The sequence below is a fragment of the Melaminivora sp. genome (assembly GCF_032059615.1).
Lineage (GTDB): Bacteria > Pseudomonadota > Gammaproteobacteria > Burkholderiales > Burkholderiaceae_C > Melaminivora.
Genome location: NZ_DAMCAM010000012.1, coordinates 1 through 54,028 on the forward strand (window position 1 = coordinate 1; position 54,028 = coordinate 54,028).

Here is a 54,028-nt window from a genome sequence, read left to right on the forward strand (position 1 = left end):
CTGTCCATCGAGGTGCGCCAGACGCTGCAAAAGCACCGCCCCGAGACGCTGGGCCAGGCGTCGCGCATCTCGGGGGTGACGCCGGCGGCCATCTCGCTGCTGCTGGTGCACCTGAAAAAGGGCGGCTTCAAGGGCTTTGCCCCCGGCGCGCAGGAGTGAGGCAGGCCATGGTGTCCGTACCCGAAGAACGCGGCCCCGGCGCCGCCCCGGCCGCCGCGCTGGACTCGCTGCAAGCGCCCCTGCGCGCCGGCGTCGCCGCCCTGGGCCTGGAGCTGGACGAGGCCCAGCACCGCCAGCTGCTCGACTTCCTGGCGCTGCTGCACAAGTGGAACCGGGTCTACAACCTGACGGCGGTGCGCGACCCGCGGGAGATGCTGACGCACCACCTGCTCGACAGCCTGGCCGCCGTGGTCCCGCTGCAACGCCACCTGCGGGCGCTGCCGCCCGAGGCGGGCAGGGCGCCCCGCCTGCTGGACGTGGGCGCCGGCGGCGGCCTGCCCGGCGTGGTGTTCGCCATCTGCTGCCCCGGGCTGCAAGTGGACTGCGTGGACACGGTGGCCAAGAAGGCCGCCTTCATCCAGCAGGCCGCGGCCACCTTGCGCCTGCCGCGGCTGCGCGGCCTCCACGCGCGGGTGGAGTCTCTGGCCGACCCCTATCACGTGGTGAGCTGCCGGGCCTTTGCATCGTTGGCCGACTTCACCGCCTGGTCGCGCGCGGCCCTGGCGCCGCAGGGCGTCTGGCTGGCCATGAAGGGGCGCAAGCCCGAGGAGGAGATCGCCGCGCTGCCGCAGGACGTGCAGGTGTTTCACGTGGAACCTTTGGCCGTGCCGGGCCTGCAGGCCGAGCGCTGCATCGTCTGGCTGCGGCCGGCGGCGGGCTGACGCCGCCGCGACCGCGAAGGCCAGCCCTTACCATTGCGCCTTCGCTTCCTGCAGGCACCCGCCCCCTTTTTCATGTTCGGCATCGCTGACTATGGCGCCTTCGTGGCCGCCGTCGTGCTGTTCCTGGCCATCCCCGGGCCGGGCAATCTGGCGCTCATCACCTCGACCGGCAAGGGCGGCGTGCGCGCCGGCATGGCGGCGGCGCTGGGCGTCATCGCCGCCGACCAGGTGCTGATGTGGACGGCCGTGGCCGGCGTGGCGGCGCTGCTGGCCACCTACCCGGCGGCCTTCCATGCGGTGCAGTGGCTGGGCGCGGCCTACCTGGCGTGGCTGGGCTGGAGGATGCTCACCGCCCGGCCGGGCGACGCCCCGGTGCTGCGCATGCAGGCCCGGCACTACTTTCGCCAGGGCGCGGTCATCACGCTGCTCAACCCCAAGGCCATCGTGTTCTACATGGCGTTCTTTCCGCTGTTCGTCGATCCGACGCGCCACCAGGGCCTGCTGACCTTCGGCGTCATGGCGGCGACGATTGCCGCCCTCACGCTGGCCTACAGTCTGGTGGTGGTGCTGCTCACGCGGCAGCTGGCCGAGCGCATGCGTGCCAACCCGGCCGTGGCGCAGGGGCTGGAGAAGCTGGCCGGCATGTTCCTGATCGGCTTTGGCATCAAGCTTGCCCTGTCGCGCTAACCTGCGCCGAGCCGGGCACCGTCGTTTTCATCTCAACCTTTCACGCACCAGCGCATGGCCAAGATTTTTTGTGTCGCCAACCAAAAGGGCGGCGTTGGCAAGACCACCACCACCGTCAACCTGGCCGCCGGGCTGGCCAAGGTGGGCCAGCGCGTCCTGCTGGTGGACCTGGACCCGCAGGGCAACGCCACCATGGGCTCGGGCGTGGACAAGCGGGCCCTGGAGCACAGCGTCTATGACGTGCTGCTGGGCGAGCAGGGCGTGGCCGAGGCCGCGGTGGACACGCCCAAGGCCGGCTACCGGGTGCTGGGCGCCAACCGCGAGCTGGCCGGCGCCGAGATCGAGCTGGTCAACCTCCCGCAGCGCGAGACGCGGCTGAAACAGGCGCTGGCCGAAGTGGCTGCCCAGTACGACTTCATCCTGATCGACTGCCCGCCGGCGCTCAGCCTGCTCACCCTGAACGGCCTGTGCGCGGCACACGGCGTCATCGTGCCCATGCAGTGCGAGTATTTCGCGCTGGAGGGCGTGACCGACCTGGTCAACACCATCCGGCAGGTGCACGCCAACCTCAACCCCGACCTGCAGATCATCGGCCTGCTGCGCGTCATGTTCGACGCGCGCATCACGCTGCAGGCGCAGGTCAGCGAGCAGCTCAAGGCCCACTTCGGCGACAAGGTGTTCGACACCGTCATCCCGCGCAACGTGCGCCTGGCCGAGGCGCCCAGCTACGGCCTGCCGGGCGTGGTGTTCGACGGCAGCGCGCGCGGCAGCAAGGCCTTCGTGGAGTTCGCGCGCGAGATGGTGCAGCGCGTGCAGCACATGTGACGCGCCCGAAGGTTTTGCATGAAAACGCGGTCCAGCCCTGATGGGGCAAGGACTTGCAGCTATGAATAAAGGAGCCACCCCATGAAGCCCGAACAGGTCCTGTTGCTGCCCGGCTGGCAGAACTCCACCGAAGGCCACTGGCAGACCGAATGGCAGGCCGCGTATGGCTACCGGCGTGTCGAGCAGCACGACTGGTTCACGCCCAAGCGCGGCGACTGGTGCGCGCGGCTGGAGGACGTGGTGGCCGACAGCGACGGCCCCCTGGTGCTGGCCGCGCACAGCCTGGGCTGTGTCCTGGTGGCCTGGTGGGCCGCGCATTCGCAGCATGTGCACAAGGTGCGCGGGGCCCTGCTGGTGGCGCCGGGCGACGTCGAGCGCGACGACGCGCCGCCGCAGATCGCCAGCTGGGCGCCCATCGCCTGCCAGCCGCTGCCCTTTGCCGCCATAGTCGCCGCCAGCAGCGACGATCCCTACTGCACGCCCGGGCGCGCCGCCGAGCTGGCCCGCTGCTGGGGCGCGCGCTGCGTGGACATCGGCGCGCACGGCCACGTCAACGCTGCCTCGGGCCTGGGGCGGTGGGAGGCGGGCCACGCGCTGCTGCGCTCGCTCATGACGGACGGGGGCCGCTGAGCCATGGCGACCAGAAAACCCAAGGGCCTGGGCCGGGGTCTGGAGGCATTGCTGGGCCCGCGCGTGCACGAGCCCGTGCCTGCCGCCCCCGAGGGCGCGCCCTCCAGCCTGCCGCTGGAGGCGCTGCAGCCCGGCCAGTATCAGCCGCGCACGCGCATGGACGAGGGCGCGCTGTACGAGCTGGCCGAGAGCATCCGCGCCCAGGGCATCATGCAGCCCATTCTGGTGCGCCGGCTGGGGCCGGGCGAGGGCGCTGGCCGCTACGAAATCATTGCCGGCGAGCGGCGCTTTCGCGCCGCGCGCCTGGCGGGCCTGACCGACGTGCCAGTGCTGGTGCGCGACGTGCCTGACGAGTCGGCGGCGGCCATGGCGCTGATCGAGAACATCCAGCGCGAGGACCTGAACCCGCTGGAGGAGGCGCAGGGCCTGCAGCGCCTGACGCAGGAGTTCGGCCTGACGCACGAGCAGGCGGCGCAGGCCGTGGGCCGCTCGCGCAGCGCCGCCAGCAACCTGCTGCGCCTGCTGCAACTGGCCGAGCCCGTGCAGACCATGCTGATGGCGGGCGACCTGGACATGGGCCACGCCCGCGCGCTGCTCGCGCTCGACCGTGCCCGGCAAATCACCGCCGGCAGCCAGATCGCCGCGCGCAAGCTGTCGGTGCGCGAGACCGAGGCGCTGGTGAAAAAGCTCGCCGCCCCCGAGGGCGAAGACCCCCCGCGCAGCGCCCGCGAAGGCGCCAAGCCGCGCGACCTGCAGCGCGTGGAGGAGGAGCTGTCGGACCTGCTCATGGCCGAGGTCGAAGTGCGCGTGAAAAAGCGCACGCGACGCGCCGGCCGCGCCGAGGAGTCGGGCGAGCTGGCCATCCGGTTCGGCTCGCTCGACGCGCTCAATGGCCTGATCGAGCGGCTGCGCGGCGAGGGCGGCTCTCCGTTGTAGAAGCGGCCCCTCCCGGATACTCATGAAATATGCCTCAAACCCTTGCCAGTCAACGGGTTGCAGCTATCAATAGGTGACTGACAAGACGCCTGTTTGCGGCTGCAGCCGCCGCGCGGCGTGGCCCGGCTCCAGCCTCTCGCCGGCCTGGGTCCAGTCAGAAAACGGAACGTAGAACTTCCATGTCCCTGCTGCTGCGCTGGCCCCTATCTGCCGTGCTGGTCTGGCTGGCCGCCTGGCTGGCGCACGCGCTGGCGTGGCCGCTGGCCGGCCCCCTCGCGGCGCTGCTCGCGGCCAGCCTGGTGGGCGCGGCGGGCAGCCTGCTCGAGCGCCCCTGGTGGCGGCGCGCCCTGGTGGCGGTGGGCTTTCCCCTGGCGCTGCTGCTGCAGGGCGCCGCGGCGCTGCCGTCCTGGGCCTGGCTGCTGCCGCTGGCGCTGCTGCTGCTGCTCTACCCCCTGCACGCCTGGCGCGACGCGCCCGTCTTTCCCACGCCGCGCGGCGCGCTGGCGGGCCTGGCCGGGCGCGTGCCGCTGCCGCCGGGCGCCGCCGTGCTGGACGCCGGCTGCGGCCTGGGCGACGGCCTGCTGGCGCTGCGCGCCGCCTATCCGCAGGCAGCGCTGCACGGCCTGGAATGGAGCTGGCCGCTGGCCCTGCTGTGCCGCCTGCGCTGCCGCTTCGCGCACGTGCGCCGGGCGGATCTGTGGGCGGCCCCGTGGGGCGGCTATGCCCTGGTCTATCTCTTCCAGCGGCCCGAGTCCATGGCCCGCGCGGCAGAGAAGGCGCGGCAGGAGATGGCCCCGGGCAGCTGGCTGGTGAGCCTGGCCTTCGAGGTGCCGGGCTGGGCGCCGCAGGCCCGCCTGCCGGGCAGCGCCGGGCAGCCGGTCTGGATTTACCAGGTGCCGGAGCGGGGGGGCGGGCCGCCGCCTGGCATGTCCGCGACAGGGTCTGGCCACGCATCGCTGCCACGGCGGGGCGCTCCTACCTAAGATCGCAGCCATGCATTCTTCTTCCCCCGCTCCGCACGACGCCTCGCTGCGCCAGGACGCGCGCACCATCGGCCTGATCGGCCTGGCGCACGGTTCCTCGCACTTCTTCCACATGCTGCTGCCGCCGCTGTTCCCGTTCCTGATCGCGGAATTCGGCTTCTCCTACTCCGAGCTGGGCCTGCTGCTGTCGGTCTTTTTCGTTGTCTCGGGCGTGGGGCAGGCGCTGTCGGGCTTCATCGTGGACCGGATCGGCGCGCGGCCGGTGCTGTTCTTCGCGCTGGCCAGCTTTGCCGTGGCCGGTTTTACGGCCGCCAGCGCCGGCAGCTATGCCGGGCTGATTGCGGCGGCGGTGCTGGCCGGCCTGGGCAACGCGCCCTTCCACCCGGTGGACTTCACCATCCTGAACAAGCGCGTCTCGCCCCGGCGGCTGGGGCATGGCTACTCGGTGCACGGCATTTCGGGCAACCTGGGCTGGGCGGCGGCGCCCATCTTCATGGCCGGCATTGCCAGCGCCACCGGGTCCTGGCGCGTGGCCTGCGCCTGCGGCGCGGTGCTGGCGCTCATCGTGCTGGCCGTCATGGTGATCCACCGCGACGCGCTGGACGACCGCGCGGGCGCCCCGGGCGTGGCAGCGCCAGCGCCGGGCGCGGCGGCGCTGCAGGCCGAGCACCCGCTGGCCTTCCTCAGGCTGCCGGCGGTGTGGCTGTGCTTTTCGTTCTTCTTCTGGAGCACCTGTTCGCTGTCGGCCATCCAGAGCTTTGCCAGCCCGGCGCTGCAGAGCCTCTACGACATTCCGCTGACCACCACGGCGCTGGTGGTGACCGGCTACATGCTGTGCAGCGCCGCCGGCATGGTGCTGGGCGGCTTCCTGGTGGGGCGCGTGGCGCGGCTGGAGAAGACCATCAGCATCTGCCTGCTGGCCTCGGCCGCGCTGCTGGCCCTGGTCGGCCTGCAGGTGCTGCCCGGCATGGTGGCGCTGGCCCTGACGGCGCTGGCAGGCGCGGGCATCGGCATCGCCGGTCCGTCGCGCGACATGCTGATCAAGCAGGCAGCGCCGGCCGGCGCCACGGGCCGCGTCTATGGCACCGTGTATTCGGGGCTGGACCTGGGTTTCAGCCTGGCCGCGCCGGTGTTCGGCGCCATGCTGGACGCGGGCATGACGGCCGGCATCTTCCACGGCTCGGCAGCGGCGCTGGTGCTGAGCGTGGTCTCCGCGGCCTTCGTGGGCATCGGCGTGGCCACGCGCCGGCGCGTGGTGGCTGCGGCCTGACCCGCTGCCCTGGCTGGCCAGGCCCTCAGGGCCGTCCGCTGCCCAGCACGTAGCCGTTGACCGTGCGCCCGTACATGCTGTCGTCGGTGTCGTGGTACTTCTTGCGCGTTTCGGCCACCGAGCCGGTGAAGCGCGGGTCCTGCGGGCGCTCGTGGCTGTTCATGAAGAGCGCCACGTCCCAGGCCTGCTGCCCGGTGAGCGTCCTGCCCCGCCCCAGCGGCATGTTGGCATGGATGAAGCCCGAGGCATTGGCCAGGCCGTGCATGCCCGCGCCCCAGTTGAAAGACTGGGGCCCCCACAGCGGCGGGAAGACCTGCGTGTCGCCCACCCGTTGTCCCTGGCCGTCGGCGCCATGGCACAGGGCGCAGTTCTGCGCATAGACCTGCTCGCCCCGGGCGTAGTCGGGCGCCTGGGCGGGCTTGTCGAGCTTCGGGTAGCCGCTGCCCGGCATGGGCGTGCCCACGGGCGCGCCCTTGGCCAGCCAGAAGGCATAGCTTTGCAGCGCGGTCAGCACTTCGCTGTCGGCCGGCGGCGCCTTACCGTTCATGCTGTACATGAAGCAGCCCTGCAGGCGTGAGGCCAGCGTGTCCACCTCGCCGGTCTTCTTGCGGTAGGCCGGGTAGTGCACGAAGGCCGCCCACATCGGGGCCGAGTCGGCTTGGCGGCCGGCGTCGATGTGGCAGTTCACGCAGTTGAGGCGGTTGCCGACGTACTGGGGCGCGTGCTTGCCGGTTTCCATGAAGATGCGCTCGCCCAGGCGTACCATCTTGCCGAACTCGTCGTCGGGCAGGTCGATCTCGGCCGGGGGCGCAAAGCCCGCGCGCTCGACCAGCCGGGCCGTGGCCGAGGCGACACCATCGGGCGCGAGTGCCGGCTGCTGTCGCGCGTCCGCCGCCGGGGCAGCGGGGGCGGGCGGCGCCGGCGGCTCGGACGCCACCTGGGCGGCGGTGGGGGTGGCCGGCCAGGGCTTGTCCTGCACCTGGCGCTTGAACACCACGTTGCTGGCGATGACCACGCCCAGCACGAGCGCCACCAGCACGCCGGCAAACAGCAGCAGGCCGCGGATGCGTGGAATCTTCATGGGGTGCTGCCTTTCTGCGGTGAAGCTGCGCCCCGGGCGGGCGCCGGCGTGGCCGGGGCGGCGGTGGCCGGCACGGTGCTGGCCTGGCGCCCCAGGGTGGCGTAGTGCTCGGCCACGGCGATGATGTCGGCATCGCTCAGCTTGGCGGCGACGGCCACCATGAGCTTGAGCGGCCCGGGCGGACGGGTGTTGCCGCGCCAAGCCTTGAGCTGGTCGGCGATGTAGTTGGCCGGCAGGCCGGCCAGGGGCGGAAAGTGCTCGCCCACGCCCTGGCCGCCCGGGCCGTGGCACTGGGCGCAGGCGGGCAGGCCATCAGACCAGCGCCCCCGCGCGGCCAGCCAGGCGCCGGCATCGGTGGGCCGGGCGTCGGCGCGGGTTTCGGGGGTGAGGGGCGGCGGCGGCAGGCGGCTGTAGTACAGCGCCAGCGAGGCGCGCTCCTGCGGCGTGAGTCCCTGGGCGATGGGCTGCATGACCAGGTTGGCGCGGCTGCCGTCGGCGAAGGCATCGAGCTGCTCGCGCAGGTAGGTGCTGCCCGTGCCTGCCAGGTGCGGAAAGGCCGGCCCGCCTTCGCCGCGCTCGCCGTGACAGGCGATGCAGGCCGGCACGCCCTGCGCCGTGCCCTGGGCGGCAATCCGGCGGCCCAGCGCCTGGTCGGCGGCCGGGGCCGGGGGCGGCGCGGGCGTGCCCGGCAGGGCCACCGCCGGCGAATCGGGCGCTGCGCGCACGGGCTGCTGTGCCCGCGCGCCCGGCGCAAGCGCCAGCAGTCCCGCCAATATCAGGGCGGCGCTGGCGCCCTGCTCCAGCACCGCAAAGGGCGCCAGCGCCTGGCGGTCCGGGCGCGGGGGATGCCCGGGAGTAGCAGGCGGGGAGAAGCCGGTTTTGCTGGCTGACATGGGCGCTCCAGGACGGGGTGGTCACACGTAGCGGCCATCGTAGGCAGCCCCGGGCGGCCTGGTCTGTCAGCGGTCGCCGCTTGCGGGCGGCTTTCAGCCCGGACGGTGCGTTCGCAACCAATCCTTCAGCGCATCATTTATGCGTGTTTGCCAGCCCGGTCCAGCAGCGCGAAAAGCTGCAAGCACCTCGTGGTCGAAGCGGATTGCAACCTGCTCCTTGCCACCACTGCCGGCAGGGCGTCCCCGCTTCCTGGCCACCCGGGCCATGCCCTCCAGCATCTCCTGGCGCGACAGGGGCCGCTCGTCTTCGTCACATCCGTCCCATACGTGGTGCCCGCTCGCTGCAGCGGCACGCACTGCTTCAGCCGTCTGCCTGCGGCTCATTTCATTCACCTTCGAGCCAGTCAAGATACACCTCGCTTTCCTCGCTGCTTGCGCGGCGAAAGCTGATCACACGTGCGGCCGCCGCGCGTTCGACATGCACCAGGGTCAGCACCGCCAGCGCCTCGGCCACATAAGAAAACGACTGCAGTCGCAGTTCCCCGCCACGTATCACTTCGACATCCAGGCGATAGGCTGAATCAAGGACCCAGTGCGCGTCGGCAAAATCCAGACCATGCTTGGCCAAGTTGGCTTGCCGCTTGGGTTCATCCCATGTCAGGAACATTTTGGCATTATTTTCCGTAGATGCAAATATTGCCTTTGCCAGCCTCAAAGCATGCTGGATGGGCGGCCAGTCCTGTTTTTCAGAGCACGAAGATCTTGCCCGGGTTCAGGATGTTCTGTGGATCGAGCGCCCGCTTGATGGTGCGCATCATCTCCACCGCGCCTTCGCCCGCCTCGTCCACCAGGAAGCCCATCTTGTGGATGCCCACGCCGTGCTCGCCGGTGCAGGTGCCGCCCAGCGCCAGGGCCCGGGCAACCAGCTGGTGGTTCAGGCGCTCGGCCGTCTCGCGCTCCTCGGGCACGGCGGGGTCGAGCAGGTAGCCGAAGTGGAAGTTGCCGTCGCCCACGTGGCCGACCAGGAAGTAGGGGATGCCGCTGGCGTCGGCCTCGGCGACCGAATCGAGCAGGCAGTCGGCCAGGCGCGAGATGGGCACGCAGGTGTCGGTGCTGATGGCCTTGCAGCCCGGACGGCTCTGCACGGCGGCGAAGTAGGCGTTGTGCCGCGCCGTCCACAGGCGCGTGCGCTCCTCGGGCGTGGTGGCCCACTCGAACGCGTTGCCGCCAAAGTCCTGGGCGATCTGCTGCACGGTTTCGGCCTGCTCCTGGACGCTGGCGGGCGAGCCGTGGAACTCCATCAGCAGCAGGGGCTCCTCGCGCAGCGACAGTTTGGAGTGCGCGTTGACCAGGCGCACGCTGTGGGCGTCGATCAGCTCGACGCGCGCGATCGGCACGCCCAGCTGGATGGTCTGGATCACGGTGCGCACCGCGGCCTCGATGCTCGGGAACGAGCAGATCGCCGCGCTCACCGCCTCGGGCAGGGGGTACAGGCGCAGCGTGACCTCGGTGAAGATGCCCAGCGTGCCCTCGCTGCCCACCATCAGCCGCGTCAGGTCGTAGCCGGCGCTGCTCTTCCTGGCGCGGGTGCCGGTGCGGATGGCCTCGCCGCTGGCCGTGACCACCTGCAGCGCCAGCACGTTCTCGCGCATGGTGCCGTAGCGCACGGCGTTGGTGCCCGAGGCGCGCGTGGCAGCCATGCCGCCGATGCTGGCGTCGGCGCCCGGGTCGATGGGGAAAAACAGGCCGGTGTGCTTGATGGCTTCGTTCAGCGCCTTGCGCGTGATGCCCGGCTGCACGGTCACGGTGAGGTCGTCGGCATCGATGGACAGGACCTGGTTCATGCGCGAGACGTCCAGGCTGATGCCGCCCTGCACCGCCAGCAGGTGACCCTCCAGGGACGAGCCGGCGCCGTAGGGGATGACCGGCGTGCCGTACTGCCCGGCCAGGCGCACGGCGTCCTGCACGTCCTGGGTGCTTTCGGCAAAGACCACGGCGGACGGCGGCGGCGCGCTGATCGAGCCCTCGTCGCGGCCATGCTGCTCGCGCACCGACAGCGCCGTGGCAAGGCGCGCTCCGAAGCGTCCGGCCAGAGCGCCCAGCAGTGCCTGGGGCGCCGGGCGCAGGGGGGTGGCAGGTTGCAGTTCGGCAGCGTGGAGAGGAGCGTTCATGGCAGTGCGGCCCCGGCGGGGCACTCGTTCGGAAGGGAAAAGCCATTGTAGGAAGCGCTCGTCACCGGGCATGAAAAAGCCCGCCGGCGCCAGGTGCGGCGCGGGCAGGCGGGCGAGGCTGAAACGGACTCAACGCTGTGAGGCAGAGGCGTCGAATTCCGAACGCGACAGCGTGCCGTTGCGGTCCCTGTCCAGGTCCTTGAAGCGCGAGGCCAGGCCTGGAATCTTCTCGGCCTCGGCGGCGCTGATGCGGCCGTCGTGGTTGGTGTCGGCGCGGTCGAAGCTGCCTGCGGCGCTGCTGGTCATGGGCGCCGTGTTGTTGGCCGTGGCGTTGACGCCGTCGCGCCCGCTCAGGCCGGTGGCGCCGGGGTTGGTGTCGCCATTGGGGCGGTGCACGTTCGGCGCGCTGGACGTGGAGGAAGCCATGCCGGAGCCGGTCGTCGTGCGGTCGCGGGTGGTGATGGCCTGGTTGTCGCCGCGCTGCGGCTGCCCCGGCGTGGCGTGCGGCAGGTTGGAGCGGTGCTGGGTCTCGTTGCTCACGCCGCTCTGGCTGGAGCTGTTGTAGGTGTTGCCGGTGGAGACGCTGGAAGAGGTGGTTGCGGCACCATCTGCACCTGCGGGCAGGGGTGTGGCGTGCGGCGTGTTGGGTTGCCTCAGGCTCGGGTTGGAGGTTTGTGCCTGGGTCAGGGTGCCGCCCAGGGCCAGCGCGGCAAACAGCATCACGCTGCGGACATCGAAGGGAGAGAAGGGGCGTCGTTGCTTTTGTTCAAGCATGGTGGGACTCCATGAGAGTGGAACAGGCCTTCATTGCAGCGGTTTCCCTCCTCGCCGGCCAGCACTTTTGCCCGCTGTTGCCCGCGGCGACAATTGACCCCGGGGATGTAACCCACAATGCCCCATTGACCCGCATCGGGAAGGAATTGCGCCATGGGTAACCGCCTGACACAGATAGCCACGCGCACCGGCGACGACGGCACGACCGGCCTGGGCAACAACACGCGCGTATCCAAGGCCAGCGGCCGGCCCTGCGCCATGGGCGACGTGGACGAGCTCAACTCGCACATCGGCCTGTTGCTGTGCGAGCCGCTGCCCGGCGACGTGCGCGAGCTGCTGATCGACGTGCAGCACCAGTTGTTCAACCTGGGCGGCGAGCTGTCCATCCCGGGCTTCGAGCTGCTCGCACCCGAGGCGCTGGCGCAGCTCGACCAGGCCCTGGCGCGCTACAACGCGCAGCTGCCGCGGCTGCAGGAGTTCATCCTGCCGGCGGGCACGCGCGCGGCCGCCCAGGCGCATGTCTGCCGCACGGTGGCGCGCCGGGCCGAGCGCGCCGTGGTGGCGCTGGGCGCCGAGGAGGAGCTGCGCGCCGCGCCGCGGCAGTACCTCAACCGCCTGTCGGACCTGCTGTTCGTGCTGGCGCGCGTGCTCAACCGCGCCGAGGGCGGGGGCGACGACGTGTACTGGAAGAGCGAGCGCCTGGCGCGCGCGCAGGACGCCGAGTGAACAGGCGCCAAGGCCGGGCGGCCGGCAGGGAGATCAGGGTTTTCCCTGGCGCATCGCGGAAAATACCGGGCCATTGATCCACGATAGGGAAGAGCCGCCATGCGGGCGAACGATTTCAAGATAGGCACCCGGCTGGGGGTGACCTTCGGACTGCTGATCCTGACCATGCTGGCCATCGTCTTCGTCGGGCTGCTGCGCCTGGGGTCGGTGCAGCAGATCACCACCGGCTTCATCGAGGACGACTGGGCCAAGACCGACGCGGCCAACGTCATCGACGTCCACACCCGCGCCAACATCCAGCGCACCATCGAGGTGGTGCTGTCCTCCGACCCCGCCCAGCGCAAGGCTGCGCTGGACTTCATGGCCACCAACCGCCAGGCCATCGACGCGGCGCTGGCCACGCTGGACGCCAAGGTGCACCTACCCGAGGCAAAGGCGCTGATCGCGCGCTTCAAGTCGCTGCGCTCGGGCTATGTGGAGTCCTACACCCGGGTGATCGAGCTGGCGCAGTCCGGCCAGCGCGAGGAAGCCCTGACCCTGCTGCATAGCCAGACGCTGCCGGCGCTGGAGCAGCTGCGCCAGCCCATCCACAGCCTGAACGCGCTGCAGCACCAGGTGGCCAAGTCCGGGGGCGACAGGGCGCTGGGCGACATCCGCAATGCCCGCTGGGTCATGCTGTCGCTGGGCGCGGCAGCGCTGCTGCTGAGCGTGGTCTCGGCCTGGGGCATCACCCGGTCCATCGTGGGGCCGCTGCGCCGCGCGGTGGCGGCGGCCCAGGCCGTGGCGCAGGGCGACCTGGGCCAGCACATCGAGGTCACCGGGCGCGACGAGGCCGCGCAGCTGCTGCAGGCGCTGCACGACATGAACGCCAGTCTGGCGGGCGTGGTGGCCAATGTGCGCGGCGGCAGCGAGGCCATCGCCTCGGCCACCAGCCAGATCGCCGCGGGCAACACCGACCTGTCCTCGCGCACCGAGGAGCAGGCCAGTGCCCTGGAGCAGACGGCCGCGTCCATGCAGGAGCTGGCCGGCACCGTGCGCCAGAACTTCGAGCACGGCCGCCATGCCAACCAGATCGCCGAGGCCGCCTCGCAGGTGGCCGTGCGCGGCGGCAGCGTGGTGGCGCAGGTGGTGCAGACCATGGAGGCCATCAACGGCTCCTCGCGCCGCATTGCCGACATCATCGGCGTGATCGACTCCATTGCTTTTCAGACCAACATCCTGGCGCTCAACGCCGCGGTGGAGGCCGCGCGCGCCGGCGAGCAGGGCCGGGGCTTTGCCGTGGTGGCCGGCGAGGTGCGCCAGCTGGCGCAGCGCTCGGCCGAGGCGGCGCGCGAGATCAAGGGCCTGATCGAGACCTCGGTGAGCAACGTCTCCGAGGGCAGCCGCCAGGTGGAGCGCGCCGGCGCCACCATGGACGAGATCGTGGTGAGCGTGCGCCGCGTGGCCGACATCATGTCCGAGATCACCCAGGCAAGCGAAGACCAGACCGCCGGCATCGAACAGATCAACCAGGCCGTGGGCCAGATGGACCAGGTGACGCAGTCCAACGCTGCCCTGGTGGAGGAGGCAGCGGCTGCGGCGCAGTCGCTCGAACTGCAGGCCCAGGGCCTGGTGCGCGCCATTGCCGTCTTCAGGCTGCAGCCCGCGGCGGGCGGCGCGCCCGCACTGGCACTGGCGGGCTGAGGCCCGAGCAGCGCCGCGCAACACATCACACCGTCTCGGGAGGCAAGGGCAAATGGCGTACTTCGAATGGGCAGGCGACATGGAGATCGACCAGGGGCCGATCGACGCGGACCACCGCAGGCTGGTGGACCAGGTCAACGAACTGCATGACGCCACCAGCCAGGGCCGGGGCCAGGAGATCGTCGGCCGCCTGCTTGGCGAGTTGGTGCGCGACACGGTCGAGCACATCCGGCGCGAGGAGCGCTACCTGGAGAGCATCGGCTTTCCCGAGACCGCGCAGCACCGCGAGGGGCACGAGCGCTTCGTCGCGTCGCTGCAGCAGCTGCAGGGGCAGTACGACGCCGGCCACATCACCGTGGCGGCGCAGCTGTCGGCGCTGCTGCGCGACTGGCTGTCGCTGCACATCCGGCGCAGCGACAAGGCCATCAAGACCTTCCTGCAGCGGCGCGAGCGCGGGCAGGCCCGCCGCTGAGGCGGTGAAAATATCCCAGGCTGTTATTTGGTGGTTTAATGCCTTTTCGATCGTGCCCGCCCCTCAGGGGCGGTTTTTTTTGCCTGCGAACAAGGGGTTGCCCAGCGGGCAGCCATCGGAAAAGCCATGAAGAAAAATTTCGCTCTCGCTGCGGTTGCCTGCGCTGCCGCGGTGTTGTCTGTCCCGCTGGCGAATGCCTGCACGCGGGTTCTTTACGAGACTGGCACAGGCAATTTCATCGTCGGACGCACCATGGACTGGTACGACGATACGGCCACCGACCTGTGGGCCTTTCCGCGCGGAATGGCGCGTGATGGGGGCGTCGGGCCCGGGTCCATCCAATGGACATCGAAATACGGCTCCATCGTGGGCGATATTTACGACGCGGGGTCGGCCGATGGCATGAACGAGGCAGGCCTGGTGACCAACGTGCTGTATCTGGCCGAGTCGGATTACGGCGATGCCAGGGCAACCGGCAAGCCGCTTCTGTCGATCGGTGCCTGGGGCCAGTACATCCTGGACAACTACGGCTCGGTCGCCGAGGCAGTGGCGGGGCTGCAAACAGAGCCCTTTGCCATCATTGCCCCCGCCCTGCCGGGCGGCAAGGCTGCGGCCGGGCATATTGCGATCGCAGACGCATCGGGGGACAGCGCCATTTTTGAATACCTCCAGGGCAAACTGGTGATTCACCACGGGCGCGAACACAAGGTCATGACCAACTCGCCGCCGTTTGACGAGCAGTTGGCCATCAATACCTACTGGAACGACGTCGGCGGGCTGAAATTCCTCCCCGGCACGCACCGCGCCGCCGACCGCTTTGCCCGGGTGGGCTGGAACCTGCGGGCCACGCCGCAGGTCAAGGATCAGGCCTTGGCCGTGGCTACCGTGTTTTCCATCATCCGCAATATCTCGGTGCCACTGGGGATTTCCGACCCGGAAAAGCCCAACATCGCGGCCACTCTGTGGCGCACGGTCGCCGACACCAAAGAGCGGCGTTATTACTTCGAATCCGCTTTCTCTCCCAGTGTTTTCTGGGTGGATATGTCCAAGTTGAATCTTGCGGCCGGCTTCAAGCCAAGCAAGCTCGATCTGAGCAACAAGCCCATTCTCTCCGGCGAGGTCTCGGGCAAGTTTGCCGCTGCCGAGCCGTTCAAGTTTCTGTCGCATTGACGCAGGTCGCTGCCGGCCCGCAGGGCATGCAGGCCACCGGTTTCGTCTTCCACCTTGACAAGGTGTCATCGAAACCGGCAGCAGCCCAGACTCCCTGGTCTTGCAGAGTCCTCAGCGCGGTGCCAGGATGGCCATGGTGATGCGCGAGACGCAGGTCAGCTCGCCGGCCTCGTTGGTCAGGTCGATCTGCCAGACCTGGGTGGTGCGCCCGACGTGCACGGCCCGCGCCGTGCCCGTGACCCAACCCGAGGAGACGCCGCGCAGGTGGTTGGCGTTGATGTCCAGGCCCACGGCGCGGTGGCCCTCCGGGCAGCTGCAGGCCGCGCCGACCGAGCCCATGGTCTCGGCCAGCACCACGCTCACGCCGCCGTGCAGCAGGCCGTAGGGCTGGCGCGTGCGCTCGTCGACCGGCACGCGCGCGCGCAGCCAGTCGTCGCCGATGTCGGTGAATTCGATGCCCAGGTGCGAGACGGCGGTGTTGGCGCTCAGGGCGTTGAGCTGCTCGACGGTGATGGGGCGGGTCCAGAGGGGCATGGTCGGATGAGGGAGAAAAGCTGCGGAAAGGCCGGCGCACGGCCGGCGGCTGCGCCCGATTATTGGGCTGCGGGGCGCGCCGGCTGTCCCGCAGGCTACAGGGGCAGGCTCAGAGCCGCATGCTTCCCGTCTCCAGGTAGCGCTGGTGCCAGGCCAGCGCCTCGGCCAGAAGGTGCGGCGTGTGCTGCGCGCCGCGCTGGCGGGCGCGGTCGAAGTAGTCCTGCAGGAGCGGCCGCCAGTGCGGGTGGGCGCAGCGGTCGATGATGCGCTGCGCGCGCTGGCGGGGGCTGAGGCCGCGCAGGTCGGCCAGGCCCTGCTCGGTGACGATGATCTGCGTGTCGTGTTCCGTGTGGTCCACGTGCGAGACCATAGGCACGATGCATGACACCGCCCCGCCCTTGGCGGTCGAGGGGGTGACGAAGAACGACAGGTAGCCGTTGCGCGCGAAGTCGCCCGAGCCGCCGATGCCGTTCATCATGGCCGAGCCCATGAGGTGGGTGGAGTTGACGTTGCCGTAGATGTCGGCCTCGATCATGGCGTTCATGGCGATCACGCCCAGGCGGCGCACCAGCTCGGGGTGGTTGCTGATCTGCTGCGAGCGCAGCACGATGCGCTCGCGGTAGAAGGCGAGGTTGTCGGTGAACTCGCGCAGCGCCGGGGCGCTGAGCGAGATCGCCGTGGCCGAGGCGGCGCGCATCTTGCCGCGGTGGATCAGCTCCAGCATGCCGTCCTGCAGCACTTCGGAGAAACCCACCAGCTCCTCGAACGGCCCGTCCAGCAGGCCCGAGAGCACGGCATTGGCGACGTTGCCAACGCCCGACTGCAGGGGCAGCATGCCGCTGGGCAGCCGGCCCTTCTTCACCTCGTGCTCTAGGAAGTCGATGATGTGCGCGGCGATGCGCTGCGAGTCGGCGTCGGGCCGGGCAAAGGCCGTGTCCCGGTCGGGCGCATGCGTCTCGACCACGGCGATGACCTTGTCCGGGTCCACGCGGAAGTAGGGCTCGCCGATGCGTTCGGTGGCCTGCGTCAGGTGGATGGGCTGGCGCCGCGGCGGGATGGCCGTGCCGTAGTAGATGTCGTGCATGCCCTCCATCTCGATGGGCGGCAGCGAATTCACCTCCAGGATCACGCGCTCGGCGATATCCAGCCAGGTCTTGTTGTTGCCCACGGCCGCCGAGGGGATCAGGCGCCCGTCGGGCAGCACGCCCAGCACCTCGACCACCGCCACGTCCAGGGGCCCGAGAAAGCCGAACCAGGCCTGCTGCGCCACGTGCGACAGGTGGATGTCCACGTAGTCGATCTCGCCGGCATTGATGCGCTCGCGGCACAGCGGGTCGGACTGAAAGGGCAGGCGCTGCGCGATGCCGCCCACCTTCGCCAGCGCGCCATCGAGCTCGGGCGCGGTGGAGGCGCCTGTCCACACGTTGACCTTGAACGGCCGACCAGCCGCATGCTCGGCCTCGATGCGTGCGGCCAGCGCCTGCGGCACGGCCTTGGGGTGCCCCGAGCCGGTGAAGCCGCTCATGCCCACGGTGGCGCCGGCCGGGATCAGCGTCGCCGCCTCGGCGGCGCTCATGCGTCGGCCGGCCAGGCCGGAATGCTGGATGCGCGAAGAAGCGCCAACAGGAAACAGCGGGGGCGGGACCACGAGGGGCAGGGGCATGCAGGCTCCAGGGAAGGGAAAAAGACCCGGGCCATCCTATAAGGGTTTTCACTGAAGCACGTCGGACCGTGCCGACGGCGCGGGTGCGCGGAAAAGGCGTGCGCCGCCGCCGCCGCGTGTCCGGCGCGGTCACCTACGCGCGGTCGGGAAATTCGTGCACGCCCCCGCGCACCGGGCGGCAGAACACTGGCGCCTGTCGAGCAGGGACAGCACGAGGAAGGCCAAGCCGCCCTTGTGCGTCCGGGCCCCGGACCGTGGCGCAAGCCCGCCGGGATTGCAGGCCACCCATCCATTGCCCTCGCAGGGAGGAACCACCATGTCAAACCATTCCATCAAAGCCTTGTCCGTCGCCGCCGCCCTGGCGCTATCCGCCGCTGGCGCGTGGGCGCAAACCGGCAGCACCGCCAGCCAGCCCGTGAACACCGTCGGCACGACCTCGCAGGAGGCGCGCGAGGCCACGCAGAAGGCCGTGCCCCGCGCAGATACCGCCACCGTGGTGCGGACGGGTCCGACGGCTGCGGAGCGCGCCTCGCAGCTGACCCAGTCTGTCCAGAACGACACGTCGAGCGGCAACCCCTCCGATGCCAGCGGCTCCCAGCCCAACGCAGCCACGGGCAGCACGACCGGCAGCACCAGCGGAAACACGGCAAACGGCATGTCCGGCAATGCCGCGACCAGCGGCACCACCGGCGCCAGGGTGGACGACAGTGCTGCCCGCACCGGCAGCTCCGCCGACATGACGAGCGGCCAGCGTGTCGATTCGTCCACCACGGCCTCCAGCCGCACGCGCAACCGTGCGACCCGTGCTGCCCGCGCGGACCGCAACTGACGGGCTTTTTTTGCCAGATCCCAACCCACCCAAGGAGAATCCATGAACACGAATACGCCCATGAATGCCGGCGCAACCACCGCCAACCCGGCCACTGAGCCGCGCTACCTGGTGACAGGCCTGTTTCCCGACCGCGCCGCCGCCGAGGCGGCCTACAACGCGGCCCATACCCGGGGCTACACCACCGACGATGTGAACCTGGTCATGTCCGACGACACCCGCGTGCGCCACTTCGGCAATGAGGCGGTCGAGACGGAGCTGGGCAACAAGGCAGCCAAGGGTGCCGGCATCGGCGGCGCCATCGGCGGCACGGTGGGCGCCATCGCCGCGGCCATCGCTGCCGTGGGCACGACCCTGGCTTTGCCCGGCCTGGGTCTGGTGGTGGCCGGTCCGTTGGCCGCTGCCGTGGCGGGCGCGGGCGCGGGTGCCGCGGGCGGCGGGCTGATCGGCGCGCTGATCGGCTGGAACATGCCCGAGGAGCGGGTCAAGGAGTACGAGGAAGGCATCAAGCAGGGCGGCATCCTGATGGGCGTGCACGCTCGCTCCGACGAAGATGCGGCCTATCTTGAAGAGCAGTGGCGCCACAACCGCGGCGACCGCGTCTACCGCTGAACCACAGAGGTCCCAGGGCGGCATTGCGCCGCCCACCCTGGCACCATACGGCCACCTGTTGCGTGGCCGTCTGCTTTTGTGCTGAGCCTTGCTGCCGCCTGCGGTGGCGCTGGCTGAACAAATGCCGGGCCGGAAAAGAAGAATTTCATAGCGCAAAGCCCAGTATTGGCACCGGGAAAAGCGTTATTTCGTGAAAATCTGTGGCATGCGTCAAGAGCCCTATAACACACCGGGCGAAGTTCCTACAGGAGCGGGGGAAATTCCAGCACGGCCGCGCCTCGGGATTGCGCGAACACTGGCAACACCACTAGCGACAGCGTGAGGGGTCGATCCCGAGCTGTCAGGCGGGCCCGATGCAGTGGGCCTGTCGAACAGGCTGGGGCTATTTCATCCACTATCACCTTGTAAGGAAGTACTCGCCATGTTGAAAACCGCCGTCAAGACTCTTTCCCTGACCGCAGCCCTGGCCCTGTCCGCCGCTGGCGCCTGGGCACAGACCAGTTCCACGACGCCCCCGGTGACCCCGTCGCCGACCGGCAACTCGCCAGCACCCCAGGTCAGCAACAGCCAGGCCGCCATGGGCAACAGCGGGGCCGCTGGCAACACGAACGCCACGGGCACAACCGGCACGTCGTCGGCCACCACCGGCGGCACCATGTCCGGCAGCGGCGACACGGCCATGACCAACGACCGCCAGGACAACATGCGCAGCACCACCAGCGACCGCACGCGCAACCGTGCGGCCCGCGCCGACCGCAACTGAAGTCCCCACAAGGCGCAAGTCAAACCCTGAAAGTGGGAACCTCCGGACGGGCCTCGCCCGTCCGGACGAAAACGCCGCTGACCTGGAGCATCCATGGCGGACCAACCGCTCCGAACATTCCTGCCGACGATCGGCGCAGCGCTGGCAGTGGCGCTGGCCTTCATGGCGACACCTGCGACCGCCGCAGGAGCATCCCCCTCAGCACTCTCCTCGCCGGGTTCCGGCAAGCAAAATCAGGGTCCCGCCCTGTCCCGGGAAGCCCGCGACATGCTCGCCTGGGTGCGCAGCAGCGGCAACAACGCCGGATTGCCCTTCGCCGTGATCGACAAGCACGGCGCCGCTGTGCACCTGTTTGATGCGCAAGGCACCCTGCAAGCCTCTTCGCCCGTGCTGCTGGGCCTGGCTCGCGGCGACCATTCCGTACCTGGCATCGGCGAGCGGCCTATGGCCCAGATCGCGCCGCACGAGCGCACCACTCCGGCGGGGCGATTCGCCTCCGAGCCCGGCGTCAATCTGCAGGGCGACGACATCGTCTGGGTGGACTATGACGACGCCATCTCCATGCACCGCGTGCGGCCCACCAAGGCGTCCGAACGCCGGCTGCAGCGCCTGGCCAGCCCCACGGTGGCCGACAACCGCATCTCCTACGGCTGCATCAACGTGCCTGCCTCCTTCTACGACCGCTTCATCGCCCCCACGTTGGGCAGCCACCCGGGCGTGATCTACGTCCTGCCGGAGACGCAGCCGGCGGCTGCGCTCTTCGGTTTCAGCCCCGCGGCCGCGCCGCGCTGACGTCGCCGCCCTGTCCGCGCGCGAGCAGGGCGTTGAGCACGATGGCACCGAAGGTGGCGGTGCCGATGCCGCCCAGCGCGAAGTCGCCAAACTTGAGCGTGAACTCGCCCGTGCCCAGGATCAGCGTGATGGCGGCCACCAGCAGGTTGCTGCTCTGCGAAAAATCCACCCGGTTGTCCACCCAGATCTTGGCTCCGGCAATCGCGATCAGCCCGAACACCACGATGGACACCCCGCCCATGACGGGCAGCGGAATGGCCTGGATCAGCGCGCCGAACTTGGGGCTGAAGCCCAGCAGCACGGCGATGAGGGCTGCCACCAGGAACACCGCGGTCGAGTAGATGCGCGTGGCCGCCATTACCCCGATGTTCTCCGCGTAGGTGGTCACCCCGGTGCCGCCGACGGCGCCGCTGATCATGGTCGCCACCCCGTCGCCAATGAAGGCCCGGCCCATGTAGCGGTCGATGTTCCTGCCCGTCATGGCCGTGACGGCCTTGATGTGGCCCAGGTTCTCGGCCACCAGGATGATGACCACCGGCACGATCAGCAGCACGGCCGGGGCGCTGAACTCGGGCGCGTGGAAACGCGGCAGCCCCAGCCACGGCGCGGCAGCCACGCCCGACAGGTCGATCGGCTTGCCCAGGCCCAGGCCATTGGTGAGCAGGGCATAGGCCAGGCTTGCCACGATCAGCCCCACCAGGATCAAGAGGCGCTGCACCATGCCGCGCGTGAACACGGCCACCAGCGCCACGCAGACAAAGGTGAGTGCCTGCATCCAGGCCTCGAAGTTGTTGGCCGCCATGTTCTTGATGGGCACGCCTGCCAAGTTCAGGCCGATCACGGCCACCACTGCGCCGGTGACCACCGGGGGCATGAAACGCTCGATCCAGCCCGTGCCCACCAAGTGCACCACCACACCCACCAGCGTGTAGAGGGCGCCGCAGGCGATGATGCCGCCCAGGGCCAGGCCGATGTTCTCGTTGGGCCCCTTGCCGGCATAGGCCGTCGCGGCGATGACCACGCCGATGAAGGCGAAGGACGAGCCCAGGTAGCTGGGCACGCGCCCGCCCGTGATCAGAAAGAAGATCAGCGTGCCGATGCCGCTCATGAACACGGCCAGGTTGGGGTCGAACCCCATCAGGATGGGGGCCAGCACCGTGGAGCCGAACATGGCGATCACGTGCTGCACGCCCATCAGCCCGGTCTGGGGCCAGGGCAGGCGCTCATCCGGGGCAATGACCCCGCCCGAGCGCAGCACCTCGGCCGGGCGCTCACTCCATTGGAAAAAACCCATGGCTTTTCACTCCTGTTTGCATGAAAAAAGGTGCGCGATGGTAGAGCGTCCAGCCGTTTCCCGGGCGCGCTGGCAAGGGCCGGTGGAGGGTGAGGCGCTTTTGCAACTGACTATGGAAGGCCCGCAAGGCATAGATAAACTTCCGACACTCCTGTAGGGGTACTGTCCCGTCGCCGGCACCGGGCTCTCCCGGTGCGTCAGGCGGATGGTTTTTCGCAGCCCGGAGCCTCCTTCGCCGGGGCTGTTTTCTCTCAAGGAATCTCGAACATGCAAAGCTCTTGGAAACTGGCCCTGATGGGCGTGGCCTGCGCCGCCCTCGTGGCGTGTGGCGGCGGCGGCAGCAGTGACAACGGCGGCGGCGGCGGCGGCGGCGGTGGCGGTGGCGGCGGCGGTGGCGGCGGCGGCGGTGGTGGCAGCACCGGCGAGACCACCGTCTCCTACACGGTGTTCTACCCCAACCATACCCAGGAAAAGGTCAGCGGCACGTCCAGCTACACGACCAAGATCGAGGGCGACAAGGTGGTGCTCAACCAGAAGACCATCAAGCTGGGCGACAAGATCGTCCTCACCAGCAATGACGACTGGGCGAACGTGAGCTGGAGCGGCTCGCTGGCCCAGGCCGGGGGCGCCACCAAGGCCAACAATGGCGCCCTGGTGACCTGCTCGCAGAAGAACAACGACGCGGCCACCCATGCCGCGCTGCTCACCTCCGCCATGTCGGCCACGCTGGACGCCTCGGCGCTCAAGGGCAAGTCGCTCAACGTCTATTCCTGCGACGACGCCGAGTCCATGCAGGGCAAGGAGGTCTTCACCTTCACGCCGCAGGGCACCATCCAGACGTCCGATGGCGACACCGTCTCGGCGGCCGAAGTGGCGCAGCTCTTCAGCCCCGCCGGCCTGACGCGCACTTCCGAGGAAGGCGACAGGATCAACATCAAGGCCGAGGCCTATCGCGTCAGCGACAAGGCCGTCCTGGTGATGAAGGACACGCCCTTGACCGGCAACGACCCCAAGAGCATCGTGGTTGCCGTCGAGAAATAAACCCCGGCCCGCCCCGCAGCGCCCATGCTGCGGAGCCCTCCAGGCCAAAGGCCCGCTCCCGCTAGGGAGCGGGCGTTTTTGCGTCCGTCTGCCGCGAAGCGCCCCGGCCCCGCTTGGCGTCAGCGCCGCGCCTGCTTGACCGCGTACATCGCCTGGTCGGCGTCGTGCAGCGCCTGGCCGGCCGACAGCGCTCCGGGCAGCACGGCGATCGCTCCCACGCTGGCGCCGGCGTAGTCGAAGGACGCGCCCCCGCCCTCGAAGCGGCCCACGGTGGCCGCCGTGATGCGCTCGGCGAAGGCCTGCACGGCAGCGTCCATGTCCTCGGCGGGCGTGGGGCCGGGGCCCATCAGCACGAACTCGTCGCCGCCGTGGCGCGCCACCAGGTCCTGCGAGCGCAGGGCGCCCTGCAGCTGGCGTGCGATGTGGGCCAGGAACAGGTCGCCCACGTCGTGCCCCCAGGTGTCGTTGATGAGCTTGAAGCGGTCCAGGTCCAGGAAGGCCACCAGCACCGTGCTGCCCTCGCGGTTGCTCTGGGCGAGCTGGCGCTGCAGCGCCCGCTCGAAGGCGGGGCGGTTGGGCAGGCCGGTCAGCGCATCGGTGCTGGCGTATTGGCTCAGGCGGCGGTTGGCCTGCACCAGTTCTCCGACCAGCCGCTCGCGCTCGACCTGCTGGGCGATCAGCTGCGCAAACAGCCGGAGCATGTGCAGCACCATCGGCTCCAGCGCACGACGCTTGGCGCTGGCCGCGCACAGCGTGCCGTACAGGCGGTCGTCCGACAGCCGCACCGGCGCGCTGACGTAGGTCTGAATGCCCAGCGCCGCGGCCGCCTGTGAGTCGGCCCAGCAGCCGGCCACGTCCTCGGTCACCGGCCGGCCCTCGTCGAGCGCGCGCTTGCACAGCGTGTCGTGCCAGGGCACGGACAGGCCCTCGGGAATCTCCAGCGCCCCGGCGCGGCTGTTGCGGGCGTACAGCACGTCCTGCCGCCCGCCCTGCAGATCGATGGTGGTGAGGTAGGTGGACTCCAGCCCGGTCACGTCCTGCAGCAGCTCCAGCAGGGGACGGGTCAGCTCCTCCAGCGTGTGGGCGCGCGTAAGCGAGTCGGCCAGTTGTTCGAAGACGGCGGGCATGGCCGCGGATTATCCGTGCGTGCCCGCTCCGCGTGTCGGCCAGGCCGGGCGGCGGCCGGTCAGCTGGCTGACGATGACCGCCTGCAGCGGCGGCAGGCGCATGGCCGCGGCCAGCACCGCCTGGCGCGCGATGCGGGGCAGGGGGCGGGTGTCGGTGTACAGGCGCACGATGGCGTTGGTGCCGGCAAACAGGGGCCAGGCGTGGCGATGGTGGGCGCGGGCGTAGCGCTGCAGCACGCTGGCCGCGCCCAGGTCGGCGCTGTGCTCGCGTGCTTCGGTCAGCACCCGGGTGAGCGTCGCCACGCCGGTCAGGCCCAGGTTGAAGCCATGGGCCGTCACCGGGTGCATGCCCACGGCCGCATCGCCCAGCAGGGCGCAGCGCGCAGCGGCGAACCGGTGCGCATAGACGGCCACCAGCGGATAGGCATGGCGCTCGCCCACCAGCTGCAGGGCGCCCAGGCGGTGCTGGAACTGCGCGGCCACGCTGGCCGCATAGGCCTCGGGCGCCAGCGCCAGCAGCTCCCGGGCCTGGGTGCTGTCGGCGGTGACCACGGCCGAGCACATCGGCGCGCCATCCACCGGGTCGTCCGGCAGGGGCAGCACGGCCAGCGTGCGCTCGTAGCCGAAGCACTCGTGCGCCACCTCGTCGTGGGGCCGCTCGCAGCGCATGCGGCAGACGATGACGGTGCGCCCGAAGTCGGTCATGGCTGCGCCCAGGCCCAGCTGGCGGCGTGTGGCCGACAGGCGGCTGTCGGCGGCCACCACCAGGGGCGCGCGCAGCAGGCGGGCCTGGTCCTGCCCCGCCGTCAGGTATTCGACCTCGGCGCAGGCCGCCCGCGTGGCCACGTGCTGCACGCGCGCGCCGGTGACCACGCGCACGCCGGGCGTGCTGGCGGCGACCTCGTAGGCCGTGCGGCGCAGCGCATGGTTGGGCACGATCCAGCCCAGGTGGCCGGCGCCCGTGCCGCCGGCGTGCAGGTGCAGCGAGCCACGCCGGCCCACGGGGCCGTCGTGCACATCGGCGGCGCGCAGCAGGCCGACCTCATGGCCGGCCAGGCGCTGCCAGCTGCCCAGGCGCTGCAGCGTGGCCACGCTCGGGTGGGTCAGGGCGATCTCGCGGCCGTCGGGCGCGGGCCGGGCAAGCTGCTCCTCGACCTGCTGCTCCAGCACGGTGGCGCTCAGGCCCGCCTGGGCCACGCTGGCCGCCAGCGACAGCCCGGCCGGGCCACCGCCCACGATGAGAAGGTCGCAGTCCAGGGAAGAGTCGTCGGCACGGGTCATGGTCGGGGGCTGAAAGCAAGCAAAGGGCGGGCGCCATTGTCGGCCTGCGCACGGCGCGTGGCTTGCCTTGCGTCAAGGGGCGGGCCACGCGGTGCGTTCCTACGCCCGCGCCGACGGGCCACCCTTAGAGTGGGCAGTCCAGCAACAGCCGAGCAAAGGACCTGACATGCGCGTGGACATCTACCGCCGACCCGAGCCCGAGGGGCGCTTCTCCCACTTGGTCGTGCCCGAGGGCAAACCCATCCCCCAGGAGGCCACCAACACCGACTGGAGCAGCGAGCAGCGCGGTGTGGAGATGGACGAGGGCCAGGAGCACTGGGAGGAGCTGGGCATCCCCGAGCCCGGCCGCCAGCTGCGCGACAAGGGCTACGCCATCACCAGCGTCGAGGAGCAGCCGCGCTCCTGACCCCCTGCCGGCGCTGTCGCCAACTGCGCAGCGCGGATAAGCCGCTGGCGCTACGCTCCTGCCATGGAGACAACGAACGCCCCACCCCCGTCCCCTCCCACCCGCGGTGGTCGCGTGCCCCGCATCCGCCGCTACCAGGAATGGCTGCAGACGCGCCACGGCCTCGTGTTCGAGGACTACGACGCGCTGTGGCGCTGGTCGGTCACCGACCTGGACGCCTTCTGGCAGAGCATCTGGGATTACTTCGACCTGCAGTCGCCCACGCCGCACACGGCCGTGCTGGCAAGGAACGTGCTGCCCGGAGCGCAGTGGTTTCCGGGTGCGCAGGCCAGCTACGCGCGCCAGGTGTTGCGCCATGTCGATGCGGCACACGCCGCCGGCCAGCCGGCGCTGATCGCGCGCAATGAGCGTGGTGACCGGCGCGAGCTGTCCTGGCCCGAGCTGCGCCGCCAGGTGGTGGCGCTGGCGCTGCACCTGCAGGACTGCGGCGTGCAGCCGGGCGACCGCGTGGCCGCCTACCTGCCCAACCTGCCCGAGACCATCGTCGCCTTCCTGGCCTGCGCCAGCGTGGGCGCGGTCTGGAGCGTGTGCGCGCCCGACATGGGCACGCATGCCGTGCTCGACCGCCTGCGCCAGATCGCCCCGAGTGTGCTGATCGCCGTTGACGGCATCACCTACGCCGGGCGCACGCAGGACCGCAGCGCCGTGGTGCAGGAGCTGCTGGCCGGCCTGCCCAGCGTGCGCCACACGGTGCTGCTGCGCCAGCCAGGCGCTACAGAAAACATAGCTGTAGCCCAAGACTGGGAGCGGATCACTGCCCGAAACGATGCCCAGGTCGCGGCTTTCGAGCCGCTGTGGCTGCCTTTCGACCACCCGCTGTGGATCGTCTATTCCAGCGGCACCACCGGCCTGCCCAAGCCCATCGTGCATGGCCACGGCGGCATGGTGCTGGTCATGCTGCAGCTGGGTGGGCTGCACAACGACGTGGGCTGCAGCTACGACCCCGAGACCCTGGGCGAGCGCTTCCACTGGTACAGCACCACCGGCTGGGTCATGTGGAACGCCCAGGTCGGCGGCCTGCTGTCGGGCACGACCTGCGTGCTCTACGACGGCAGCCCCGCCGGCAGCCGCGAGCAGCCCGACTGGACGGTGCTGTGGCGCATGGCCGCCGAAACCGGCGTCACCTTCTTCGGCGCCGGCGCGGCCTTCTATGCCGGCTGCATGAAGGCCGGCATCGCGCCGGCCGACTGCGGCGACCTGCGCGCCATCCGCGCGCTGGGCAGCACGGGTTCGCCCCTGGCCGCCGAAGTGCAGCAGTGGGGCACGGACTTCATGGCCGCGGCGGGCGTGCCCGATATCTGGTGGGCCAACATCTCGGGCGGCACGGACTTTGCTGGCGCCTTCCTAGGCGGCCAGCGCGAGCTGGCGCAGCAGCCCGGCCGCCTGCAGTGCCGCATGCTGGGCGCGGCGGTCGAGGCCTGGGACGAGGAGGGTCGTCCGGTGCTGGACGCCGTGGGCGAGCTGGTCTGCACCCAGCCCATCCCGTCCATGCCGCTGTTCCTGTGGGGCGACGAGGACGGCAGCCGCTACCGCGCCAGCTATTTCGAGATGTACCCGCCCGGCCACGGGCGCCGGCCCGGCGGGGGCGACGCCGGCCCCGAGGCCGGCAGCGTCTGGCGCCACGGCGACTGGATCTGCATCGGCTCGGCCGCGCAGCCCGGCTGCATCATCTACGGGCGCAGCGACGCCACCATCAACCGCCACGGCCTGCGCATGGGCACGAGCGAGATCTACGCCGCCGTCGAGGCCCTGCCCGAGGTGCTCGACAGCCTGGTGGTGGACCTGGAGTACCTGGGCCAGCCGAGCTTCATGCCGCTGTTCGTCGTGCTGCGCCCGGGCCACGTGCTGGACGCGGCCCTGGTCGAGCGCATCCGCGGCGCCATCCGCCAGGGCCTGAGCCCGCGCTTCCTGCCCGACGAGATCGTGCAGGTTGCGCAGGTGCCGCGCACCCTGAGCGGCAAAAAGCAGGAGCTGCCCATCAAGAAGCTGCTGCTGGGCCAGCCCCTGGAGCGGGTGGTCAACCGCGACGCGATGGCCAACCCCGAGTGCCTGGCCTGGTACGTGGACTACGCTGCCCGCCGGGCGGGGGGCGCCACCGCCGTGGCAGGCTGAGCGCCGGGGCCAGGACGCTCCGGCGTCCGACACGCCGGCCGTGCGCCGGCGCCCGACAATGGCGCCCATGCCTACCGCAGCCTCGCCCCGCAAGCGCTTTTCCATGATCCGCGAGTTCCAGCTCGCCGACTGGTTCACGCTGGCCAATGCCGTGTGCGGCGTGGGAGCGCTGTTTGCCGCCATGAGCTACCTGCAGACGGGCCAGGCGCACCACGTGCACTTTGCCGCGGCGCTGGTCCTGGCGGCCCTGGTCTTCGACGTGCTCGACGGCCGCGTGGCCCGCTGGCGGCGCAAGTCCTCCGAGCTCGGGCGCGAACTCGACTCGCTAGCCGACGTGATCTCGTTTGGCGTCGCCCCGGCGGTGCTGGCCTACGCCTGTGGCATGCAAGGGCTGTACGACCGCATCGTGCTGGCCTATTTCGTTGCCTGCGGGGTCTCGCGCTTGGCGCGCTACAACGTCACGGCCGAGGCGCTGTCGGGCGGCACCTCGGGCAAGGTCACGCACTTCGAAGGCACGCCCATCCCCACCTCCATCGTCCTGGTGGCGCTCATGTCGCTGGCGGCGGCGCGCGGCGCGCTGGGCGACGCGCTGTGGCTGGGCGCGGTGCAGCTGGGCGGCTTTACGCTGCATCCGCTGGTGCTGTTGTTTGCCCTGTCGGGCTCGCTCATGATCAGCCGCATCCGCATCCCCAAGCTGTAGGGCCGCCCGGGCCTGCCCCGCGCGCAGGTACACTTTGCGGCTTCGATTGCGCAGCAGCGCCTCTCGCCCAGGTGCCTTCCTCCCATGTCCGACGGCCAGCCGGGCCCTGCCCGTACCAGCATTGACCTGAAAAGCGCCCAGCTCCCCGTGGTGGCCGTGGTCCTGAAGACCACCGACGCCGCGCAGCTCGCCGCCGAACTGGCCGCCCGCCTGGAGGGCGAGCCCGAATTCTTCGACAACGACCCGGTGCTGCTCGACCTGTCGGCGGTGCGGGACGAGCCCCAGCCCATCGATTTCGCCGCCCTGGTGGCGGCGCTGCGCGGCCACCATGCCCGGCCGGTGGCTGTGCGCGGCGGCAGCAGCGAACAGCACCAGGCAGCGCACGAGCTGGGCCTGGCCATCGCCCCGGACGTGCCGCGCGGTGCGGCCGCCGCGCCGCGCCAGGACGCCCCCACTGCGCCGGCCGAGGACGCCGCGGTCACCCCGCAGGCGGCCCCTGCCGAGCCGGAGGTGGCCGCCGTGCCCGCCGCGCCCGATGCCGGGGCGTCCCTGCCGGCGCCCGGCCCCGGCTCGGTGGTCGTGGACAAGCCGCTGCGCTCGGGCCAGCAGGTCTATGCGCGCGGCGCCGACCTGGTGGTGCTGGCCATGGTGAGTTTTGGCGCCGAGGTCATCGCCGACGGCAACATCCACGTCTATGCGCCGCTGCGCGGGCGGGCCATTGCCGGCGCGCGCGGCGACACCAGCGCGCGCATCTTCAGCACCTGCCTGGAGCCGCAGCTGGTCTCGATCGCCGGCATGTACCGCACCACCGAGACCGAGCTGCCCGAGGCGGTGCGCGGCAAGCCCGCCCAGGTGCGCCTGGAGGGCGAGCGCCTGCTAATCGAGCCGCTGTGAGCGCCGCCGTGGCGCTCCGCCCTTCATTTTTCTTTCCACGCGCAACGCAGAGCAACCCAAGGAAACCGAACACATGGCCAAGATCGTCGTCGTGACCTCCGGCAAGGGAGGGGTGGGCAAGACCACCACCAGCGCCGCCTTCGCCTCGGGCCTGGCCCTTGCCGGGCACAAGACCGTCGTCATCGACTTCGACGTGGGCCTGCGCAACCTGGACCTGATCATGGGGTGCGAGCGCCGCGTGGTCTATGACTTCATCAACGTCATCCAGGGCGAGGCCAACCTGCACCAGGCCCTCATCAAGGACAAGCAGTGCGACAACCTGTTCGTGCTGGCCGCCAGCCAGACGCGCGACAAGGACGCGCTGACGCTGGAGGGCGTGGAAAAAGTGCTCAAGGAGCTGGCCGACATGGGCTTCGAGTACATCGTCTGCGACTCGCCGGCGGGCATCGAGAGCGGCGCGCTGTACGCCATGCACTTCGCCGACGAGGCCGTCCTGGTGACCAACCCCGAGGTCTCTTCGGTGCGCGACTCCGACCGCATCCTGGGCATGCTGGCGAGCAAGACGCGCCGCGCCATCGAGGGTGGCGAGGGCGTGCGCGAGCGCCTCCTGATCACCCGCTACAACCCCACGCGCGTGCAGGACGGGCAGATGCTCAGCCTCGAGGACATCCAGGACATCCTGCGCATCCCGCTGATCGGCGTGATCCCCGAGTCCGAGGCGGTGCTGCAGGCGTCCAACCAGGGCCTGCCGGCCATCCACCTCAAGGGCACGGACGTGGCCGAGGCCTATGCCGACGTGGTGGCGCGCTTCTTCGGCGAAGAGCGTCCGCTGCGCTTCATCGAGGCGCAGAAGCCCGGCTTCTTCAAGCGCATCTTCGGCGGGAGGTAAGTCCCCATGTCTCTGCTTTCACTGTTCCTCGGGGAGAAGAAGAAGACCGCCAGCGTCGCCAAGGAGCGGCTGCAGATCATCCTGGCGCATGAACGCAGCGGCCGTGGCGGCGTGCAGCCCGACTACCTGCCGGCCCTGCAGCGCGAGCTGCTGGCGGTGATCTCCAAGTACGTCAAGATCGACTCCAGCGACCTGAAGATGCACTTCGAGCGCCAGGACAACCTGGAGGTGCTGGAAGTGAAGATCGAGCTGCCCGAGCCGGGCAAGTGAGCCCGACGCCGCGGTTGCGGCCCCGCAACCGCGCGGCTACTTGTGCAGCGGCCGCGTGGCCTCGTCCGACAGGCTGCCCAGCAGGTGTTCGGTGTAGAACATGCCGCCGTGGTAGAGCAGGGGCGAGGCGCCCTCGGCATGGCTGCAGCGCTCGACCTGGCCGATGAAGATGGTGTGGTCGCCCTCGACGTGGCGGCTGCGGTTGAAGCACTCGAACACGGCAGCCGCCCCGGCCAGCACCGGCACGCCACCGGCGCCCTCGTGCCAGGCCAGGCCCGCGAAGCGGTCCACGCCGCGGGTGGCAAAGCGCTCGGCCAGGGCGCGCTGCTCCACCGTGAGCACGTGGATGGCGTAGTGCGAAGCCTGGGCGAAGACCTCGTGCGAGGACGTGCGGTGCGCCAGGCTCCACAGCACCAGCGGGGGCGTGAGCGAGACCGAATTGAACGAGCTGGCCGTCAACCCCACCGGCGCACCCGCGGAGCCGCGCGCGGTCACGATGGTCACGCCGGTGGCGAACATGCCAAGGGCATCACGAAATTCACGGGCGGAGAACGCGGGCGGCGCGGCCGCGGCAGGGGGTGAAAGGGCTGGGTTCACGGGGCGCGCCGCGGCGGGCGGCAGGACGGGCAAGGAAGAGGAGGGAGCCTATTATCGGCGCCCATCCCGCCGCCTGCCGACCCCCATGAAAAGCCGGCAAGGACGGTGCAGGCATTCGTCCTGGCGCTAGCAAAAGCGTAGCCCCGGGCCGGGCCACGCCCCATCAGGCCGCGTGCAGCGCGCCGCCCCGCGCCGGCTGGCGCGTCTCGCCCAGGAAGGTGAAATCGAGCGCCGGCCGCTCGCCGCTGATCAGCCCGGCCAGGGCCTTGCCCGAGCCCGCGCCGTGCGTCCAGCCCAGCGTGCCGTGCCCGGCATTGACCCACAGGCCGCGCACGGCGGTCTGGCCGATGAAGGGGATGTTGGTCGGCGTGGCCGGGCGCAGGCCGCACCAGTACTGCGGGTTGCCTCCCTGCTCGGGCGTGCGCGTGTCGCACACGCCGGGCATGATTTCCTCGATGCGGCGCGACAGCATGTGGCAGCGCGCCCGCGCCACCGGGCTGTCCAGCGACAGGTCGAAGCCCGCCAGCTCGATGGTGCCGGCCACGCGCAGGTGGTTGCCCAGGCGGCTCATGGCGATCTTCTTGCCGTCGTCGATGGCCGAGACCATGGGCGCGGCCTCGGGCCTGAGGATGGGAAAGGTGGCGCTGTAGCCCTTGCCCGGGTAGATGGGCAGATGCACGCCCACGCCGCGCAGCAGCGGCGCGCTGTAGCTGCCGCAGGCGACGACGATGGCATCGGCCTGCAATATCTGGTCTTTTTGGCCTGTAGCGCCCGTCTGGCTTGCGCGGACAGCTACTGATTTAATAGTGTCGCCGTCGCGCTGCAGGCCGCGCACCTCGTGCCCGTACAGGAACTGCACGCCCCCGTCCGCCGCCTGCTGCGCCAGCCGCTCGGTGAATACGCGGGCGTCGGCGCTCTCGTCGGTGCTGGTGAAGGTGCCGCCGGTGATGTGCTCGCGGTAGGGGCTGAAGGCCGGCTCGATGGCCAGCAGCTCCTCGCGGCTGACCAGGCGGCGCTGCACGCCGTATTGGCGCATCAGCTCCACGGCGGCGCCGGCTTCCTCGAAGGATTTCTGGTCGGTGTAGAAATGCGCGATGCCGCGCTCCAGGCGCTGGCACTCGATGCCGGTGGCGGCCAGCAGTTCCTTGTGCGCTGCGTGGCTGTAGGCGCCCAGGGCCACGATCTGCTGCACGTTGCGGGCAAAGGCCGCGTCATTGCACTGCAGCAGGAACTGCCAGCACCACTGCCACTGGCGCCAGTCGGCCTGTGGGCGAAACAGCAGCGGCGCCTCCTTGTCCAGCATCCACTTGAGCGCCTTCCACGGCGCCTGCCGGTTGGCCCAGGGCTCGCAGTAGCTGACCGAGATCTGCGCCGCGTTGGCGTAGCTGGTCTCCAGCGCCGGGCCGGCCTGGCGGTCGACCACGGTGACCTCGTGGCCGCGCTCGCGCAGGTGCCAGGCGGTGGAAATGCCGATGATGCCGGCGCCAAGAACGATGGTGTGCATGGCCGCGAGTGTGGTACAAGGGCCGCGCAAGCAAAAGCGAGATTAACTTTCGTCGAAATTCATCAGCCAGACTGATACAGCGCGAGCGCCATGACGACCTTCGACCCCGCCGCCCTGGAGTGCCTTGCCGCCATCGTCGAGGAGGGCGGCTTCGAGCGCGCCGCGCGGCGCCTGCACATCACGCAATCGGCTGTCTCGCAGCGTCTGCGCGCGCTGGAGGCGCAGGCCGGCTCGGTGCTGGTGGTGCGCAGCCGCCCGCTCAGACCCACCGCCGCCGGGCAGTTGCTGCTCAAGCACACGCGTCAGCTGCGCCTGCTGCGCGCCGACCTGGAGCGCGACCTGCAGGAGCTGGCCCCGGACACGCTGGGCAGCGGCGGCCGCGAGGAGGGGCGCATCGCCATCGCCATCAACGCCGACAGCATCGCCACCTGGGCGCTGGAGGCGCTCTCGGGCCTGATGCGCGGGCGCCTGCCGCTGGAGATCATCGCCGACGACCAGGACTTCACGCAGGAGTGGCTGCGCTCGGGCCAGGTGCTGGGCTGCGTGACCACGCTCAAGTCGGCGCTGCGCGGCTGCCGCGTGCAGCCCCTGGGCGCCATGCACTACGTGGCCGTGGCGGCACCCGATTTCGCCGCGCAGCACCTGCCCGCGGGGCTGACGGCGCACAGCTTTCGCGGTGTGCCTTTTGTGTCCTTCAACCGCAAGGACGACCTGCAGGCGCAGTTCCTGATGCGCAGCTTTGGCCTGAAGCGCGCCCAGCTGTCGCGCGTGTTCGTGCCCAGCAGCGAGGGCCAGGTGCGCGCCGTGGCCGCCGGTTGGGGCGTGAGCGTGGTGCCCGAGCTGCTGGCGCGGCCGGCGCTGGCCGATGGGCAGCTGGTGGACCTGGCGCCCGGGCACAGCCTGCCGGTGCAGCTGTACTGGCACAGCTGGAACCTGCAGTCGCAGGTGCTGGACGCCCTGGCCGAGGCCCTGGGCGAGGGCGCGCGGCAGGCGCTGCGGTGATGGGGGACGGGCGGCCGGCTCAGTAGGGCCGGCGCAGGTTCCACTCGGCGCGGTCGAGGTCGTAGCGGGCGTCGTAGAGCCGGCGGTCCAAGTCGCGCAGCTGGCGGCGCAGTTCGGCGCGCTCGGAGTCCTTGGAGGCCTTGTCGAGCGCGCGCTGCTTGTCGTTGAGCTCGTTTTGCAGGCGCTTGAGGTTCTGCTCGGCATTCCAGACCCGCCGGCCCTCGTGGTAGCGCTGGGCAAAACCGGCCTCCAGCTCGGCCGGGCAGGAGTTGCTGTAGCTGCGGCCCTCGCGGCCCCAGCGCGCGCCGTTGGCCGGGGTACAAAATTGCACGATGCCCCGGTTCCAGCCGTCGTAATACTGGGCGGCATCGGGCACGACGCGCGCCTTGGCGCAGGCCTCGCGGATGTCGCCCAGATAGCTGCGCGAGTGGCCTGACAGGGCATCGCGCTGGCCCCGGTCGAACCAGTTGGCGCTGCGGCACTCTTCCTCGCTCATGGCGGCACAGCCGCCCAGCAGCAGGGCACCAGCCAGCAGCGCCAGGCGCGTGGGCCAGCGCGCCGAAAGCGGGGCAGAAGAGGGCAGGGCGCCGGGGAAGGGTGTGTCTTGCATCGGTAATCTCCTCGTGGAAAGTCTTGACCGCCGCCTGCCCTCCGCGTTCTGTGCACTGCTCAGCGCACCAGCAGCACGGGCACGTCGCACTTGGCCAGCACCTGGGTGCTGACCGAACCCATGACCAGCTTGCCCAGGGCGCCGTGGCCATGCGTGCCCATGACGACCAGATCGAACTTGCCCGACTGCGCCACCTTGGCGATGGTCTCGCCGGCAGCGCCCACCTTGCTCATGACCTTGGCGTCCACGCCGTGGCGGGTCAGGAACTTGGTGACCGAGGCCAGCACCTTCTCGCCTTCCTCCTGGTAGTAGCGCTCGACCACCTCCTTGCCCAGGGCGACGCGCGCCCGCGGCGGCAGTTGCGGCTGCACGGTGAGCGCCGTGTAGGTGTGGTCGGTGCCCAGCATTTCGTTGTGGGCTGCCAGGTAGGCCAGCATCTTCTTGGTGTAGGGGCTGCCGTCCACGGCGAGCAGGATGTTCATGGGTCCTCCGTTGGGTGCAGGGTGCGGCCTCGGGGCGGCCGCGCCGTGCAGGCGATCATACGGTGAGCACGCGGTGGGGCTCGAAGGTGCGTTGCTCGCCCTTGGAGCGGTAGCCCAGCGGGTTGGCCACCACCCGGCAGCGCCAGGGCGTGCCGTCGGCGTGCGTGCCCGAGGCGCTGTAGTCGCTCTGGGCGTGCAGGTGGCCGTGCAACCACAGGTCGGCGCCGGGCAGCAGCTCGTCCAGCACGTTGCAGAACCCCGCTGTGCCAGGCACCAGGCCGTAGCGCGGGTCGGCGCTGCGCAGGCTCGGGGCGAAGTGCGTCACCACCACCGTGGAGCCGGCAAAGGGCTCGGCCAGTGCGCCGCGCAGCCAGGCCTGGCAGGCCAGCGACTGGGCACGCACGCCGGGGGCGAGCAGCAGCGCGCCGTGGCGCGTGCCGCCGGTTTTTTGCAGGTAAAAGTTGGCCGCCCGAAAGGCCTTGTTGCGCTGGCGCAACCGCTCGGCGGGCGTGCCGCCGAGGGCCTGGGCGAGGGCGTCGAAGTCGCTCCACAGCGTGGTGCCCAGAAAGCGCACGCCGCCCAGCACCAGGCGCTCGCGCTCCAGCCAGGCGATGCCCAGGCGCTCGCAGGTGGCGCGCAGGCGCGTGTGTGCCTGGTCGAAGTCCAGCCCGTCGTACTCATGGTTGCCCGGCACGAAAAGCACCGGCACGGGCCAGCCGCCGTGCTGCGGCAGGGGGGAGAAGCGCGCCAGGCCGAAGTCGGCATCTCTCAGGCGCGAGCCGCGCTGGTAGGAGCCGATGTCGCCGGCCAGTACCAGCAGGTCGGCGCCCGCGGCCGGGCTGGCACGGAACTGGGGCTGGCTCTCCAGGTGCAGGTCGGATAGGAGCTGGATGTTCATGGCAGCGCTCCATCATCCCCCGACGGCGCGCGCGGTCATGCAGGCAGAGGCTGGCATAAACCTAGGGAAAACCCTAGGATAACCCCTGTACCGATGCCACCGTGGCGCCGGCGCAAGGATGGAGAGAAAGAGATGACGACGATGAATTCGGTGCTTCCGGTCTATGACCGCCCTCTGGCAGGCCGCCATGTGCGTTTCGGCCCGGTGCAGCACGCCGCGCACCTGCTGCGCCAGGGCGCCCAGGCCTGGCGCAGCGCCCGCCGCCGCGCTTCGCACGACCAGGATGCATGGAATGCCGCGCTGCACGACGCCCGCCTGATGGCCGACCTGAGCCGCGCCATGAACGGTATCGCAGTGGACGACATGCGCCGCTATCGCTTCTGACGCGAGCCCGGCGCGGGCGGCTCCTTTTCCATCGCCAGGGGCAGCGCGGCCGGTTTGCTCTGCCACCTGGCCAGGCACGCACGCGCATGCATGCGCGGCGCGGGCCTACCGATCGGCCGCACCGCCGCGCTAGATTGGCTGTTATGGCCGACCGCACGCATTCCCCCTCCCCCCGACCACACAGCACACCTCCCGCAGGCGGGGCTCAGGTGCGCTCATACTGGCCGCGCTCGCCGCCACGGCAGCCTGGACCGCGCAGCGTGCCCGCCGCGCCGAGCGTGAGCACCCGCCGGCCGGCCAGCTGCTCACCGTCGACGGCGTGCAGCTGCACGTGCTCGAGCGCGGCAGTGGCCCGCCCGTGTTGCTGCTGCACGGCGCGCTGGACACGCACGCCGATTTCGTCGCCAGCGGTCTGGTCGAGCAGCTGGCGCGCCAGCACCGGGTGATCGCCATCGACCGGCCCGGGTATGGCCACAGCCGCCGCCCGCGCGACCGGCTGTGGACGCCCCAGGCGCAGGGCGAACTCATCTTCCAGGCGCTGCGCCAGCTGGGCGCCGAGCGCCCCAAGATCGTCGCGCATTCAATGGGCACGCTCATCGCGATGTCCATGGCGCTGCAGCACCCCGAGGCGGTGCGCAGCCTAGTGCTGATCTCCGGCTACTACTTCCCCACCGCCCGCGTCGACGCCTGGCTCACGGCGCCGGTCGGCTGGCCCGTGATCGGCGACGTGCTGCGCTACACCGTCGCCAACCTGGCCGGCCGCGCCCTGCTGAACGCCGAGGTGCGCGGCATGTTCGCGCCGCAGCCCGTTCCCGAAGGTTATGTGCACACGCTCGGGCGCGAACTGCTGCTGCGCCCGCAGCAGCTGCGTGCTAACGCCGAGGACGCTGGCTTCATGGTGCCTGCCGTGCAGGCGACGCAGTCGGTGTACGAGCACCTGGCGGTGCCGCTCAGCCTCATTGCCGGAGCGGACGATGTCGTGGTCGATCCCCAGGCGCACAGCATGCGGCTGTACCAGAGGGTGGCGCAAAGCCGGCTGCACCTGCTGCCGGGCACGGGCCACATGGCGCACCACGCCGATCCGCAGTGTGTGGTCGACGCGGTCGAGCTGGCGGTCTGACGGGCGCCAGCGCGCAGGCATGAAAAAGCCACCCGGCGCGCCGGGTGGCTTTGCCGCGTGGGCGCCGTGTGCGTCAGGCAGCCAGGCGCTCGCGCAGGCGCTCCTGGGTGTCACGCAGCTCGGCGGGCAGGCGCTCACCCAGCTTGTCGAAGTGCTCGGTGTGCGACTGCAGCTCCTCGGCCCAGGCGGCGCGGTCGATGCCGGTGACGCTGTCGAACTGGGCGGGCGTGAAGTCCAGGCCCTGCCAGTTGATCTCAGCGTATTGCGGGGCGATGCCAAACGGCGTCTCCTGCCCCGCGGCGCGGCCCTCGATGCGGTCGATCATCCACTTGAGCACGCGCATGTTCTCGCCGTAGCCGGGCCAGACGAACTTGCCGTCCTCGCCCTTGCGGAACCAGTTGGTGGTGAAGATGCGCGGCAGCTGCGCGCCTTGCGCCTCGATCTTGGCGCCCAGCTGCAGCCAGTGGCCGAAGTAGTCGCTCATGTTGTAGCCGATGAAGGGCAGCATGGCGAAGGGGTCGCGGCGCACCACGCCCTGCTGACCGAAGGCGGCGGCCGTGGTCTCGCTGCCCATGGTGGCGGCCATGTACACGCCTTCCGTCCAGTTGCGCGCCTCGGTCACCAGGGGCACGGTGGTGGAGCGGCGGCCACCGAAGATGAGCGCGTCGATCTTCACGCCGGCCGGGTCGTCCCAGGCCTCGTCCAGCGCCGGGTTGTTGGTGGCGGCCACGGTGAAGCGGGCGTTGGGGTGGGCGGCCTTGGCGCCGGTCTCGCGGGCTATGGCCGGGGTCCAGTCGCGGCCTTGCCAGTCGATCAGGTGCGCGGGCAGGGCGCCCGTGTCCTTTTCCATCCCTTCCCACCACACGTCGCCGTCGTCGGTGAGCGCCACGTTGGTGAAGATCACGTCCTTATTCAGGCTCAGCATGCAGTTCGGGTTGGTCTGCATGTTGGTGCCGGGGGCCACGCCGAAGTAGCCGGCCTCCGGGTTGATGGCGCGCAAGCTGCCGTCGGCCTGCGGCTTGATCCAGGCGATGTCGTCGCCGATGGTCGTCACCTTCCAGCCTTCGAAGGCCTGGGGCGGCACCAGCATCGAGAAATTGGTCTTGCCGCAGGCGCTGGGGAAGGCGGCCGCGACGTGGTGTTTCCTGCCCTTGGGGCTCTGCACCCCCAGGATCAGCATGTGCTCGGCCAGCCAGCCTTCGTCCCGGCCCATGGTCGAGGCGATGCGCAGTGCCAGGCACTTCTTGCCCAGCAGGGCGTTGCCGCCGTAGCCCGAGCCGTAGCTCCAGATCTCGCGCGTCTCGGGGTAGTGCACGATGTACTTGGTGGTCGGGTTGCAGGGCCAGGTGGTCTGGTCCTTCTGCCCTTCAGCCAGCGGCGCGCCCACCGTGTGCATGCAGGGAACGAAGTCGCCGTCGGTGCCGATCACGTCGTACACCGCGCGGCCCATGCGGGTCATGATCTTCATGTTCACCGCGACATAGGCGCTGTCGGACAGCTCCACGCCGACGTGAGCGATGGGGCTGCCCAGCGGTCCCATGGAGAACGGCACCACGTACATGGTGCGCCCGCGCATGCAGCCGTCGAACAGCGGGCGCAGGGTGGCGCGCATCTCGGCGGGTGCCATCCAGTTGTTGGTGGGGCCGGCGTCGCCTTCGTTTTCCGAGCAGATGAAGGTGCGGTCCTCGACGCGCGCCACGTCCGACGGGTCGGACCAGGCCAGGTAGCTGTTGGGGCGCCTGGCCGGGTTCAGACGCTTGAAGGTGCCGGCATCGACCAGCTGCTGGCACAGCTGGTCGTATTCCTCGGTGCTGCCGTCGCACCAGTGGATGCGCTCGGGCTTGCACAGCGCGGCCATCTCGGCCACCCAGGCGATGAGCCTGGCGTTCTTGACGTAGGCAGGGGCCTGGAGGTCCAGGCCTTGCATGACGGGGGCGTTCATGGGGAGCTTCCTAGGGAGTTGAAAAACCGTCTTGTCAAAGGAAGCGGACGCGGGCAGGGCGCGCAGGCGGCGCCGCTGTGCAGGAAAGCGGCTGCGCTGCCTTTGAGAAAACGGCTCGGTGCGCGCAGGAGAAGACCGGGGCCCGGGGCGGGCGCGCGCGGCGGCCAGCTGGAGACGCGGATTTTAGGAAGCCCCCCGACCTTTGTCTGTCGGACACCGGGCAAAACTATGCAAACTGCGCATGACTTTATGTGAATCTTTGGGAGGCCGGCCATGAAAAAAGCCCCGCCAGGCGGGGCTCCAGTTTGGGCGGACAGCCTCTCAGGCCATGTACACGGCGATGAAGGCCAGCAGGAAGATCATCGCCGCGCCCACGGCCGGCACGACGACAGGGATGTAGGGCACGGCGGCCTCCACGGCATCGACGGGTGGCAGGTCGGCGCCGGGGCTGGCGGGCTGGGCAGGCAGGTCATGGGTCATGGCTCGTCTCCTGGGCGGCTGTTCTGAAGGAAAGAAACAAAAGAAACGCGGCTGCGCGGCCCAGTGTACCCAGCAGCCAACCTTCGTGCAGCCGGCGCGTGGGCCGAGCCCATTCAGCGCAGCTCGGCCTGCATCTGTGTGCGCCGCAGCTCGGCCAACACCTGCTCGATGTGCTCGGGCCCGCGCGTCTGCAGCACCAGCTCGATCTCCACGTTCTGCGCCGCCAGCATGGTGAAGGCGCGCTGGTGGTGCACCTCCTCGACGTTGGCGCCGGCCTCGGCGACGATGGCCGTGATGCGTGCCAGCATGCCCGGCACGTCGCGTGCACTCACGCGCACCCGCGCCAGCCTGCCCGAGCGCACCATGCCGCGCTCGATGATGGCCGCCAGCAGCAGCGGGTCGATGTTGCCGCCCGACAGCACCAGCCCCACCTTCTTGCCCTGAAAGCGCTCGCCGTGGCGGATCAGCGCCGCCAGGCCCGCCGCGCCCGCGCCCTCGACCAGGGTTTTCTCGATCTCCAACAGCATCAGCACGGCCTGCTCGATGTCGCCCTCCTCGACCAGCAGCAGATCGTCCACCTGCTCGGCGATGACGGCCCGGGTGATGGCGCCGGGCTGGCCCACGGCAATGCCCTCGGCGATGGTCGAGCTGCCCTGGGCGTGCTGCGTGCCCTGGACGGCGTTGACCATGGCCGGGAAGCGCGCCGCCTGCACGCCGACGATCTCCAGGCCTGGCTTGAGGCTGCGCGCCGCCAGCGCCATGCCGGCCAGCAGCCCGCCCCCGCCCACCGAAACCACCAGCGCCTCCAGGTCGGGCTGCTCGGCCAGCATCTCCAGCGCCACCGTGCCCTGGCCCGCGGCCACGGCCACGTCGTCATAGGGGTGCACGAAGGTGAGCTGGCGCTGCCCGGCCAGCTGGTAGGCATGGGCGCGCGCTTCCTCCAGCGTGTCGCCGTACAGCACGATCTCGGCGCCGAAGCCGCGCGTGCGCTCGACCTTCACTCCCGGCGTGAAGCGCGGCATGACGATGACCGCGCGCAGGCCCAGACGCTGCGCGTGGTAGGCCACGCCCTGGGCGTGGTTGCCCGCGCTCATGGTGACCACGCCGTGCGCGCGCTCCTCCGCGGTCAGCAGCGCCAGCCGGTTGCAGGCTCCGCGCTCCTTGAAGGACGCAGTGAACTGCAGGTTCTCGAATTTCAGGAAGACCTGCGCGCCCACGATCTGCGAGAGGGTGCGCGATTCCACGCAGGGGGTGTGCAGCACCTGGCCGCGCAGGCGCTCGGCAGCCGCTTCGATGTCTTGCAAGGTCAGCATGCGCGCATTCTCGCGCAGCCGGACCGGCCTGCCGCCCTCGGGCCGCCCGCGGCATCGGCCCACAGGCGCGGGGAAAGAACCCCCGCACGCTCACCGCCAGGATCTGCCCTAGCATGGCTGCCCGACTCCCTTCGGCCCGCGCGCAGCGGGCTGAAAGGGGTACACCACAAGACAGGCCTTTTCCATGAACCGCAAGAACCGCGCCGCCGCTGCCGCCACTGCCCGCAAGTGGGGCGAACTGTGCATCGCCACACCCCAGGTGGTGGCGCACCGCACGGCGCGCATGGCCCTGAATGGGCCGATCTACTCCAGGCGCGACCAAGCCGAGTTCCTCGGTATGGTCCAGGAAAAACAGCTCGCCTTCACCCAGTCGTGGATGGCCATGTGGACCGAGGGCACCCGGGTGCAGCAGCAGTGGTGGCTGCACTGGCTGGGGGCAGCGGCCCAGCCCTGGGGCAGTGTCTGGGGCGGCGCGCTGGGCGCCAACGAGCGCCTGCTCGCCGGGCTGCAGCGCACGGCCGCCAAGGGCCTGGCGCCGGTGCACAGGAAGGCGGTGGCGAACTCCAGGCGCCTGGCGCGCACGCGGCTGCGCTGACCGGCCGCCCCCGGTCGGGCTCGCCGTGCCGCTGGGCCGATCTTCAGGCCGGCAGCGCCCGCTCGAGAATGGCCGCCACGTCCAGGCCGCGCGTGTCGATGGCGCCCACCACGCGCCCGCCCGTGCCGGCATCGCCCAGCCGGGTGGCGATGAACGCGTCGGCCACGGCGGCCGGGGCGTGCTGGCGCAGCAGGCAGGCCTGGGCCACCAGCACCAGCTGCTGGGCCAGAATGCGGCCCAGGGGCTCCAGTTCGGCCGGTGGCAGCTGCAGCAGCACCACCAGCTGGCGCAGCGCAGCGGCGATGCGCGGCTCGCCCTGGGCCACCGGGGCCAACTCGGCCAGCAACGCCTGCGCCGCCTCGGGCTCGCGCGCGAACGCCCGCAGCACGTCCAGGCACATCACGTTGCCCGAGCCCTCCCAGATGGAGTTGACCGGCGCCTCCAGAAACAGCCGCCCCTGGATGCCGTCCAGCACATAGCCGTTGCCGCCCAGCACCTCCATGGCCTCGCCGGTCAGTTCCACGCCGCGCTTGCAGACCCAGAACTTGGCCGCCGGCGTCATCATGCGGCTCCAGGCGCGCTCGGCCGGGACGCTGTCGTTCTCGAAGGCGCGCGCCAGGCGCATCAGCAGGGCCAGGGCGGCCTCGCTCTCCAGCGCCAGGTCGGCCAGCACGGTGCGCATCAGCGGCTGCTCGGCCAGGCGCCTGCCAAACGCCTGGCGCTGGCGTGCGTAGTGGATGGCCTGCACCGTGGCCTGGCGCAGGATGGCGGCGCTGCCGGCCACGCAGTTGAGGCGGGTGTAGGTTGCCATCTCGATGATGGTCGGGATGCCGCGGCCCTCCTCGCCCATCAGCACACCCCAGGCGTCCTGGAACTCGACTTCGCTGCTGGAATTGCTGCGGTTGCCGACCTTGTCTTTGAGGCGTTGCACGTTGACCGCGTTCTTGCTGCCGTCGGGGCGCCAGCGCGGCACGTAGAAGCAGGCGAACGGCCCGCCCTCGCCGGTGCGCGCCACCACCAGGTGGGCGTCGCACATGGGCGCCGAGAAGAACCATTTGTGCCCGCGCAGCAGGTATTCGCCGCCGCGCCCGCCGCTGCCCACTGGCGTGGCCACGGTGGTGTTGGCGCGCACGTCCGAGCCGCCCTGCTTTTCCGTCATGCCCATGCCGACCCAGATGCTCTGCTTGTCCGCCGCTGGCACGTCGCGCGGGTCGTAGGCGTCGCTGTAGAGCTTGGCGCCCAGCTGCTGCCACAGGGCGTTTTCCTTTTGCAGCAGGGGGATGCTGGCCTGCGTCATGGTCGCCGGGCACATGGTGCCCTGCTCGACCTGGCTGTGCAGGTAAAAGCCCGCCGCCCAGGCGCTCCAGCGGCCGGCACGCTGGTCCCTGAAGGGCAGGGAGATCAGGCCCTCAGCGCGGTACATCGCCATGAGCCGGTGCCAGGCGGGGTGAAACTCGACGAAGTCGATGCGCCGGCCCCGGTTGTCGAAGCTGTGCAGCTCGGGCGTGTGGCGGTTGGCGTCCTGCGCCAGCTGAAAGGTCTCGGCCTGGCCCAGCTGCCGCGCATAGCGCCCCAGCCCCTCCTCGGCCCAGCCGGCGTCGCCGCGCTGCAGCGCCTCACGCAGGGCCGGGTCGGCGGCGAGCAGGTCGTAGTCGGTCAGCTCGGAATACTGGTTGAAGACCTCGTGGGTGTGCCAGTCCATGGGCGCGTCTCCTGGGGGTAGGTGTGATGCAGGGAGTCTAGACACGATGGCCGGGCCAGGTGTTCGGGTTGATACGCAAACCCGGGCGGCAGCGTCACCACGACCCTGTCTGCGCGGCCATGGCCTGCGACACATCATGTCGCAACACGGATGACCATGGGGCCATTCCAACGCAAGGACCCCACCAGCATGAGCCAGCCACTGCGTCATTCATCCGCCTCGCCCCCGCCCTGGTGCAGCCCGGCGGCCCCGGGCATCCTCGAACCGATCGTGCGGCTATGGCTGTTGCGCCTGCTGGTGCCCCTGGGAGGGGCACGCGAACTGCTGCACAGTGACGGCTTTCGCGATGCCGACCTGGCACGCGCGGCAGGTCTGAGGGCCTGGGCGGAACCCGGCGGGCGGCGGTATCAGCGCGAGCGGGTGTTCGAGGCGCTGGGGCAAGCCCACCAGCGCGCCGAACTCGAACTGCGCGGCGCCCAGCTGCCCGGCGGCCTGCGGGGCAACGTCCGGCGTCTGGGGCAACTGGTCGGCCTGGATGCACCGTCCCGCCGCATCCTGGAGTTTGTCGTGCTGCTGCACGGCGAGCAGGTGCTGGAGAGTGCGTGCGACCTGCTGGGCGCGCTGTCCATGAAGCGCCTGGACCAGGTGCTGGCCACGTTGCTGGCGCTCCCGCCCGGGCAGGTGCGTGCAGCGCTCGCGCCGCAGGCGGCGCTCGTGCGCTCGGGCCTGCTCTTCCTGGACCGGCAGGGCAGTGCCCGGCTGCGGGCCAGGCTGGATCTGCCGTCCAGCACTTTCGCGGACCTGGCGCAGGGCGAGGAGGGCGACCCGGTTGGCCTGCTGCGTGGCACGGTCGCGCCTGCCGGGCCCGGGCAGCTGGAGCTGCAGGACTATGCCCACCTGCACGCTTTGCTGGCCGTGCTCGTGCCCTACCTGCGCCGCGCGCTGGCAGAGCGGCGCCCGGGCGTGAACTTCTATCTGCATGGAGCGCCGGGCACCGGAAAAAGCCAGCTGGCCCGGGCATTGGCCCGCGAGCTGGGCGCCGAGTTGTTTGAAGTGGCCAGCGAGGACACCGACGGCGAGCCCATCCGCGGCCACCGCCGCCTGCGCGCCTATCGCATGGCGCAGAGCGTCCTGGGCCAGCGTGGCGCGCTGCTGCTCTTTGACGAGGTCGAAGACATCTTCAGCGGCGAAGAACCGGGCTGGCTGGCACGCCGCAATGGCAACGACGGTCGCCCACCCAAGGCGTGGCTCAACCGCATGCTGGAAGGCAACCCGGTGCCCACGCTGTGGGTGTCCAACAGCACCGGCGGTGTGGATGCAGCCCATGTCCGGCGCTTTGACATGGTGCTCGAACTGCCCGTGCCGCCGCGCAGCCAGCGCGAGCGCATCGTGCGCGCGCACTGTGCCGGCCTGCTGGACACGGCTGCCCAGGCGCGCCTGGCTGCATCGGAACATCTTGCGCCTGCCGTCATCGCCCGCGCCAGCAGCGTGGTGCAGGCCGTCGCCGCTGGTCTGACCCCGGCGCAGCGCGCCCATGCCCTGGAGGGCCTGGTGAACGGCACGCTGCGCGCCCAGGGCCATGCCGCTCTGGCGACCTGCCCTGCATCGCAGGGGGGCGCGCACCATGATTTGGCCTTCGTATGCGCCGACACGGACCTGGCGCAGCTCGCCCAGGGCCTGGCGAGCGCCGCCAGTGCGCGGCTGTGCCTGTATGGCCCGCCCGGCACCGGAAAGACTGCCTACGCGCGCTGGCTGGCGCATGCTCTGGACCGCCCCCTGCACGCCAGGCGCGCGTCCGAATTGATGCACAAATACGTGGGCGACAGCGAAAAGGCCATCGCCCGGGCGTTTACCGAAGCCGCGCAGGAAGGCGCGCTGCTGCTGATCGACGAGGTGGACAGCTTTCTGCAGGACCGCCGAGCAGCACAGCGCAGCTGGGAGGTGGCCCAGGTCAATGAAATGCTCACGCAGATGGAGGCCTTCGAAGGCCTGTTCGTTGCCTCCACCAACCTGATGCGGGGGCTGGACACGGCCGCGCTGCGGCGCTTCGACCTGAAGGTGAAATTCGACTGGCTGCGGCCCGACCAGGCCTGGGCGCTGCTGCAGCACCACTGCGCGCGGCTGGCCTTGCCGCTGCCTGAACGGCTGCGCCCACAGCTCGCCCGTCTGGGCACGCTGGCCCCGGGCGACTTTGCCGCCGTAGTGCGCCAGCACTCCTTTCGCCCGCTGGGCAGTGCCGACGTGCTGGTGGCGCTGCTGCAGGCCGAGTGCGCCCTCAAGGAGGATGGGATGCGCACGGGGATGGGTTTCCTGTGAGGCCCGGGCCGGCCGCCCGAAGGCGGCTCGGGGCAGGGGTGTTTTTCGAGCAAAATCCTTGTTGGTCAATGATTTATTGCTATGAAAAAATATAAAAGTCCCTGTCTTGCCTCGGCCTCGCCCCCGTGGGCCCCGGGCGTGTGACGTGGCGCGCCGCCCGGAGACCCTCCAGGCCGTGCTGCTGGCCGTAGAGTTGCTGCGCCGCATTCCGCGCGGGCGCAAGGTGACGGCAGGCGAGCTGCACGCCCAGCTCAGGGACGCTGGTTTCGAGCGTGACCTGCGCACCATCCAGCGCCAGCTCGACGTGCTCAGCAGCCACTTTGAGATCGAACGCGACGACCGCAGCAAACCCTATGGCTACCGCTGGCTGGAGCGCGCCCAGAGCCTGGCCGTGCCCCACCTCACGGCGCAGCAGTCCCTGCTGCTGCAGCTGGCCGAGGAACATCTGAGGAACCTGCTACCCGCGCACCTGCTGCAGTCGCTGGACGGCTTCTTCATGCAGGCGCGGCGCAACCTGGCCGGTCCCGCAGGGGATGAGCAGGCGCGGCTGCTGCGCCAGTGGCCCGCCAAGGTGCGCGTGGTGGCCACCAGTCAGCCCCTGCTGCCCCCGCGCATCCGCGCCGGCGTGCTCGAACAGGTGAGCGAGGCACTCTATGCCAACCGCTGGCTGCACCTGGACTACCGCAACGCCGAGGGCCGGCATCGGCGCATCGACGTCATGCCGCTGGGCCTGGCGCAACAGGGCCCGCGCCTGTACCTGGTGTGCCGCTTTCGCGGCTTCGACAACGAGCGCAGCCTGGCGCTGCATCGCATTCTCTCGGCCGAGGTCTCCACGCTCGGTTTCGAGCGACCGTCCGACTTCGACCTGCAACGCTACGACGACGACGGGCGCTTCGGCTTCGGCGAGGGCGCGCGGGTGCGCCTGTCCTTTGCCATCGAGCCCGTCGCCGGGCAGCACCTGCGCGAAACCCCGCTGTCGCACGACCAGACGCTGAGCGAGGGCGGGGACGGCTGGCTGCAGGTGAGCGCCACCGTGGTCGACAGCGCCATGCTGCAGTGGTGGCTGCGCGGGTTCGGTGACGACGTGCGCGAGATACGACGGGCCGCAGTCGGCCCCCGCTCCTGATGCCGTCTGCGCTAAGCACGGCTGTTTTTTTTGCCTCTCCTGAAAGGACGATCTTCATGGACCAGCGACTGCATGAACGGGGGGTGTTTTTCCTGCCCTGGGTGGGAGCGGCTTACGCAGCCAGCGCCGGGCCGCGCCTGCTCATCCTGGGCGAGAGCCACTACAGCGATGCGGCGGGGCAGACGCCGCAGCTGACCCGCAGCTGCATCGAAGAGCATGCCCGCAGGGAGTGGAACCACCGGTTCTTCACCATGCTGACCCAGCTGGTGTCCGGCATGGACCACTGGCGGGTGGACCGGCAGGCGTTCTGGCAGGGCCTGGCCTTCTACAACTACGTGCAGCGCTCGGTCGCGGACGGTCCTGGCGTTGCGCCGACGGCCGACGACTTCGAGCGGGATGAGACGGCTTTGCGGGCCGTGGTCGAGGCACTTGCGCCCACGCATGTGCTGGTGTGTTCCTGGCGCCTGTGGCACCACCTGCCGCGCGCCCTGTTCGGCCCGGGCCCGCACGCCACCACGCCGCAGGGCACGGAAATCTGGCCCCTGGCGACCACGCCACCAGCGCTGGCCCTGGGCATCCCCCATCCGTCCCGGGCGGCGCGTGCCCCGGTCGGAGCCTCAGTGGCCTGCTTTTTGGCGGCCTGAGCGGGTGACCCGGGCGGGCACCTCGCAAGCCACTGCCTGCTGCCTTGCGGGCCGGGTGAAAAGACCGCGAGCAGGCGCTTACGCCGCCACCTGCCGGCCCTCGCCCACCACGATGGCCGTGGGCAGCACCATGCCGCCGGGCTGGCGGTTGTCCTCGCGGCCCAGGGTGATGCGGCCGCTGGCGCGGGCGTTGCCGCAGAGCATGCGCAGGACGTGAATCTCCGTCTGCAGCTGGTCGGCGTCCTCCAGCTGCTCGCGCCGGCGCGCCAGCAGCTGCTGGGCCAAGTCGATCAGCTTGGCGTTCAGGGTCTTGCGGCCGGCGGCCAGCAGGCCGGTGATGGCCTGGAGCGGCTCACCCCCGAGGCTGCGCGCCATGGCGTGTTCGGCCAGCTGGTTGATAGACTGCAGGCTGCGCCGCATCAGCTCGGCGTAGGGCGCGCTGCCGCGGCAGGCGCTGGCCAGCAGCTCGCTCACGCCGCGCGTGACCGCAAAGCGCATGCCGATGGCCTCGATCCATTCGTCGCCCTCGCTCAGCACGATGGAAGTGCTGGACAGGGCCGACAGCAGGCCGCAGAAGTTGCACGCCGCCTCCATGTCGAAGCCGGGCTCGTGGATCTCGCGGGCCAGCCTGCGCACGGCATCGACGGCGCGTCCGACCTGGCCCTTGCGGATGTGCTGCAGCGTCTGCACGGTGACGGGAAAGCGCTGGATGCGCCGGCTCTCGGGGTATTTCTCGGCGATGTCGGTGAAGTCGCTCACGCAGCGGTCCAGCCCCTTGTCGTCGCGCGCCTTGAAATGCAGGAAACCGAGCAGCACCAGGGTCTGGTAGTCGAACAGCTTGGAGTGCAGGCTCAGCACCACGGCGCGCAGCAGGCTCTGCAGGGCCGTGTCGTCCTCGCCCGTGTAGTACGACAGCATGCCGAGCTTTTGCAGCCGCAGCACCGAGTCGGGGGTGATGCCGCAGGCGGCGCGGTAGGTCTCGATCGCCTTGCCGAACTGGCCCGCCTCGACATAGGCCCGGCCCAGCACGTCGTAGGCGTCGGCGTAGCTCGGGTCCTCGCTCAGAATCTCGTTGAGCGTCAGAATGGACTTGCCGGCGGTGCCCGACTCCATCTGCGTGCGCGCGATGCCCAGCCGCGCCCAGGGGATGGCCTTGGCCTCCAGGATGGCCTGGAACAGCATCTTGGCGTCCTCGTGCTGACCCAGGCGCAAGAGCAGCTCCGAGCCGATGCGCGCGGCATAGAGCCAGTAGGGGCGCCTTTCCTTGAACTGCTCCACGCACAGGGCGCAGGCGGCCTCCAGGTCCTGGCGCTCGATGGCCTCGAAGATGGGCTTGAGGTAGAGCTTGCGCAGGCGCGCCGTGCGCAGCCGCTCGTGCAGCGACTGGGTGGTGAAGGGCTTGAGCAGGTAGCCATCCAGCGCCGATTCGGCCGCCTCGGCCACCGCGGCGTAGGAGGCCTCGGTGGTGACCATGAAGAACACGGTCGTGAAGGGCAGCAGCTGCGCGCGGCGCAGGTCGTCGAGCAGCGTCTGGCCGGTGGCGCTCTTGTCGTTGAAATACTGGTCGCACAGGACGTAGTCGAAGCTGCCCGTCTCCATGCGCGCGCGCGCCTCCTGCACCTTGCTGCACTGCACCACGCGGCTGATGCCGTAGTCGCGCAGCTGCGCCGACAGCAGGTTGCGCGTCGTGACGTTGCCGTCAACGACCAGGGCCGTCGTGCCGGGGGCGAGCTGTAGGTTCGACATGGTCTTTCTCAGTATCCGTGAAAAGGTCCATGAACAGGCCCCCTGGCTGGCGGCTCAGGCCGGCTCGGCGTGGAAGAGCCGCCGCGCGCCCACCGGCGCCACCGCCCGGGCGATGGCGCCGATGTGGTCCGGCGTGGTGCCGCAGCAGCCGCCCACGATGTTGACCAGGCCCTCGGCGGCGAACTCGTGCACCAGACGGCTGGTGACCTCGGGTGTCTCGTCGAAGCCGGTGTCGCTCATGGGGTTGGGCAGGCCAGCGTTGGGGTAGCAGCTGATGAAGGTGTCGCCGGCCACGCGCGCCAGCTCCTGCACATAGGGCCGCATCAAGGCCGCGCCCAGGGCGCAGTTCAGCCCCACCGACAGCGGCCGCGCGTGGCGCACGCTGTGCCAGAAGGCGGTCACCGTCTGGCCCGACAGGATGCGCCCGGAGGCGTCGGTGACCGTGCCGCTGATCATGATGGGCAGGCACTCGCCCGTCTCCTCGAACACCTCGTCGATGGCGAACAGGGCGGCCTTGGCGTTGAGCGTGTCGAAGATGGTCTCCACCAGCAGCACGTCGGCGCCGCCGTCGATCAGGCCGCGCGTCTGTTCGTGGTAGGCCACGCGCAGCTGCTCGAAGGTGACGTTGCGCGCGCCGGGGTCGTTCACGTCGGGGCTGATGCTGGCGGTCTTGGGGGTGGGGCCCAGGGCGCCGCAGGCGAAGCGGGGTTTGTCGGGCGTCGAGAACTTGTCGCAGGCGGCGCGCGCCAGGCGGGCGCTCTGCAGGTTCATCTCGTAGGCCAGCTCGCCCATGCCGTAGTCGTCCTGGGCGATCGACGTGGCGCCGAAGGTGTTGGTCTCCACCAGGTCGGCGCCGGCGGCCAGATAGCCTTCGTGGATGTCCTGGATGATGTCCGGGCGCGTGAGGCTCAGCAGCTCGTTGTTGCCCTTGACGTCGCGCGGGAAGTCGGCAAAGCGCGCGCCGCGGAACTGCTCCTCCGTCAGCCGCAGGCGCTGGATCATGGTGCCCATGGCGCCATCGAGGATGGCGATGCGCTGCTCCAGGATGGCGGGCAGCTCGCGGGCGCGGGTGTAGGCAGGCAGACTCATGGAGGCGCATTGTAGGAAGCGGCGCGGCGCATGTCCCCTCGGCGCGGCAAACGCCGCCCGGCGCGCAAAATAGCCCCCTGGCCCGGGCGCGCCCGGCGCCCTAATTTTTCCCATAAAAAGCGCCTGAAACCGTTGCCGGTCAACGGCATTCAGCTACGAAAAACAGAGTAAACCGCCTTGTCTCCAGCGCATTCCGTCCTGCACGACGTCTTCGGCTACGAGCAGTTCCGTGGCCCGCAGGAGCCCATCATCGAGCACGTGTGCGACGGCGGCGACGCCCTCGTGCTCATGCCCACGGGCGGCGGCAAGAGCCTGTGCTACCAGGTGCCGGCCATCGTGCGGCGGGACGCCGGCCGCGGCGTCACGGTGGTGGTCTCGCCGCTGATCGCGCTGATGCACGACCAGGTCGGCGCGCTGCACGAGGCGGGCGTGGAGGCGGCCTTCCTCAACTCCACGCTGGACTGGCCGCAGACGCTGGAGGTCGAGCAGCGCGCCGCGCGCGGCGAACTGACGCTGCTGTACGCCGCGCCCGAGCGCGTGACCACCGAGCGCTTTCTCGCCCTGCTCGACGGCCTGCACGCGCGCGGGCAGCTGGCGCTGTTTGCCATCGACGAGGCGCACTGCGTGAGCCAGTGGGGGCACGACTTCCGCCCCGAGTACCGCCAGCTCGCCGTGCTGCACCAGCGCTACCCCGGCGTGCCGCGCATCGCGCTCACCGCCACCGCCGACGAGCTGACCCGCGCCGACATCGTCGAGGGCCTGCAGCTGGGCGACGCGCGTCTGTTCATCAGCAGCTTCGACCGGCCCAACATCCGCTACCGGCTGGAGGAGAAAAAGGAGCCGCTGGCGCAGCTGCTGCGCTTCATCACGCGCGAGCACCTGGGCGACGCCGGCGTGGTCTATTGCCAGTCGCGCCGGCGCGTCGAGGAGATGGCGCTGGCGCTGCAGGACGCGGGCGTCGCCGCGCTGCCCTACCACGCCGGCCTGCCAGCGGACGTGCGCCAGCAGAACCAGGACCGCTTCCTGCGCGAGGACGGCATCGTCATGGTGGCGACCATCGCCTTCGGCATGGGCATCGACAAGCCGGACGTGCGCTTCGTCGCCCACGTGGACCTGCCCAAAAACATCGAGGGCTACTACCAGGAGACCGGCCGCGCCGGGCGCGACGGCCTGCCCGCCGATGCCTGGATGGTCTATGGCCTGCAGGACGTGGTGAACCAGCGCCGCATGATCGACGAGAGCGAGGCGGGCGAGGAGTTCAAGACCGTGCTGCGCGGCAAGCTCGATGCCCTGCTGGCGCTGGCCGAGGCCACGGGCTGCCGACGCCAGCGGCTGCTGGCCTATTTCGGCGAGCAGTCCGGGCCCTGCGGCAACTGCGACAACTGCCTGCAGCCCCCGGCCGTGTGGGACGGCACGGACGCGGCAAGAAAGCTGCTGTCGACCGTCTACCGCCTGCACGAGGCCAGCCCCGAGGTGAGCTTCGGCATCGGCCACGTGCTGGACGTGGTGCGTGGCAAGGCGACCGACAAGGTCGCCCAGTTCGGCCACGACCGGCTGTCCACCTTCGGGCTGGGGCGTGAATACTCCGAGGCGCAGCTGCGCGGCGTGCTGCGCCAGCTGCTGGCGCTGGGTGCGGTGGGCGTGCAGCGCGTCGTGCTGGGCAGCGGCCACGGCTTCGACACGCTGGTGCTGACCGCCGGCTCGCGCCCCGTGCTGCGCGGCGAGCAGCAGGTGCTGCTGCGCGAGGCGACGGCGCAGGCCGCGCCCCGGCGCACGCGCCGCGCCGGCGCCCCGCCGGTGGCCGCCGCCGACCTGGACCCGGACGCCCAGGCGCGCTTCATCAACCTCAAGGCCTGGCGCGCCGAGGTGGCGCGCGAGCACAACCTGCCGGCCTACGTCATCTTCCACGACGCCACGCTGGCGGCCATCGCCGAGCGCAACCCGGCCAGCATGGCCGACCTGCAGGGCATCAGCGGCATGGGCACCAAGAAGCTGGAGGCCTATGGCGAGGACGTGGTGCGGGTGTGCCGGCAGTAGGCCGCCGGCGCGTCCAGTGCGTCCCCCGGCCGCCGCAGCGACAGCCAGGCGAACAGCCAGCCCACGAGCGCCCCGGCCATCGCGTCCAGCGCCACGTGCTGCAGCGTCGCCAGCGTGGACCAGGCGATGGCCCCGCAGGCCATGGCGCTGGCGATGGTCCATCCGCGCGGCGCGCCCATGACCAGGAAGATCCGCCGCAGCCAGAAGGCGGCGAACACGGCGGCCGCCACATGCAGCGAGGGGAAGGCGTTGCCGCCGGTGTCCACGCTCTTGAGCAGTGACATGCCGGGGTGGCTGGCCCAGTCCAGCGCGTTGTCGGGTACCTTGGTGGGAAAGACCCAGAACACGGCCAGGCACACGGCGCACATCAGCCCAGCCCACAGGCCGTGCCACAGCAGGCCCCTCAGGTTGCCGATCAGCGCTGGCGGCAGCGACACATAGACCCACAGCGACGCATACACCGGGAACGCCAGCGGGGTGAAGCCCACCCAGTCGTCGATCCACGTCGTGGGCATCGTCAAGACGGTGTGGCCGGGGTAGCGCAGCACGTAGAAATATGCCTGGAAGAACAACGTGATGAAGAGCGTGGTGCCGACTGCCTTCAGCGGCCAAAGGCAGGTCAGGCGGGGCCCCAGCTGGCTGCGCCAGGAACGCGGTTGGGAAGTGGGTGACGGGGCGCTGTGCATGGAAGGGGCCGGCGGCCAGGCGGCATCATATCGGTCGCCCGTGGCGGCAGGGCAGCCGTTGGAGCGGTCGTTAAAATAGCCGATTCGGGCAGGGGTCTTGGCGAGACTTCCGCCGCCGTCCACCTCCGTCCTTCATCACCATGGATTCGATCGAACTGATTCGCAAATTTCTCCAGGAACGCCTGGGTGTCGAGCCCGAGAAGGTCCAGAGGGATTCCGTGCTCGCCGATCTGGGCGTGGATTCGCTGATGGTGGCCGAGCTGATGTTCGAAGCGGAAGACCGCCTGGACATCTCCATCGACAACGACCAGGCGGTACCTGTCACGGTGGCCGACATGCAGCTCATCATCGACCGGCTGCTCGCGCAAAAACCCGTGCAGGCATGACGGCGCGCCGCGTCGCCGTCACGGGCCTGGGACTGGTCAGCCCGTACGGCGGCAACCTGCCGGACTTCTTCTCGCGCCTGATGCGCGGGGAGTCCGCGGTGCGCCACCTGCACACCGACGACGTGCCGCGCCCGCTGTCGATGCCGTTCGTGGCCTGCCGCAGCTTCGATGCAAGGGCCGCGCTGGGCGGCCCGCTGGCCGCGATGATGGAGCGCTTTGCCCACTTGGGGCTGGCCGCCGCCTTCGACGCCTGGGCAGACGCGGGACTTGCGCGCCAGCCTCGCGAGAGCGAGGCGCGCGGCGACTGGGGCTGCACCTGGGGCACCGCGCTGGGCGGCATTCAGGCATTCGAGCGCGGCTGCAAAGACATCTGGCTCAAGGGGCGCGAGCGTCTGTCACCCCTGTCGGTCGTGATGGGGATGAACAATGCCGTGAATGCGCACATTTCCATTCAGTTGGGCCTCGGGGGCATCAGCTCCAGCCATGCCGCCGCCTGTGCTTCATCGGCCATCGCGATCGGCGAGGCCTACCGGCGCATCCGCGCGGGCGACGCCAGCGTGATGCTGACGGGCGGATCGGACGCCACGCAGACCTATGGCGTGGCACAGGCCTGGCTGGCGATGCGCCTGATGTCGCCCGACGTGGGCGATGCCGCCGCGCAGGCTTGCCGCCCCTTCGCCGTTGACCGTGCCGGCCTGGTGCTGGGCGAGGGTGGCGTGGCGCTGGTCCTGGAAGACTGGGAGCACGCCAGAGCACGCGGCGCGGCCATCCATGCCGAGATGGTCGGCTATGGCGTGAGCTGCGACCACACCCACCTGGTGCGCCCCGACGCCGGAGGGCAGGCGCGCGCCATTCGCGCGGCGCTGGCCGAAGGCGGCCTTGCGCCCGAAGACGTCGACTACGTCAATGCCCACGGCACG

57 protein-coding genes (1 of these 57 cut by a window edge) are annotated in these 54,028 nt (G+C 70.3%); 33 read left to right on the top strand and 24 right to left on the bottom strand.

Features of this window, described 5'->3' with window-relative positions; translation table 11 throughout:
- The 8 genes from RT051_RS04100 to RT051_RS04135 all read left to right on the top strand — a co-directional run.
- On the top strand, positions 1-159 hold a 159-nt coding region (locus RT051_RS04100; protein WP_313072431.1), incomplete at its 5' end, for a hypothetical protein.
- A gap of 8 nt (positions 160-167) precedes the next feature.
- Complete coding sequence (gene rsmG, locus RT051_RS04105) at positions 168-881, top strand: 16S rRNA (guanine(527)-N(7))-methyltransferase RsmG (RefSeq protein ID WP_313072245.1); 714 nt, start codon at positions 168-170, stop codon at positions 879-881.
- Positions 882-953: 72 nt separating this feature from the next.
- The gene (locus RT051_RS04110) at positions 954-1,568 is read left to right on the top strand and encodes a LysE family translocator (protein ID WP_313072248.1); all 615 of its coding nucleotides are present in this window, start codon (positions 954-956) and stop codon (positions 1,566-1,568) included.
- A 54-nt stretch (positions 1,569-1,622) separates the two neighbouring features.
- Positions 1,623-2,393 (top strand): AAA family ATPase, encoded by a 771-nt coding sequence (locus RT051_RS04115; protein WP_313072251.1) that lies wholly within the window; start codon positions 1,623-1,625, stop codon positions 2,391-2,393.
- An 81-nt stretch (positions 2,394-2,474) separates the two neighbouring features.
- On the top strand, positions 2,475-3,023 hold the full coding sequence (locus RT051_RS04120) for an alpha/beta hydrolase (protein WP_313072255.1): 549 nt from the start codon (positions 2,475-2,477) through the stop codon (positions 3,021-3,023).
- 3 nt (positions 3,024-3,026) lie between these two features.
- Complete coding sequence (locus RT051_RS04125) at positions 3,027-3,959, top strand: ParB/RepB/Spo0J family partition protein (protein WP_313072259.1); 933 nt, start codon at positions 3,027-3,029, stop codon at positions 3,957-3,959.
- 179 nt (positions 3,960-4,138) lie between these two features.
- The gene (locus tag RT051_RS04130; RefSeq protein ID WP_313072262.1) at positions 4,139-4,942 is read left to right on the top strand and encodes a class I SAM-dependent methyltransferase; all 804 of its coding nucleotides are present in this window, start codon (positions 4,139-4,141) and stop codon (positions 4,940-4,942) included.
- Positions 4,943-4,952: 10 nt separating this feature from the next.
- Positions 4,953-6,212, top strand: a complete 1,260-nt coding sequence (locus tag RT051_RS04135) for an MFS transporter (RefSeq protein WP_313072266.1) — start codon at positions 4,953-4,955, stop codon at positions 6,210-6,212.
- A 25-nt stretch (positions 6,213-6,237) separates the two neighbouring features.
- On the opposite strand, the gene RT051_RS04140 is transcribed toward RT051_RS04135, so the two are convergent.
- The 6 genes from RT051_RS04140 to RT051_RS04165 form a co-directional block, all read right to left on the bottom strand.
- Positions 6,238-7,293, bottom strand: coding sequence for a c-type cytochrome (locus RT051_RS04140; RefSeq protein ID WP_313072269.1), 1,056 nt, complete (start codon positions 7,291-7,293; stop codon positions 6,238-6,240).
- Complete coding sequence (locus RT051_RS04145) at positions 7,290-8,186, bottom strand: c-type cytochrome (protein WP_313072273.1); 897 nt, start codon at positions 8,184-8,186, stop codon at positions 7,290-7,292. Before RT051_RS04145 ends, RT051_RS04140 begins: the two co-directional genes overlap by 4 nt.
- Positions 8,187-8,279: 93 nt before the next feature.
- Entirely contained in the window at positions 8,280-8,570 is a 291-nt protein-coding gene (locus RT051_RS04150; RefSeq protein WP_313072435.1) for a BrnA antitoxin family protein, read from the bottom strand.
- 1 nt (position 8,571) lies between these two features.
- A complete protein-coding gene (locus tag RT051_RS04155) occupies positions 8,572-8,853 on the bottom strand; it encodes a BrnT family toxin (RefSeq protein ID WP_313072276.1) in 282 nt (93 codons plus the stop codon).
- 79 nt (positions 8,854-8,932) lie between these two features.
- Positions 8,933-10,357 (bottom strand): FAD-linked oxidase C-terminal domain-containing protein, encoded by a 1,425-nt coding sequence (locus tag RT051_RS04160; RefSeq protein WP_313072279.1) that lies wholly within the window; start codon positions 10,355-10,357, stop codon positions 8,933-8,935.
- A gap of 129 nt (positions 10,358-10,486) precedes the next feature.
- Positions 10,487-11,131 carry a hypothetical protein gene (locus RT051_RS04165; RefSeq protein WP_313072282.1) on the bottom strand — a complete coding sequence of 215 codons (645 nt, stop codon included), beginning with the start codon at positions 11,129-11,131 and terminating at the stop codon, positions 10,487-10,489.
- A 153-nt stretch (positions 11,132-11,284) separates the two neighbouring features.
- On the opposite strand from RT051_RS04165, the gene RT051_RS04170 reads away from it, so the two are divergent.
- From RT051_RS04170 to RT051_RS04185, 4 genes are all read left to right on the top strand, one after another.
- A complete protein-coding gene (locus tag RT051_RS04170; protein WP_313072286.1) occupies positions 11,285-11,857 on the top strand; it encodes a cob(I)yrinic acid a,c-diamide adenosyltransferase in 573 nt (190 codons plus the stop codon).
- A 99-nt stretch (positions 11,858-11,956) separates the two neighbouring features.
- A complete protein-coding gene (locus RT051_RS04175; RefSeq protein WP_313072290.1) occupies positions 11,957-13,540 on the top strand; it encodes a methyl-accepting chemotaxis protein in 1,584 nt (527 codons plus the stop codon).
- A 52-nt stretch (positions 13,541-13,592) separates the two neighbouring features.
- Positions 13,593-14,012, top strand: coding sequence for a bacteriohemerythrin (locus RT051_RS04180; RefSeq protein ID WP_313072294.1), 420 nt, complete (start codon positions 13,593-13,595; stop codon positions 14,010-14,012).
- A gap of 126 nt (positions 14,013-14,138) precedes the next feature.
- Positions 14,139-15,182 carry a linear amide C-N hydrolase gene (locus RT051_RS04185; RefSeq protein WP_313072298.1) on the top strand — a complete coding sequence of 348 codons (1,044 nt, stop codon included), beginning with the start codon at positions 14,139-14,141 and terminating at the stop codon, positions 15,180-15,182.
- A gap of 111 nt (positions 15,183-15,293) precedes the next feature.
- Here the strand turns inward: RT051_RS04185 and RT051_RS04190 are convergent, their stop codons facing one another.
- Both RT051_RS04190 and RT051_RS04195 read right to left on the bottom strand, forming a co-directional pair.
- Positions 15,294-15,716 (bottom strand): hotdog fold thioesterase, encoded by a 423-nt coding sequence (locus RT051_RS04190; protein WP_313072303.1) that lies wholly within the window; start codon positions 15,714-15,716, stop codon positions 15,294-15,296.
- Between the two features lie 109 nt (positions 15,717-15,825).
- Entirely contained in the window at positions 15,826-17,292 is a 1,467-nt protein-coding gene (locus RT051_RS04195; protein ID WP_313072438.1) for an acetyl-CoA hydrolase/transferase family protein, read from the bottom strand.
- Positions 17,293-17,695: 403 nt separating this feature from the next.
- Between RT051_RS04195 and RT051_RS04200 the strand changes: the two genes are divergently transcribed.
- The 4 genes from RT051_RS04200 to RT051_RS04215 all read left to right on the top strand — a co-directional run bounded on the left by RT051_RS04200 (position 17,696) and on the right by RT051_RS04215 (position 20,375).
- Positions 17,696-18,208 (top strand): hypothetical protein, encoded by a 513-nt coding sequence (locus tag RT051_RS04200; RefSeq protein ID WP_313072307.1) that lies wholly within the window; start codon positions 17,696-17,698, stop codon positions 18,206-18,208.
- Positions 18,209-18,250: 42 nt separating this feature from the next.
- The gene (locus tag RT051_RS04205) at positions 18,251-18,820 is read left to right on the top strand and encodes a hypothetical protein (RefSeq protein WP_313072309.1); all 570 of its coding nucleotides are present in this window, start codon (positions 18,251-18,253) and stop codon (positions 18,818-18,820) included.
- Between the two features lie 421 nt (positions 18,821-19,241).
- Positions 19,242-19,583, top strand: coding sequence for a hypothetical protein (locus RT051_RS04210; RefSeq protein ID WP_313072313.1), 342 nt, complete (start codon positions 19,242-19,244; stop codon positions 19,581-19,583).
- 267 nt (positions 19,584-19,850) lie between these two features.
- Positions 19,851-20,375 (top strand): L,D-transpeptidase, encoded by a 525-nt coding sequence (locus RT051_RS04215; protein ID WP_313072316.1) that lies wholly within the window; start codon positions 19,851-19,853, stop codon positions 20,373-20,375.
- Here the strand turns inward: RT051_RS04215 and RT051_RS04220 are convergent.
- Positions 20,350-21,669 carry a solute carrier family 23 protein gene (locus RT051_RS04220; protein WP_313072319.1) on the bottom strand — a complete coding sequence of 440 codons (1,320 nt, stop codon included), beginning with the start codon at positions 21,667-21,669 and terminating at the stop codon, positions 20,350-20,352. The two genes, RT051_RS04215 and RT051_RS04220, sit on opposite strands and share 26 nt — an antisense overlap.
- 267 nt (positions 21,670-21,936) lie before the next feature.
- Between RT051_RS04220 and RT051_RS04225 the strand changes: the two genes are divergently transcribed.
- The gene (locus tag RT051_RS04225; protein ID WP_313072321.1) at positions 21,937-22,710 is read left to right on the top strand and encodes a hypothetical protein; all 774 of its coding nucleotides are present in this window, start codon (positions 21,937-21,939) and stop codon (positions 22,708-22,710) included.
- A gap of 119 nt (positions 22,711-22,829) precedes the next feature.
- On the opposite strand, the gene RT051_RS04230 is transcribed toward RT051_RS04225, so the two are convergent.
- Together RT051_RS04230 and ubiM are read right to left on the bottom strand one after the other, a co-directional pair.
- Entirely contained in the window at positions 22,830-23,837 is a 1,008-nt protein-coding gene (locus RT051_RS04230; RefSeq protein ID WP_313072325.1) for a sensor domain-containing diguanylate cyclase, read from the bottom strand.
- 9 nt (positions 23,838-23,846) lie between these two features.
- Entirely contained in the window at positions 23,847-25,118 is a 1,272-nt protein-coding gene (gene ubiM, locus RT051_RS04235) for a 5-demethoxyubiquinol-8 5-hydroxylase UbiM (protein ID WP_313072329.1), read from the bottom strand.
- A 166-nt stretch (positions 25,119-25,284) separates the two neighbouring features.
- On the opposite strand from ubiM, the gene RT051_RS04240 reads away from it, so the two are divergent.
- From RT051_RS04240 to minE, 6 genes are all read left to right on the top strand, one after another.
- Positions 25,285-25,524, top strand: coding sequence for a DUF6139 family protein (locus tag RT051_RS04240; RefSeq protein ID WP_313072332.1), 240 nt, complete (start codon positions 25,285-25,287; stop codon positions 25,522-25,524).
- A gap of 63 nt (positions 25,525-25,587) precedes the next feature.
- Positions 25,588-27,696, top strand: a complete 2,109-nt coding sequence (locus tag RT051_RS04245) for an acetoacetate--CoA ligase (RefSeq protein ID WP_313072336.1) — start codon at positions 25,588-25,590, stop codon at positions 27,694-27,696.
- A gap of 67 nt (positions 27,697-27,763) precedes the next feature.
- Positions 27,764-28,396, top strand: coding sequence for a CDP-diacylglycerol--serine O-phosphatidyltransferase (gene pssA, locus RT051_RS04250; RefSeq protein ID WP_313072340.1), 633 nt, complete (start codon positions 27,764-27,766; stop codon positions 28,394-28,396).
- 84 nt (positions 28,397-28,480) lie between these two features.
- Positions 28,481-29,290, top strand: a complete 810-nt coding sequence (gene minC / locus RT051_RS04255) for a septum site-determining protein MinC (protein ID WP_313072344.1) — start codon at positions 28,481-28,483, stop codon at positions 29,288-29,290.
- Between the two features lie 73 nt (positions 29,291-29,363).
- A complete protein-coding gene (minD, locus tag RT051_RS04260) occupies positions 29,364-30,179 on the top strand; it encodes a septum site-determining protein MinD (RefSeq protein WP_313072346.1) in 816 nt (271 codons plus the stop codon).
- Between the two features lie 6 nt (positions 30,180-30,185).
- Positions 30,186-30,449: a cell division topological specificity factor MinE gene (minE, locus tag RT051_RS04265; protein WP_313072350.1), complete on the top strand. Its 264-nt coding sequence runs from the start codon at positions 30,186-30,188 to the stop codon at positions 30,447-30,449.
- Positions 30,450-30,485: 36 nt separating this feature from the next.
- Here the strand turns inward: minE and RT051_RS04270 are convergent, their stop codons facing one another.
- Together RT051_RS04270 and RT051_RS04275 are read right to left on the bottom strand one after the other, a co-directional pair.
- Complete coding sequence (locus RT051_RS04270; protein ID WP_409520536.1) at positions 30,486-31,046, bottom strand: flavin reductase family protein; 561 nt, start codon at positions 31,044-31,046, stop codon at positions 30,486-30,488.
- A gap of 163 nt (positions 31,047-31,209) precedes the next feature.
- Positions 31,210-32,550, bottom strand: coding sequence for a D-amino acid dehydrogenase (locus tag RT051_RS04275; protein WP_313072359.1), 1,341 nt, complete (start codon positions 32,548-32,550; stop codon positions 31,210-31,212).
- A gap of 90 nt (positions 32,551-32,640) precedes the next feature.
- Between RT051_RS04275 and RT051_RS04280 the strand changes: the two genes are divergently transcribed.
- Positions 32,641-33,552, top strand: coding sequence for a LysR family transcriptional regulator ArgP (locus RT051_RS04280; RefSeq protein WP_313072363.1), 912 nt, complete (start codon positions 32,641-32,643; stop codon positions 33,550-33,552).
- 19 nt (positions 33,553-33,571) lie between these two features.
- Here RT051_RS04280 and RT051_RS04285 read toward each other — a convergent pair whose 3' ends face one another.
- Genes RT051_RS04285 through RT051_RS04295 form a run of 3 tightly spaced genes read right to left on the bottom strand, consistent with a single transcriptional unit; the run spans position 33,572 to position 35,542 of the window.
- Positions 33,572-34,162 carry a DUF2799 domain-containing protein gene (locus RT051_RS04285; RefSeq protein ID WP_313072366.1) on the bottom strand — a complete coding sequence of 197 codons (591 nt, stop codon included), beginning with the start codon at positions 34,160-34,162 and terminating at the stop codon, positions 33,572-33,574.
- 59 nt (positions 34,163-34,221) lie between these two features.
- Positions 34,222-34,644, bottom strand: a complete 423-nt coding sequence (locus RT051_RS04290; protein WP_313072371.1) for a universal stress protein — start codon at positions 34,642-34,644, stop codon at positions 34,222-34,224.
- Between the two features lie 55 nt (positions 34,645-34,699).
- A complete protein-coding gene (locus tag RT051_RS04295) occupies positions 34,700-35,542 on the bottom strand; it encodes a metallophosphoesterase (protein ID WP_313072375.1) in 843 nt (280 codons plus the stop codon).
- 132 nt (positions 35,543-35,674) lie between these two features.
- Here RT051_RS04295 and RT051_RS04300 point away from each other — a divergent pair, with 132 nt between their 5' ends.
- A complete protein-coding gene (locus RT051_RS04300) occupies positions 35,675-35,926 on the top strand; it encodes a hypothetical protein (protein WP_313072378.1) in 252 nt (83 codons plus the stop codon).
- 205 nt (positions 35,927-36,131) lie between these two features.
- Here the strand turns inward: RT051_RS04300 and RT051_RS04305 are convergent, their stop codons facing one another.
- Positions 36,132-36,257 carry a hypothetical protein gene (locus RT051_RS04305; protein WP_313072380.1) on the bottom strand — a complete coding sequence of 42 codons (126 nt, stop codon included), beginning with the start codon at positions 36,255-36,257 and terminating at the stop codon, positions 36,132-36,134.
- Here RT051_RS04305 and RT051_RS04310 point away from each other — a divergent pair.
- Complete coding sequence (locus RT051_RS04310) at positions 36,246-37,046, top strand: alpha/beta hydrolase (RefSeq protein ID WP_313072382.1); 801 nt, start codon at positions 36,246-36,248, stop codon at positions 37,044-37,046. The genes RT051_RS04305 and RT051_RS04310 overlap by 12 nt on opposite strands.
- Positions 37,047-37,119: 73 nt before the next feature.
- On the opposite strand, the gene RT051_RS04315 is transcribed toward RT051_RS04310, so the two are convergent.
- The 3 genes from RT051_RS04315 to RT051_RS04325 form a co-directional block, all read right to left on the bottom strand.
- Positions 37,120-38,988 carry a phosphoenolpyruvate carboxykinase (GTP) gene (locus RT051_RS04315; RefSeq protein ID WP_313072387.1) on the bottom strand — a complete coding sequence of 623 codons (1,869 nt, stop codon included), beginning with the start codon at positions 38,986-38,988 and terminating at the stop codon, positions 37,120-37,122.
- A 321-nt stretch (positions 38,989-39,309) separates the two neighbouring features.
- Positions 39,310-39,468: a hypothetical protein gene (locus RT051_RS04320; RefSeq protein WP_313072390.1), complete on the bottom strand. Its 159-nt coding sequence runs from the start codon at positions 39,466-39,468 to the stop codon at positions 39,310-39,312.
- Between the two features lie 113 nt (positions 39,469-39,581).
- A complete protein-coding gene (locus tag RT051_RS04325; protein WP_313072394.1) occupies positions 39,582-40,781 on the bottom strand; it encodes a threonine ammonia-lyase in 1,200 nt (399 codons plus the stop codon).
- A gap of 184 nt (positions 40,782-40,965) precedes the next feature.
- On the opposite strand from RT051_RS04325, the gene RT051_RS04330 reads away from it, so the two are divergent.
- Positions 40,966-41,376 carry a polyhydroxyalkanoate granule-associated phasin gene (locus RT051_RS04330; RefSeq protein ID WP_313072397.1) on the top strand — a complete coding sequence of 137 codons (411 nt, stop codon included), beginning with the start codon at positions 40,966-40,968 and terminating at the stop codon, positions 41,374-41,376.
- Between the two features lie 43 nt (positions 41,377-41,419).
- On the opposite strand, the gene RT051_RS04335 is transcribed toward RT051_RS04330, so the two are convergent.
- On the bottom strand, positions 41,420-43,078 hold the full coding sequence (locus RT051_RS04335; RefSeq protein WP_313072401.1) for an isovaleryl-CoA dehydrogenase: 1,659 nt from the start codon (positions 43,076-43,078) through the stop codon (positions 41,420-41,422).
- A 189-nt stretch (positions 43,079-43,267) separates the two neighbouring features.
- Between RT051_RS04335 and RT051_RS04340 the strand changes: the two genes are divergently transcribed.
- The 3 genes from RT051_RS04340 (at position 43,268) to RT051_RS04350 (ending at position 47,164) form a co-directional block, all read left to right on the top strand.
- Entirely contained in the window at positions 43,268-45,394 is a 2,127-nt protein-coding gene (locus RT051_RS04340; protein ID WP_313072404.1) for an ATP-binding protein, read from the top strand.
- Positions 45,395-45,539: 145 nt separating this feature from the next.
- Positions 45,540-46,520: a WYL domain-containing protein gene (locus tag RT051_RS04345; RefSeq protein WP_313072408.1), complete on the top strand. Its 981-nt coding sequence runs from the start codon at positions 45,540-45,542 to the stop codon at positions 46,518-46,520.
- A 56-nt stretch (positions 46,521-46,576) separates the two neighbouring features.
- Complete coding sequence (locus RT051_RS04350) at positions 46,577-47,164, top strand: hypothetical protein (protein ID WP_313072411.1); 588 nt, start codon at positions 46,577-46,579, stop codon at positions 47,162-47,164.
- Between the two features lie 78 nt (positions 47,165-47,242).
- On the opposite strand, the gene RT051_RS04355 is transcribed toward RT051_RS04350, so the two are convergent.
- Positions 47,243-48,910, bottom strand: coding sequence for a response regulator (locus tag RT051_RS04355; RefSeq protein WP_313072414.1), 1,668 nt, complete (start codon positions 48,908-48,910; stop codon positions 47,243-47,245).
- 54 nt (positions 48,911-48,964) lie between these two features.
- On the bottom strand, positions 48,965-49,999 hold the full coding sequence (locus tag RT051_RS04360; RefSeq protein ID WP_313072417.1) for a homocysteine S-methyltransferase family protein: 1,035 nt from the start codon (positions 49,997-49,999) through the stop codon (positions 48,965-48,967).
- Positions 50,000-50,176: 177 nt separating this feature from the next.
- On the opposite strand from RT051_RS04360, the gene recQ reads away from it, so the two are divergent.
- Positions 50,177-52,036 (top strand): DNA helicase RecQ, encoded by a 1,860-nt coding sequence (gene recQ, locus RT051_RS04365; protein WP_313072420.1) that lies wholly within the window; start codon positions 50,177-50,179, stop codon positions 52,034-52,036.
- On the opposite strand, the gene RT051_RS04370 is transcribed toward recQ, so the two are convergent.
- Positions 52,000-52,551 (bottom strand): phosphatase PAP2 family protein, encoded by a 552-nt coding sequence (locus tag RT051_RS04370; RefSeq protein WP_313072422.1) that lies wholly within the window; start codon positions 52,549-52,551, stop codon positions 52,000-52,002. The two genes, recQ and RT051_RS04370, sit on opposite strands and share 37 nt — an antisense overlap.
- Positions 52,552-52,862: 311 nt before the next feature.
- On the opposite strand from RT051_RS04370, the gene RT051_RS04375 reads away from it, so the two are divergent.
- Together RT051_RS04375 and RT051_RS04380 are read left to right on the top strand one after the other, a co-directional pair.
- Positions 52,863-53,108, top strand: a complete 246-nt coding sequence (locus RT051_RS04375) for an acyl carrier protein (protein ID WP_313072425.1) — start codon at positions 52,863-52,865, stop codon at positions 53,106-53,108.
- Positions 53,105-54,028 carry the 5' portion of a beta-ketoacyl-[acyl-carrier-protein] synthase family protein gene (locus tag RT051_RS04380; RefSeq protein ID WP_313072427.1) on the top strand. Its footprint extends 336 nt past the window's final position, so the window shows 924 of its 1,260 coding nt (coding positions 1-924); the start codon lies at positions 53,105-53,107; its stop codon lies beyond the right edge, outside the window. The genes RT051_RS04375 and RT051_RS04380 overlap by 4 nt, the downstream gene beginning before the upstream one ends.

Excerpts from the sequence above, each read along its gene's own strand:
- RT051_RS04350 (WP_313072411.1), top strand. The coding sequence starts at position 46,577 with ATGGACCAGCGACTGCATGAACGGGGGGTGTTTTTCCTGCCCTGGGTG.
- RT051_RS04355 (WP_313072414.1), bottom strand. The coding sequence starts at position 48,910 with ATGTCGAACCTACAGCTCGCCCCCGGCACGACGGCCCTGGTCGTTGAC.
- RT051_RS04195 (WP_313072438.1), bottom strand. The coding sequence starts at position 17,292 with ATGAGCGCCGCCGAGGCGGCGACGCTGATCCCGGCCGGCGCCACCGTG.
- RT051_RS04295 (WP_313072375.1), bottom strand. The coding sequence starts at position 35,542 with ATGAACATCCAGCTCCTATCCGACCTGCACCTGGAGAGCCAGCCCCAG.
- RT051_RS04340 (WP_313072404.1), top strand. The coding sequence starts at position 43,268 with ATGAGCCAGCCACTGCGTCATTCATCCGCCTCGCCCCCGCCCTGGTGC.
- RT051_RS04275 (WP_313072359.1), bottom strand. The coding sequence starts at position 32,550 with ATGCACACCATCGTTCTTGGCGCCGGCATCATCGGCATTTCCACCGCC.
- rsmG (WP_313072245.1), top strand. The coding sequence starts at position 168 with ATGGTGTCCGTACCCGAAGAACGCGGCCCCGGCGCCGCCCCGGCCGCC.
- RT051_RS04225 (WP_313072321.1), top strand. The coding sequence starts at position 21,937 with ATGCAAAGCTCTTGGAAACTGGCCCTGATGGGCGTGGCCTGCGCCGCC.
- RT051_RS04140 (WP_313072269.1), bottom strand. The coding sequence starts at position 7,293 with ATGAAGATTCCACGCATCCGCGGCCTGCTGCTGTTTGCCGGCGTGCTG.
- RT051_RS04210 (WP_313072313.1), top strand. The coding sequence starts at position 19,242 with ATGTTGAAAACCGCCGTCAAGACTCTTTCCCTGACCGCAGCCCTGGCC.
- RT051_RS04110 (WP_313072248.1), top strand. The coding sequence starts at position 954 with ATGTTCGGCATCGCTGACTATGGCGCCTTCGTGGCCGCCGTCGTGCTG.
- RT051_RS04120 (WP_313072255.1), top strand. The coding sequence starts at position 2,475 with ATGAAGCCCGAACAGGTCCTGTTGCTGCCCGGCTGGCAGAACTCCACC.
- RT051_RS04360 (WP_313072417.1), bottom strand. The coding sequence starts at position 49,999 with ATGAGTCTGCCTGCCTACACCCGCGCCCGCGAGCTGCCCGCCATCCTG.
- RT051_RS04300 (WP_313072378.1), top strand. The coding sequence starts at position 35,675 with ATGACGACGATGAATTCGGTGCTTCCGGTCTATGACCGCCCTCTGGCA.
- minD (WP_313072346.1), top strand. The coding sequence starts at position 29,364 with ATGGCCAAGATCGTCGTCGTGACCTCCGGCAAGGGAGGGGTGGGCAAG.
- RT051_RS04230 (WP_313072325.1), bottom strand. The coding sequence starts at position 23,837 with ATGCCCGCCGTCTTCGAACAACTGGCCGACTCGCTTACGCGCGCCCAC.
- RT051_RS04280 (WP_313072363.1), top strand. The coding sequence starts at position 32,641 with ATGACGACCTTCGACCCCGCCGCCCTGGAGTGCCTTGCCGCCATCGTC.
- RT051_RS04155 (WP_313072276.1), bottom strand. The coding sequence starts at position 8,853 with ATGTTCCTGACATGGGATGAACCCAAGCGGCAAGCCAACTTGGCCAAG.
- RT051_RS04200 (WP_313072307.1), top strand. The coding sequence starts at position 17,696 with ATGTCAAACCATTCCATCAAAGCCTTGTCCGTCGCCGCCGCCCTGGCG.
- RT051_RS04240 (WP_313072332.1), top strand. The coding sequence starts at position 25,285 with ATGCGCGTGGACATCTACCGCCGACCCGAGCCCGAGGGGCGCTTCTCC.
- RT051_RS04175 (WP_313072290.1), top strand. The coding sequence starts at position 11,957 with ATGCGGGCGAACGATTTCAAGATAGGCACCCGGCTGGGGGTGACCTTC.
- RT051_RS04205 (WP_313072309.1), top strand. The coding sequence starts at position 18,251 with ATGAACACGAATACGCCCATGAATGCCGGCGCAACCACCGCCAACCCG.
- RT051_RS04315 (WP_313072387.1), bottom strand. The coding sequence starts at position 38,988 with ATGAACGCCCCCGTCATGCAAGGCCTGGACCTCCAGGCCCCTGCCTAC.
- RT051_RS04320 (WP_313072390.1), bottom strand. The coding sequence starts at position 39,468 with ATGACCCATGACCTGCCTGCCCAGCCCGCCAGCCCCGGCGCCGACCTG.
- RT051_RS04125 (WP_313072259.1), top strand. The coding sequence starts at position 3,027 with ATGGCGACCAGAAAACCCAAGGGCCTGGGCCGGGGTCTGGAGGCATTG.
- RT051_RS04135 (WP_313072266.1), top strand. The coding sequence starts at position 4,953 with ATGCATTCTTCTTCCCCCGCTCCGCACGACGCCTCGCTGCGCCAGGAC.
- RT051_RS04165 (WP_313072282.1), bottom strand. The coding sequence starts at position 11,131 with ATGCTTGAACAAAAGCAACGACGCCCCTTCTCTCCCTTCGATGTCCGC.
- RT051_RS04285 (WP_313072366.1), bottom strand. The coding sequence starts at position 34,162 with ATGCAAGACACACCCTTCCCCGGCGCCCTGCCCTCTTCTGCCCCGCTT.
- RT051_RS04245 (WP_313072336.1), top strand. The coding sequence starts at position 25,588 with ATGGAGACAACGAACGCCCCACCCCCGTCCCCTCCCACCCGCGGTGGT.
- pssA (WP_313072340.1), top strand. The coding sequence starts at position 27,764 with ATGCCTACCGCAGCCTCGCCCCGCAAGCGCTTTTCCATGATCCGCGAG.
- RT051_RS04220 (WP_313072319.1), bottom strand. The coding sequence starts at position 21,669 with ATGGGTTTTTTCCAATGGAGTGAGCGCCCGGCCGAGGTGCTGCGCTCG.
- RT051_RS04150 (WP_313072435.1), bottom strand. The coding sequence starts at position 8,570 with ATGAGCCGCAGGCAGACGGCTGAAGCAGTGCGTGCCGCTGCAGCGAGC.
- RT051_RS04190 (WP_313072303.1), bottom strand. The coding sequence starts at position 15,716 with ATGCCCCTCTGGACCCGCCCCATCACCGTCGAGCAGCTCAACGCCCTG.
- RT051_RS04145 (WP_313072273.1), bottom strand. The coding sequence starts at position 8,186 with ATGTCAGCCAGCAAAACCGGCTTCTCCCCGCCTGCTACTCCCGGGCAT.
- RT051_RS04370 (WP_313072422.1), bottom strand. The coding sequence starts at position 52,551 with ATGCCCACGACGTGGATCGACGACTGGGTGGGCTTCACCCCGCTGGCG.
- RT051_RS04215 (WP_313072316.1), top strand. The coding sequence starts at position 19,851 with ATGCTCGCCTGGGTGCGCAGCAGCGGCAACAACGCCGGATTGCCCTTC.
- RT051_RS04130 (WP_313072262.1), top strand. The coding sequence starts at position 4,139 with ATGTCCCTGCTGCTGCGCTGGCCCCTATCTGCCGTGCTGGTCTGGCTG.
- RT051_RS04325 (WP_313072394.1), bottom strand. The coding sequence starts at position 40,781 with ATGCTGACCTTGCAAGACATCGAAGCGGCTGCCGAGCGCCTGCGCGGC.
- minC (WP_313072344.1), top strand. The coding sequence starts at position 28,481 with ATGTCCGACGGCCAGCCGGGCCCTGCCCGTACCAGCATTGACCTGAAA.
- RT051_RS04375 (WP_313072425.1), top strand. The coding sequence starts at position 52,863 with ATGGATTCGATCGAACTGATTCGCAAATTTCTCCAGGAACGCCTGGGT.
- RT051_RS04330 (WP_313072397.1), top strand. The coding sequence starts at position 40,966 with ATGAACCGCAAGAACCGCGCCGCCGCTGCCGCCACTGCCCGCAAGTGG.
- RT051_RS04180 (WP_313072294.1), top strand. The coding sequence starts at position 13,593 with ATGGCGTACTTCGAATGGGCAGGCGACATGGAGATCGACCAGGGGCCG.
- RT051_RS04185 (WP_313072298.1), top strand. The coding sequence starts at position 14,139 with ATGAAGAAAAATTTCGCTCTCGCTGCGGTTGCCTGCGCTGCCGCGGTG.
- RT051_RS04335 (WP_313072401.1), bottom strand. The coding sequence starts at position 43,078 with ATGGACTGGCACACCCACGAGGTCTTCAACCAGTATTCCGAGCTGACC.
- RT051_RS04290 (WP_313072371.1), bottom strand. The coding sequence starts at position 34,644 with ATGAACATCCTGCTCGCCGTGGACGGCAGCCCCTACACCAAGAAGATG.
- RT051_RS04160 (WP_313072279.1), bottom strand. The coding sequence starts at position 10,357 with ATGAACGCTCCTCTCCACGCTGCCGAACTGCAACCTGCCACCCCCCTG.
- ubiM (WP_313072329.1), bottom strand. The coding sequence starts at position 25,118 with ATGACCCGTGCCGACGACTCTTCCCTGGACTGCGACCTTCTCATCGTG.
- minE (WP_313072350.1), top strand. The coding sequence starts at position 30,186 with ATGTCTCTGCTTTCACTGTTCCTCGGGGAGAAGAAGAAGACCGCCAGC.
- RT051_RS04115 (WP_313072251.1), top strand. The coding sequence starts at position 1,623 with ATGGCCAAGATTTTTTGTGTCGCCAACCAAAAGGGCGGCGTTGGCAAG.
- RT051_RS04170 (WP_313072286.1), top strand. The coding sequence starts at position 11,285 with ATGGGTAACCGCCTGACACAGATAGCCACGCGCACCGGCGACGACGGC.